At 52.3% G+C, this 41,980-nt stretch carries 33 protein-coding genes and 1 pseudogene; 3 read left to right on the plus strand and 31 right to left on the minus strand.

Features of this window, described 5'->3' with window-relative positions; genetic code table 11:
* From GM298_RS21235 to GM298_RS21365, 27 genes and pseudogenes are all read right to left on the minus strand, one after another.
* Positions 1 to 873: CDP-glycerol glycerophosphotransferase family protein (locus GM298_RS21235; protein ID WP_266155239.1), on the minus strand; the 873-nt coding region annotated here is incomplete at its 3' end.
* 1 nt (position 874) lies between these two features.
* Positions 875 to 1,933 (minus strand): EpsG family protein, encoded by a 1,059-nt coding sequence (locus GM298_RS21240; protein WP_266155241.1) that lies wholly within the window; start codon positions 1,931 to 1,933, stop codon positions 875 to 877.
* 95 nt (positions 1,934 to 2,028) lie between these two features.
* A complete protein-coding gene (locus GM298_RS21245) occupies positions 2,029 to 3,168 on the minus strand; it encodes a glycosyltransferase (protein ID WP_266155242.1) in 1,140 nt (379 codons plus the stop codon).
* A complete protein-coding gene (locus GM298_RS21250) occupies positions 3,162 to 4,085 on the minus strand; it encodes an NAD-dependent epimerase/dehydratase family protein (RefSeq protein ID WP_266155244.1) in 924 nt (307 codons plus the stop codon). Before GM298_RS21250 ends, GM298_RS21245 begins: the two co-directional genes overlap by 7 nt.
* Before the next feature lie 28 nt (positions 4,086 to 4,113).
* Positions 4,114 to 4,263 (minus strand): annotated as a pseudogene (locus tag GM298_RS23395) (DapH/DapD/GlmU-related protein); the annotation flags it as partial.
* A gap of 431 nt (positions 4,264 to 4,694) precedes the next feature.
* Positions 4,695 to 6,092: an oligosaccharide flippase family protein gene (locus tag GM298_RS21260; protein WP_266155247.1), complete on the minus strand. Its 1,398-nt coding sequence runs from the start codon at positions 6,090 to 6,092 to the stop codon at positions 4,695 to 4,697.
* 417 nt (positions 6,093 to 6,509) lie between these two features.
* Entirely contained in the window at positions 6,510 to 7,406 is an 897-nt protein-coding gene (galF, locus tag GM298_RS21265; protein ID WP_266155248.1) for a GalU regulator GalF, read from the minus strand.
* A gap of 176 nt (positions 7,407 to 7,582) precedes the next feature.
* Positions 7,583 to 8,974 (minus strand): colanic acid biosynthesis protein WcaM, encoded by a 1,392-nt coding sequence (wcaM, locus tag GM298_RS21270; protein WP_025758743.1) that lies wholly within the window; start codon positions 8,972 to 8,974, stop codon positions 7,583 to 7,585.
* A 12-nt stretch (positions 8,975 to 8,986) separates the two neighbouring features.
* Positions 8,987 to 10,207, minus strand: coding sequence for a colanic acid biosynthesis glycosyltransferase WcaL (gene wcaL / locus GM298_RS21275; RefSeq protein ID WP_094919006.1), 1,221 nt, complete (start codon positions 10,205 to 10,207; stop codon positions 8,987 to 8,989).
* Positions 10,204 to 11,484: a colanic acid biosynthesis pyruvyl transferase WcaK gene (wcaK, locus tag GM298_RS21280; protein ID WP_208283392.1), complete on the minus strand. Its 1,281-nt coding sequence runs from the start codon at positions 11,482 to 11,484 to the stop codon at positions 10,204 to 10,206. The genes wcaL and wcaK overlap by 4 nt, the downstream gene beginning before the upstream one ends.
* A gap of 17 nt (positions 11,485 to 11,501) precedes the next feature.
* The gene (gene wzxC / locus GM298_RS21285) at positions 11,502 to 12,980 is read right to left on the minus strand and encodes a colanic acid undecaprenyl disphosphate flippase WzxC (RefSeq protein ID WP_045285625.1); all 1,479 of its coding nucleotides are present in this window, start codon (positions 12,978 to 12,980) and stop codon (positions 11,502 to 11,504) included.
* Between the two features lies 1 nt (position 12,981).
* The gene (wcaJ, locus tag GM298_RS21290) at positions 12,982 to 14,376 is read right to left on the minus strand and encodes an undecaprenyl-phosphate glucose phosphotransferase (protein WP_025758738.1); all 1,395 of its coding nucleotides are present in this window, start codon (positions 14,374 to 14,376) and stop codon (positions 12,982 to 12,984) included.
* A 90-nt stretch (positions 14,377 to 14,466) separates the two neighbouring features.
* Positions 14,467 to 15,837, minus strand: coding sequence for a colanic acid biosynthesis phosphomannomutase CpsG (cpsG, locus tag GM298_RS21295; protein ID WP_259566536.1), 1,371 nt, complete (start codon positions 15,835 to 15,837; stop codon positions 14,467 to 14,469).
* 109 nt (positions 15,838 to 15,946) lie between these two features.
* A complete protein-coding gene (gene cpsB, locus GM298_RS21300) occupies positions 15,947 to 17,383 on the minus strand; it encodes a mannose-1-phosphate guanyltransferase (protein ID WP_025758735.1) in 1,437 nt (478 codons plus the stop codon).
* 3 nt (positions 17,384 to 17,386) lie between these two features.
* Positions 17,387 to 18,610, minus strand: a complete 1,224-nt coding sequence (gene wcaI / locus GM298_RS21305) for a colanic acid biosynthesis fucosyltransferase WcaI (RefSeq protein ID WP_025758734.1) — start codon at positions 18,608 to 18,610, stop codon at positions 17,387 to 17,389.
* Positions 18,607 to 19,086, minus strand: a complete 480-nt coding sequence (locus GM298_RS21310; RefSeq protein WP_126801346.1) for a GDP-mannose mannosyl hydrolase — start codon at positions 19,084 to 19,086, stop codon at positions 18,607 to 18,609. The genes wcaI and GM298_RS21310 overlap by 4 nt, the downstream gene beginning before the upstream one ends.
* Before the next feature lie 2 nt (positions 19,087 to 19,088).
* Positions 19,089 to 20,054, minus strand: a complete 966-nt coding sequence (gene fcl, locus GM298_RS21315; RefSeq protein ID WP_025758731.1) for a GDP-L-fucose synthase — start codon at positions 20,052 to 20,054, stop codon at positions 19,089 to 19,091.
* Positions 20,055 to 20,056: 2 nt separating this feature from the next.
* Positions 20,057 to 21,178, minus strand: coding sequence for a GDP-mannose 4,6-dehydratase (gmd, locus tag GM298_RS21320; RefSeq protein WP_095450367.1), 1,122 nt, complete (start codon positions 21,176 to 21,178; stop codon positions 20,057 to 20,059).
* A gap of 21 nt (positions 21,179 to 21,199) precedes the next feature.
* Positions 21,200 to 21,754 carry a colanic acid biosynthesis acetyltransferase WcaF gene (wcaF, locus tag GM298_RS21325; protein WP_025758729.1) on the minus strand — a complete coding sequence of 185 codons (555 nt, stop codon included), beginning with the start codon at positions 21,752 to 21,754 and terminating at the stop codon, positions 21,200 to 21,202.
* 15 nt (positions 21,755 to 21,769) lie between these two features.
* Positions 21,770 to 22,516 (minus strand): colanic acid biosynthesis glycosyltransferase WcaE, encoded by a 747-nt coding sequence (gene wcaE, locus GM298_RS21330; protein WP_025758727.1) that lies wholly within the window; start codon positions 22,514 to 22,516, stop codon positions 21,770 to 21,772.
* Positions 22,517 to 22,528: 12 nt separating this feature from the next.
* Positions 22,529 to 23,749 (minus strand): colanic acid polymerase WcaD, encoded by a 1,221-nt coding sequence (wcaD, locus tag GM298_RS21335; protein ID WP_025758726.1) that lies wholly within the window; start codon positions 23,747 to 23,749, stop codon positions 22,529 to 22,531.
* Positions 23,724 to 24,941, minus strand: coding sequence for a colanic acid biosynthesis glycosyltransferase WcaC (wcaC, locus tag GM298_RS21340; RefSeq protein ID WP_059386427.1), 1,218 nt, complete (start codon positions 24,939 to 24,941; stop codon positions 23,724 to 23,726). Before wcaC ends, wcaD begins: the two co-directional genes overlap by 26 nt.
* Positions 24,938 to 25,429, minus strand: a complete 492-nt coding sequence (gene wcaB, locus GM298_RS21345; RefSeq protein WP_014170825.1) for a colanic acid biosynthesis acetyltransferase WcaB — start codon at positions 25,427 to 25,429, stop codon at positions 24,938 to 24,940. The genes wcaC and wcaB overlap by 4 nt, the downstream gene beginning before the upstream one ends.
* Entirely contained in the window at positions 25,429 to 26,271 is an 843-nt protein-coding gene (gene wcaA, locus GM298_RS21350; protein WP_025758723.1) for a colanic acid biosynthesis glycosyltransferase WcaA, read from the minus strand. Before wcaA ends, wcaB begins: the two co-directional genes overlap by 1 nt.
* Before the next feature lie 127 nt (positions 26,272 to 26,398).
* Complete coding sequence (gene wzc, locus GM298_RS21355) at positions 26,399 to 28,561, minus strand: tyrosine-protein kinase Wzc (RefSeq protein ID WP_266155251.1); 2,163 nt, start codon at positions 28,559 to 28,561, stop codon at positions 26,399 to 26,401.
* Between the two features lie 2 nt (positions 28,562 to 28,563).
* Complete coding sequence (gene wzb / locus GM298_RS21360) at positions 28,564 to 29,007, minus strand: low molecular weight protein-tyrosine-phosphatase Wzb (protein WP_025758721.1); 444 nt, start codon at positions 29,005 to 29,007, stop codon at positions 28,564 to 28,566.
* A gap of 6 nt (positions 29,008 to 29,013) precedes the next feature.
* Complete coding sequence (locus GM298_RS21365) at positions 29,014 to 30,153, minus strand: polysaccharide export protein (RefSeq protein ID WP_014170829.1); 1,140 nt, start codon at positions 30,151 to 30,153, stop codon at positions 29,014 to 29,016.
* A gap of 692 nt (positions 30,154 to 30,845) precedes the next feature.
* On the opposite strand from GM298_RS21365, the gene GM298_RS21370 reads away from it, so the two are divergent.
* Positions 30,846 to 32,429 carry a TerC family protein gene (locus GM298_RS21370; RefSeq protein ID WP_266155253.1) on the plus strand — a complete coding sequence of 528 codons (1,584 nt, stop codon included), beginning with the start codon at positions 30,846 to 30,848 and terminating at the stop codon, positions 32,427 to 32,429.
* Positions 32,430 to 32,556: 127 nt separating this feature from the next.
* Here the strand turns inward: GM298_RS21370 and asmA are convergent, their stop codons facing one another.
* The 3 genes from asmA to udk form a co-directional block, all read right to left on the minus strand.
* On the minus strand, positions 32,557 to 34,407 hold the full coding sequence (gene asmA / locus GM298_RS21375; protein ID WP_025758718.1) for an outer membrane assembly protein AsmA: 1,851 nt from the start codon (positions 34,405 to 34,407) through the stop codon (positions 32,557 to 32,559).
* Positions 34,408 to 34,429: 22 nt separating this feature from the next.
* Positions 34,430 to 35,011 (minus strand): dCTP deaminase, encoded by a 582-nt coding sequence (gene dcd, locus GM298_RS21380; protein WP_020883257.1) that lies wholly within the window; start codon positions 35,009 to 35,011, stop codon positions 34,430 to 34,432.
* A gap of 91 nt (positions 35,012 to 35,102) precedes the next feature.
* The gene (udk, locus tag GM298_RS21385; RefSeq protein ID WP_008500855.1) at positions 35,103 to 35,744 is read right to left on the minus strand and encodes a uridine kinase; all 642 of its coding nucleotides are present in this window, start codon (positions 35,742 to 35,744) and stop codon (positions 35,103 to 35,105) included.
* Positions 35,745 to 36,087: 343 nt separating this feature from the next.
* Here udk and GM298_RS21390 point away from each other — a divergent pair, with 343 nt between their 5' ends.
* Entirely contained in the window at positions 36,088 to 39,417 is a 3,330-nt protein-coding gene (locus GM298_RS21390) for a diguanylate cyclase (protein ID WP_266155256.1), read from the plus strand.
* Here the strand turns inward: GM298_RS21390 and alkA are convergent.
* A complete protein-coding gene (alkA, locus tag GM298_RS21395) occupies positions 39,382 to 40,254 on the minus strand; it encodes a DNA-3-methyladenine glycosylase 2 (RefSeq protein WP_095450410.1) in 873 nt (290 codons plus the stop codon). The two genes, GM298_RS21390 and alkA, sit on opposite strands and share 36 nt — an antisense overlap.
* 255 nt (positions 40,255 to 40,509) lie before the next feature.
* Here alkA and yegD point away from each other — a divergent pair, with 255 nt between their 5' ends.
* A complete protein-coding gene (gene yegD / locus GM298_RS21400) occupies positions 40,510 to 41,862 on the plus strand; it encodes a molecular chaperone (protein ID WP_045285615.1) in 1,353 nt (450 codons plus the stop codon).
* The last annotated feature ends 118 nt before the right edge of the window (positions 41,863 to 41,980 follow it).

The following is a 41,980-nucleotide window of genomic DNA, read 5'->3' on the forward strand; positions in this document are numbered from 1 at the left end:
ATTATAAAGAAAATCCCATGCAACACTGGAATAATCTGTTATTAATAAATCAGAAGACTGAATATATTCAGTCAAGTTATCATTAGATTTAAGGAGTTTTATACAATCAGACTCCAAATAATCCAGTGCGAGATGACTAATTTTGTGATGTGGTTTATAATAAAGAATAATATGCCTTGCTCTCAGAAATGATTTCAATTCTTCATCCCCTAAGAATTTCTTAACTGCAACCACATACTCGGTATTATCCAATTTTTCAATAGAAACATCCTCTAACCAACTGCGCCAAGTAGGGAAATAGAGAATTTTTCTTATTTCTGAGCCAGTATATTCAGGAATATTGTCGAAACGAGGATAGCCAGTAACAAAAACTGTCGATTTATCAGCACCACACAATGATACTTTTATCTCTTTTTCTTTTTCTGAGGAAGCACATTGGATATGAGCATCAATGTTTGCGTAGTAGTTAGGTGGAAGTTTTTTGAAGCCTTCGAATCCATGATTAACATTTATTTTCAGTCCACCTAACAATTTATGTAATCCTGGTGATATATCAGAATTACACGTGTCAATAACTAGATAGTCAGCCACTATGCTCATTGCATATGTAAACGCTTTGCCTCGGATTAACGTTTTAAAATTTTTATTCTTGAGGAGTTTATGGGAAGTTGTAACAAAATAAACTTCGTTTTCAGCTGAAGTCTCGTTTTTTAATACATAATCATGAAAATGAGAAATATTATTTTCATAACACCCATTTCCTGCACCAAACAACCAGATTTTCTTCCTGTTAATCTTCTTTTTAATCCAAAGTGGAGAGACCAAAAATATAGACAATAAGATATTTACTACATAATAAAATTTCTTGAACATATTATTCCTGCAATAAATCATCAGCTTTATCTAATATATAACCCTGACTCCTTCCATAGTTGTCATCAACTAATGAACTGACTACATTATAATATGGAAAAAAGACAAGGCGGTCTGGTTCATATCTGAAATTTAAACTAACTTTGACAGACATAGCAAAAACTATCAAAACAAAACAGAGCCATTTCGGCTTACAATACTCTGTATATAGTATAACAAGCCAGCACATCCAACCTATTTGAAAATAGTAAATAACTCGCATTATAATAAGCTGCGTTAAGAATGTACAATATAATGAAATGATGACCTGGCAAGCCATTATATTTAAAAATAACACCTGCTTCTTAATTTTAAAATTGCAATAAAATATTGCAATACCATATAAAAGAAGCACCATGAGCGCTTGAGGATTGACCGATGCCTGAGCGTTCATCGATAGATAAGTGATTAATTTTGAGACATAAACAGCAAAAAAACCAGAATTTAAATGTCCTAGTAACTGAAGTAATAGCTTATTTATTTCTGATGATGCAAATACAAAAGGTAAAGCAAATAAAACAATGAGATAATGAATATTTCTGTTCTTCACGGAAGTTATCAAAGGAAGAAAAATCAATACTATTATTGCACTACGATGCATGGCAACTGCCAGGATAATATATATTAATGCACTTTTTTTCTTTTCATTTAATAGGGATGCATAAGTCATCATTATCAATGCAACAGCAAATCCTTGCCGTATTGTGCTCAACTCAAGTCGAATATATGAGGCAGCCAAATAAATGAACATAAAGAGTCCATAATTAATGGCTATTTTTTTGCATGTGCGATAAATAAATACATTGACAATTATTGAATTTATGAATATAAAGAATCCGAATCCGAATCCGACCAATCCAATGAGATAGAGATATACTAAATAGAGATACTCAATACCATATTCATTATATCCATTTACAGCTTCAAATCCATTATCCTGAATATATTCATAATAATCTTTGTAGCCATACCAATCCCATCCATTTGTATAAGACAACCCCGTGAAAAAGATAAAAATCACACAGAGAAATCTATTTACATTTGCATTTTCATATTGTCTTGTTATAGAGAATGATATAAGTGATATCAGACCGACCAATATATATACTGTCATATTTAGAGTGATTTCAATATATTATAGTATGCAAGCCCAAACTGTTCTCTTTTCACTAAATAGCTGCTTGCCGCATTGCTAACACGTTTACGTTCGTTATCTGGATCATATTCTTCAACAATAGTTTTCATTGCAGTAATCATACCATTGACGTCATCACATTTAACATATAACGAATCTGTAGGGTTTTGTTCATGATGAACAGGTATGTCTGATAAGATCAATCTTTTTCCGAAGTACTTTGCCTCTTCAACAGTCGTACTCCATCCCTCAAACCTTGATGGATTAATTACGGCCAGAGACCCTTTCATAAGATAATTTAGTTCCTGCCGATCGATCATACCAAGTATCTTAAATTTTTTATCAACATCCTTTTTCAGTAGAGCTTTAATGAAGTCTATATGCTTCCCCCCCCTATAATCATTTAATGCACCAGTGGCAATTACCTGCAATGACTCTTTGTTTTCAAGAACAGCATTTATAACCAACTCATGATTTTTATGCTTCCAGAACTGATTAGGAAGAAAGAAATACTCTCCTTGTATATTAAACTTCCTTTTAACATCATTAATTTGATCAAACTCATTATCGTTACTACAAATATTAATTTCAGGAACAAACTGTAAGATATGATTTGGTTTCTGTGCAATGTCCCCATAAAAAGTCAAAAAATCATTATAGGCATCATGACTACTAAAAAGAAGCTGCCCATCTTTTGCATTGGTTTTAACGGCTAAATCGCGTAGTGATATATCTTTTTCAGTAAAAAATTCCGGATAGTATTTTTCCTGAAAATCAGGCTTCCACCAAAGTGTTTTAAATGGTAATCTTTTATTAACCTGACAGTGAGAAAGAATGTCAACACGTTCAGACTTCAAAGCCCTATAAAGAGGTAGATTAACTCCAAATAACTTATTTAAAATTCGTGACGATATTTCCCTAGATAATAAATCAGGAATTATTACCTGCCTTACATTTTTTAAATTATCTGTATTAAAAACACCTATTTTCTCGCAAAAAAGAATTATTTCAATATCATCTTGCTTGACTAATGAAAATGCACTTATTAGATTTCGAAAGTAATTAATCCCACCCATCCAATGCTTTTCATTGAATAAGATAGGTATTCCAACCCTTAACATCCTTCCTCCTTGAACTTATTAAACCAATTGACGGTTTCAATCAGCCCTTCCTCAAGTGAGGTATTTAAAAATGGCTTCAAACAATTTTGTTCTGAAATGTCACTAACTAAATGTTTTGGATCCCCCTCCTTCCCGCCATCAACAAATAGTGGCGATGCATTCGTATTAGTTATTTTATATAGCATTGAAACAATTTTTTTTACTGATACAGCATTTCCCGAACCAATATTAACAACATTATCCATAGAATTATATTCAGAAACATAATTATTTAAGATCTTTATGAAATCATTAATATAGATCCAGTCTCTTAATTCATCACCACTACCAAAGAAATGGTGCTCACCCCTTTGCATTTTATTCAACACATCCCAAATGAGTTGTTTCTTCAATTGAGGTCCATATACTGAGAATGGCCTAATTATCTTGGCATCAATTGAATAATGTTCGCAATAATAATGAATATATTCTTCTGATATCTTCTTATTTAATCCATAAGGAGATACAGGATTAAGAGAACTTTTGATACTAGTCCTATCATTTGCACTTGTACCATAAACAGCTGCACTAGAAACAAAGATTAGTTTTGATTCTTTCCAGCTTGTTCTTAATTTTTCCAGAACTAATAGCAGAGGTGGTATACTTTGCTCGAAATCTTCTAATGGAGCTTTAATAGATCTCGCAACTGACGCAGAACCAATTAAAAAATAAATATAATCAGGACTATCTATTTTCTGTAATATCTGATTATCTATATTTGTTGATTCATATTTTATAAGGTTTTTACTTCCCAACTTCAAAGTATCAAGGCTTCGACCAAAGGCATGAACAGTAGCCCCTCTTTCTAAAAATGAAATACTGAGATGCGAGCCAATAAAACCACCAGCCCCCAGTATCATTATATTAATGCCTTTCAAATTATTTCCTCATTTCCAAAGGTAGTTCTTTAACTACTTTTGCAGGATTACCAGCAACGACACTCCATGCGGGCACATTCTTCGTAACAACCGCTTTTGCTGCAATAATCGCACCTTCGCCCACTGTTACGCCTTTTAAGATAGCGGCCTGGAAGCCAATCCATACATTATCGCCAATTACTATTGGCGCGCTCTTAACACAGTCCCAATTTTTATTTTCGATATCATTATCTAATTTTTCAGTATCTAAAATTTTTAAAATATCATTTTGCCTGTCACGAAAATCTAATGAGTGCGAATCATGGTCATATATCATAACTCCAAATGATATGGTGACATTGCTACCTATAGTAACGCTATTGACACTCATAATTTTTGTATCTTTATTGATAAATGTTTTACTACCAATTACCACCTGGCCGTGGTGACCTTCAAAAATTATTTCATTTTTGAGAATACAATCATTCCCAATTTTTAATTTTGCATTACTATTTCTGCAAAAAAAATGCACTCGAAAACTCTTACTTAAGATGCCACTGTGAAAATCTATACGAGGATCTTTATTAATTTTTTTGTAAGGATTGTATAAGAGATTTGCGATGATGGCTTTCATTCAAACTTTCCTTTTTTTAAATATGATAGTGAAATTAGCAATGTCGGAAGAAAAGTCATTATCGCAAAAGGCAATAATGTGCCCAAGAGTACACCGTTAATCCCAATGACTTTGACTAAAGCTAATTTCATAGCAACAGCAATAATAGCAGTACTAACACCAATAATAGCTTGTGATTTGATTAAATTCATCCCATTCAAAAAACAACTTATTGTTAATCCCATGGCTTCAAACATTTTCCATATGAATAACAATATAGCCAAATCATATATAGGCCTAACTTTATCATTTAACCAAATATGAAATATTGATGGTAAGAGTGCTGTTATAATCCCACCAAGGACCAATGAAACAATAAAGGCCATCACAATACTCTTTTTCCAAGTTTGCATTATCCAGTTATTATCTTGTTTAATTCTGGCAGAAGAATATGCAGGCCATAATGGAGTAAGAACCATACCCATAAGAATAGGCACGATACTGTATAAACGGACGTGAACACTATAATCAGTTACAGCTTGCGCCCCTAAATAACCATTCAAAATTAAGTTATCTGAGGTGTATGTCAGTGCCATAGATATTTGTAACGCGAAAAATAAGCCTCCGGCACCCAACAAATATCTCATTTCACTGAACTTCATGTACTTAAAAACTATAAAATTTACTTTGCATACTTTAAATGAAAAGTACAAAAAATTTAATAGCTGAAATATTGCAGGGATACCTACCACTGCAAATACAAGCCATGCCATTTCTAGCCTATAGTGAATAAATACAAAGAGAAAAATTAATGAAAAAACACTCCCTATAATTTGCCATACACTAGCTAAAAATCCTAGCTGATATGCTAATTGAATTTTTTGTACTGCTGAAAAAACAATATTCAAGCTAAAACAAAATATAAATGCAAAGAGCGCATTTTTCACGCTCGTATGATTCACTTTCGCACTAAGATTTAAAACGGCATTCCAATCCAGTAAGCTTGATGAAATAACAAAAACTATATTAATAACTATTGCTATTGTTAAAAGAACAACAAATGCATTCGTAATTATTTTTTTCGTATCAACGATGCTATTAGTATTTATCGATTTTGATAATTTGTTGATAATACCATTACCGATACCCATATCAGCAAATGTTAGCATCGCAACAAGCGAGCTTATCGTCATCCATATACCAAAGAGCTCATTGCCAAGATAACTTAGCGTAGCAGGAATAGTAATAAAGATGGAAAGCATAGAAATTACTTTCGCACAAAGAGAAAAAAGCGCTGTGAGGTAAATTCCACGCAATCGTCTAATCTTATCTTTTTGCCCCTGTTCAAGATTATTATCTATTGGTTTTATAATACTAATAATTGTGGTTAGTACATTTATTAATCTTTCGAGCATATTGCTTCCGGTTTCTGAAACACCCAGTTGCCTGACTCGGCCAAGTGTATCGTTAAAAATCCAAACCACTCATTCAAATACTAAAAGTAAAAGCTGTGCATGAAAACTACTGAAAAGGCACGCTACCGCCCCTGGCTTAACAGCTACCAGTGCACTGAAAAAAAGCATGATTTATCATTCTCTGTTGCCAATAACCGGATATCAAATGCCGATCGACAACTGCCATAATGCTTTGTTAATTGTCGTCCTAAATGACCTCAGAAACAAGCACAAATCGTTACAAATCTGGAGAGATTTGAATCAGATAAATCCATGTTATCATTAGAATTAATAACAAAAAACGGCAGGCATCATTTTGGTTATGTCTACACATACCCTGATGATGACTACCGCTTATACAGATCATGTAAGAAAATATCAGTTGTCAGCCAGCAGCTTCTCAATCCGGCTTCTGAACTTCGCCCCTTCCTTCAGGTTACGCAGCCCATAGTTCACAAACGCCTGCATATAGCCCAGCTTCTTACCGCAGTCGTAGCTCTCACCGGTCATCAGCATCGCGTCGACAGACTGCTTCTTCGCCAGCTCGGCAATCGCGTCGGTGAGCTGAATACGGTCCCAGGCACCTGGCTCGGTTTTTTCCAGCTCGGCCCAGATATCCGCGTTCAGAACATAACGGCCAACTGCCATCAGGTCTGAGTCCAGCGTCTGTGGCTGATCCGGTTTTTCGATGAATTCCACAATGCGGCTCACCTGCCCTTCCGTCTCCAGCGCTTCTTTGGTCTGGATAACAGAGTACTCGGAGAGATCGCCTTTCATGCGTTTCGCCAGCACCTGGCTACGACCCGTTTCATTGAAACGTGCCACCATGGCCGCCAGGTTGTAACGCAGCGGATCCGCAGAAGCGGTATCAATAATGATATCCGGCAGCACCACGATGAATGGGTTATCACCCACAACCGGACGCGCACAGAGAATAGAGTGACCCAGACCCAGCGGCTGTGCCTGGCGCACGTTCATGATGGTCACGCCAGGAGGACAAATAGACTGTACTTCCGCCAGCAGCTGGCGTTTGACGCGCTGCTCAAGCAACGCTTCGAGTTCGTAAGAGGTGTCGAAATGGTTTTCTACCGCATTCTTTGAAGAATGGGTAACCAGGACGATTTCTTTGATCCCTGCAGCAACAATCTCGTCGACAATGTACTGAATCATTGGCTTGTCGACGATCGGCAGCATCTCTTTTGGAATGGCTTTTGTGGCTGGCAGCATATGCATGCCCAGGCCTGCTACCGGAATGACTGCTTTCAAATTAATCATTATATCTTCCACCTTAAAATGGTTGACGAATTATAGCTCTTAAACCTGTTTTCGCCAGCATGATTTGCCGTAATTCTCGGGTAATGTTACGCCCTGACCACACTAATTTCTGTAGTTGTAATCTGATTCGATCACAATTTCGTACCAGGAATAGTCTCAAAACTGACGCTTGTCGATTATCTGTGCGGAAGCGCAAAATTCAGCCGTTCGGTATTCACCACCTGCTGATCGACCCGGTCAATATCCACCGAACTTTGTCCTTTCTCATTCACTGCTTTAATGTTCGCCAGTGACAGCAGCGTCTCGTCTCTCGCCATGAATTTTCCCCGCACGTCCTTACGCAGGTCGAAATTGATCTTCAGGGCCGGGCCCACAGCGGCTTCCTGCATCACATTGATATTGCGCATAAAAAGATGCTGGGGCTTATTGTGCAGCTCCAGAGTGGCACGCTGCATCTCAACGTTGGTAATCGCCACAAACGACGTCGCGTTACCGGATGAAATTTGTATTCCGCGCAGCTTATAGGCAAGCTGGCGATTATCGAGATGGATATTGTTGAGTTTGAAGTTCTGCGGAATGGACAAATAATCGCCCTTTATCACCCCATAACCGATTAACATGCCGGCGCTATTGACCATGTCGACATTATCAATAATGAAATTATCACAGCCATAAATCGCTACCGTAGCGTTATCAATTCCCGCCTTTTTACTGAAGTCAGGGGTAATATTTTTGGCCTTTATATTGCGGATAACAAAATGTTTTCCGTTTTCGACGTGCACCAGCTGACGACAGTTGCTGCCGGTAATGTTAGCCACCACGAAGTTCTTAACGGTTTGCTTCTCAGGATAGTCGTTATCGTAGGTGCTCCCGGCAAGACCAATGCCAATGCCCCAGTTGATCTTGCCATTGGTGCAGTTGATGTTGTCGATCACATGGTCAGAAATCAGGATATTACGGTCATTGATGGCCACGTTCCACTCGATCGCATCGCCCTGCAGGTGGCTAAATTTGCTGTTTGTGATGCGGGCGCCGTCCACCTGGTTATGGAAACCCTGGCGCAGAATGGCATAGTTGGCCTGGCTCACGCGGATGTTATCAATCACCAGATTGCGCATCACGCTGGGCTTCTTACCGCCGATGTAGATCTGCGTCACCGGACCAAACCCGCTCATCGCGAGTCCTTTGATTGCACAGTCAGAGCCGCGAACGTCCAGGGTGATATTTTCCGTGCGTCCCTCGCCCTCGCCAATGACCTTACTGCCCTCCTGCAGGACAAAGCGGCCCCGTCCGTTGCCGGTTAACGCCCCGCGGATCAGCAGCGTTTTCCCGTCAGGAATGAAAATGCCGGTATTTATGTTTTCGCAGGTCAGCCCTGCGGGGACCACAACCGTATCCCCTTCGGTAAACGCCTGCTTAAAGGCGGCGATCCAGTCGTTGTTATTGTACTGATTAACAGAAACCGTTCTTCCGCCTGCCGCCCGCGCAAGGCGGGAGGAGAGCAGCGGCGTGGCCGCCAGCGCGGAGAGAGAAGAGACAAAAGTGCGTCGGGTAATCTTTTTCAGCATACAACCTCGGCGTTACAACGTTTGCAGCAGGCTCGCTAACTGACGATTGATCACCTGCTGGTTAAAATCTGCCTCGACTTTTTGTCGGGCATTGTGGAGCACGGGCTCCAGCGCCTGCTGGTCGATGTCGCTGAAAGCGGCTAAGCGGTCGGCCAGCGCCATGGCGTTATTTTCCGGCACCAGCCAGCCGGAATAGTCAGACTGGATAAGCTCCGGGATCCCGCTGTGCAGGGTCGATACCACCGGAATGCCGACGGCCATCGCCTCCATTAACGCCACCGGGATGCCTTCCATGTCGCCATCGGTGCCCGTTACGGACGGCAGCAGGAAGACGTCCGCCTCATCGAGCATCGCCTTGACCTCGTGGCTCGGCTTAAAGCCCGGCATCTCGACAACATCTTCCAGCTGATATTGTTCGATAAGCGTGCGCAGACGACGCTCCCACGGGCCAATCCCGAGTATGCGATAGTGGAAATCCACCCCGCGCGCCTTCAACTGGCGGCAGGCTTCAATCGCCACATGCAGCCCTTTTTTCTCGGTCAGCCGGGCAACGGAGATGATCTGCAGCGGTTTGCCCGGCACCTTCACCGGACGGCGGGTAAAGCGCGTGAGATCCACGCCCATGCGCGAAACAGCAATTTTCTCTCCCGGGCAGCCCATGTTTTTAAGGCGTCCGGCCCACAGTTCGCTGATGGGCAGCATCATGTCGCCGCGGCGGAAAAGCTGCTGATACTCCGGGGTGTAGTGGTTCAGCACTTCACGGCTGGAGATGTCAATGCCGTGGAAAATGGTTGCGATTTTCCCGTCGATCACCCCCAGTTCGCGCAGTTTCGCGGCGGTGACGCCCGCCGGGCCAAAGTGGGCGATAAACACATCCGCACGATACGGCTGGGCCGTTTGCCCGCAGATGGCCGACAGGATCAGATTGCGCGACTCCGCGCCATAGCGGGAAATATTCAGCGCTCGCCAGGTCGACGGGCGATGGATCCCGCGTAAGGTCTGGCTGGCCCGGTGGCGCAGTTTGCTCAGCTTCCCGGACGGCTCATCCTGCAGCCAGCGGGTTTTCGCCTCCAGCCCGTACTGGGTATACGCCGCATGGGTGTTTTGGGTATCGCCCTTTTGCAGGGCGATGATCTCCACGTCATATCCCATATCGATAAACGCGGTGATTTGGTTCAGAACAAAGGTTTCAGACGACAGCGGAAATTTCAGTAAGAAGAAACCAACCTTCATTTCCCCTCCCGGACGCGATCGAGTACCGATTTCACCATCCCCATCCCCTTCTCGCGCTCGGCTTTCACCGCCACGGCCAGGCGTTCATTGATGGCAGGCAACTGACCCAGTGTGTCCCCGACCATCGCGCCGAGCGAACCATCCAGCAGATGACGGATATCCACGGCCATTTCCGGCATACCGAGTTGCTGCATGATCCCGGCGGACTTGTGCTCATAGTTAATGGCAATCGCCGGCGTACCGAAGTTCATGGAGATAATCGCCGAGTGCAGACGAGTGCCCACCGTCAGGTCGCAGGCGGAGAGCAACTTGCCCATCTCGAGGTCATTCAGTTCGTCCATCACCACGTGATAGCGGGACGGGTCATTCACCAGGCTGCGCAGGTTGAGCGCCACCATGCGGTCGTCTTTGTTATAGCTGTCGATACCGGTGCAGGTGGAGAGCGCCAGCACCTGATAACCGCTGTCCAGCACGCGGTTCACCACGTCAGCGAACGCTTTCTCATACGCCGCCTGCGTGGTACCTAAACGTTTATCGAAGGGGGCCAGCTCGCGCAGGGTAATCGCGACGGTTTTCTGTTTCGCCGCCACGTCCAGCCAGTGCTGCACCGCGTAGCTCGCCTGGAAGCTCTCTTCCTGATGATCCACCAGCCAGGCGGTGTCCACGCCGTGCTCCACTTTCGAGGTGTCGATCTCGCTGCGCTTCATCATTTCAAGACTGACCGACTCGCGCAGGATCAGGGCATCGCAGTGGCCGAAAACGTAGTTTGCCAGCTGGTTAAACTGAGGATCCTGGAACGGCCCCACGCTGTGACCAATCATAAACAGCGGCTTTTTCGCCATGAACGTACAAAGCGCATGCTCAAACTGCGGCACGCCGTACAGATCGACGAAGAACGACCCGCCGACCTGAATAATCGCGTCATAGCCCGACAGCAGACGAACGAAATCGGTAAAGCCCTGGGCGATAGCGATGTTGCGCAGCTTGCCGGTATCGGTCACCCGGGAAAGCAGCACCTGGTGCTGGTAGCGACGACGCAGCACTTTCTTCACGCGCCCCATCACGCCCGCGGCGTTGTTATGCTGTTTCATCTGGCTGTAGAGCGGGTCGCCCATCACCGGGCGATTGAGTAACCAGGATGAGCTGACCGGATAACGGCTCATCACGTCCACTTCGGTCTCAGGCTTAAGGGTGTTAATCGCATCCAGTAAACCGCGCAGGATGGCGCTGTCGCCACGGTTGCCGCAGGTATGGTTGCCAAGAATTAATAATTTCATAATGGCCTCTTAAATAACTAGCCTGCGCGAAGCAGCGTTTTCATTTTTTCGTTACGGCAAAACTGGCGCTTCATCTCCACCACCAGCGCATTGCGTGACAGCACAATCATCACGACGAATGCCAGCGCGCCCGCGGCAACCTGCACCGCCAGCAGCGCCGCCAGCGGCAGATGACCGGTCAGGATCATGCCCAGGCCGTAGCTCACCGCCAGAGTCGGCAGGGAGAGATAGAACGGCAGCCACAGGCTCAGGATGTACTGACGGTAGCTGGAGCCCAGCACCGGCTTGATCATGATGAAGTAGCTCAGCACGGTGTTGACGACCTGCACCAGCAGGAAGCCAAGCGTGACGCCGATGGCGCCCGCCATGTGTCCACCGACGATGATTGCCGGAATAAACAGGAAGGTTTTAAAGACGTTGAACTTAAAGCTGATATCCACGCGCGCTTTTGCCATCAGCAGAGAACCGATCGGATTCCCCACGGAGCGCAGCAGCCCCACCACGCAAAGCAGCTGCAGGATCGGGATAATGCCGTTCCATTTTTCACCAAACACCAGCGGCACGAAATTGCTGGAAACCACCATCAGCCCCAGCAGAACCGGGAAGTTGATAATCCCGACCACGGAAAGCAGCTTGTAGAAATTGACCCGCAGCTTCTCGGTGTCGTCCTGAATCTTGGCGAACGCCGGGAACAGCACGCGGGTAATAATCGGGTTCAGCTTCATCGGCGGGACGACCGCAACGTTGTAGGCCAGGTTGTAGCCCCCCGCGACGCTCGCCCCGAGAATACGGGCCAGCACCAGCGTGGAGAGATTGGTGTTCACATAGTTGATGATGCTGTCCGCCGTCAGCCATGCGCCAAAACGCAGGTTGGAGGAGACGGACGCCAGTGAAAAATGCAGCCCCGGACGGTAAATCTTGCGGCCAAAATAGCCGAACAGCAGCGTGCGCACGGCAGAGTTAACCAGATACCCCAGAATGGCGGTCATGGCCAGCGGCCAGAAATGGGCGCTCACCACGGTGAAGGTAAAGCCCGCCAGCACAGCGCTGGTCTCGATCATGCCGATCTTGTTGAACTCCAGCTCTTTCTGCATCAGCGCGCGGAACTGCTGCCCGTGAGGGATCACCACGAAAGCAAACGACAGCGTACGCATCAGCGGCGCCAGATCCGGGTTGTGCAGCACGCTGGCGATGGTATCGCTCAGCAGGAACACCAACACAAACACGAAAATCCCCAGCCCGACGTTCAGCCAGTAGAGCGTGGTCAGCTCCAGATGGCTAATCTCTTTGCGCTGGATAATCGAATTGGCGATACCAAAATCAGACAGCGTATCGGCCAGCGCGATAATCACCAGCGAGACGGTCAGCAGACCGAACTGGTGGTTATCGATAATGCGCGCCAGCACGGTCATCTGCACCAGGCCGAGGCCAATGATGACGATGGTCGCCATCGCTGACCACTTGGCGCCGCTGATGGTTTTTTCACGTAAGCTCATCTTAGTACGCCGCTTTGTTCACGAAACCTTTAAAGATGGTCAGAAAAACGATCTTGATATCAAACCAGAGGCTCCACTCACGGATGTACTCCAGGTCGAATTCAATGCGTTTTTCCATTTTTTCCAGCGTGTCGGTTTCACCGCGCCAGCCGTTGATCTGCGCCCAGCCGGTGATGCCTGGCTTCACTTTATGGCGCAGCATGTAGCCTTCAATCAGCGAGCGGTACTGTTCGTTGTGGGCAACCGCATGGGGACGAGGTCCGACAATCGACATGCCGCCGGTAAAGACGTTGATAAACTGCGGGAGTTCATCCAGCGAGGTACGGCGCAGGAAGTTCCCCACGCGGGTCACGCGCGGATCGTTCTGCGTGGCCTGAGTCACCACTTTGTCGTTCTCCATCACCTTCATGGAGCGGAATTTCCACACCATAATGGGCTTACCGTCCATGCCGTAGCGGGTCTGGCGGAAGATAACCGGCCCGGGAGAGCTCAGCTTCACCGCCAGGGCAATGCAACACAGCACCGGGGAGATCAGCAGGAGGATCAGTGAAGAGAGCACGATATCTTCCAGACGCTTCAGCACGCGGTTAATCCCTGACAGCGGCGTGTCGTACAGCGGTACCACCGGCACGCCGTTCACCTCTTCAATGCGGGAGTGAAGGATGTTGAAGGTAAACACGTCCGGGATCAGGATCACCGAGCAGGTGGTATCCGCCAGCTCGCGCATCAGTTGCTTAATGCGGGATTCGTCTTTCATCTGCATAGCGATGTAAACGTTGTGAATTTTGCCCGCTTTGGCATCGTCAATCAGCTGTTCGTAGTTGCCCGCCCAGTCCGCAGGCACGCCGCCCGGCTTCGCGTCGTGATAAATCCCGACCACTTCAAACCCTAACCACGGCTCTTTGCGGAAGCTGTCGAGCAGCACCTGCCCGACCGGCAAATCCCCTGCTACGGCAACGAAGCGACGGTTATAGCCCCGGTTACGCAGCCAGCCCGCGCCGAAGCGGATCAGGGAGCGACAAACCACCATGCCGACGCTGGTCACCAGATACCAGCAGAGATAGGTCACCAGACGATTATCAAAATCATGGCTGAACGCCACCAGACCCGCGCTGAAGATCAGGCTTAAGGTCCAGTTCTGCAGCAACAGCATCAGTTCGGTGGTCATTTTGACGCCACGCCACGAACGATAGAAATCCGTCATCCCGCCGATCATCTGAAACACAACCAGCGCAATCAGTGCCATCAGCAGATGCATGTATAAGAACGATTGCCCGCTGATCCGACACACCGCCCACAATCCACCGACCATGATGGTGATATCAGAAAAACGCTGCACCATAGAGATTAACGATGCATTCGTTCTCGCTCGTTCGCGTTTTTTTAGATTCGTCATCGTTGTTCCTTTATTCAACCCACACTTCCCCCCTCACCCCGGCCCTCTCCCCTTTGGGGAGAGGGTTAGGGTGAGGGGTAAGGTTTCGTATTACTGATTCAACAGCGCCAGAATGTCCTTCGTTCGGGCTTCCATCAGCGCGGTGTCGGCGCGTGATTCCACGTTCAGGCGCACCACCGGCTCGGTATTGGACGAGCGCAGGTTAAAGCGCCACTGCGGGAACGCCATGCTGATGCCGTCAGTGCGGTCAATTTCCAGCGCGTGAATGGCAAAGTGCTGCTCCACGCGGGCAATGGCCTCGGCAGGCTGCGCCAGCTTGCTGTTGATCTCTCCGCTCGCCGGGAACGCCGCCATACGGTCGCGTACCAGCTCGCCGAGGGTTTTCCCCTTCAGGCACAGCAGCTCGGTCACCAGCAGCCACGGGATCATCCCGCTGTCGCAGTAGGCGAAATCACGGAAGTAGTGGTGGGCGCTCATCTCGCCGCCGTAGATGGCGTCTTCTTCGCGCATGCGTTCTTTAATAAAGGCGTGGCCGGTTTTGGACATCACCGGCGTGCCGCCTGCGGCAGAGACCACGTCAACGGTGTTCCAGGACAGACGCGGGTCATGAATGATTTTCGCGCCAGGGTTTTTCTCAAGGAACGCTTCCGCCAGCAGGCCGACAATGTAGTAGCCTTCGATGAACTGGCCTTTCTCGTCGAACAGGAAGCAGCGGTCGAAATCGCCGTCAAAGGCGATGCCCATATCTGCGCCATGCTCAATGACCGCGTTACGGGTGTCGTCGCGGCACTCCGGCAGCAGCGGGTTAGGAATGCCGTTCGGGAAGTTGCCATCCGGTGTGTTGTGGACTTTCACGAACGTCACCGGCACGTTAAGTGCTTTAAAGCGGGCTTCCAGGGCATCCACCACCGGGCCGGCCGCGCCGTTACCGGAGTTAATCACCAGCTTCAGCGGCTTCAGGTTTGCCACGTTGATGTAGCCCAGCAGGTGGTCGATATACTCTTTCTGCAGGTTGATTTTTTTGTAGCTACCGCGCTTCGCCTCGTTCACCGGCGGGAAATCGTTAGCTTCCGCCAGACGCTGCACGTCGCGCAGTCCGGTGTCGCCGCTGATGGGACGCGCACCCTTGCGTACCAGCTTCATGCCGTTGTAATCCATCGGGTTATGGCTGGCGGTGACTTCGATCCCGCCGTCCACGCCGAGGTGGAAGGTGGCAAAATAGATCTCTTCGGTCCCGGACAGGCCGATGTCCAGCACGTCCACCCCCGCGTCCTGCAGCCCTTTCGCCAGGGACAGCTTCAGGGATTCACTGGTCAGACGCACGTCGCCGCCCAGCACGATGGTTTTTGGCTTCAGATATTCGCCGTACGCGCGGCCAATGCGCCACGCAATGTCTTCATTCAGCTCTTCGCCCAGCTTGCCGCGAATATCGTAGGCTTTAAAACAGGTTAACTTTTCCATGATGACCCCTTTTTCAGGCAACAGTTGGCCCGCCCGATTAACAGGCAAAATTGTTTTTATTCATTCGTAGGCCGGATAAGCGAAGCGCCATCCGGCGTTAAAGACGGTGCTAGACCCGGCCGTAGCGGTCCTGGAAGCGCACGATATCGTCCTCTTCCAGATACGAGCCGGAGCGCACCTCAATTAAGTCGAGAGGAATTTTCCCCGGGTTCTCCAGACAGTGCGTCGCCCCCAGCGGAATATAGATGGACTCATTTTCGCCCAGCAGCTTCACTTCACCGTCGATGGTGACTTTCGCCGTACCAGCTACCACCACCCAGTGCTCCGCGCGGTGGTGGTGCATCTGCACCGACAACCCCTCGCCCGGTTTCACGGTGATGCGCTTCACCTGATAACGCTCGCCCGCATCGATGGAGTCGTATTTCCCCCACGGACGGTACACTTCGCGGTGGATGTGGTGCTCGTGTCGGCCATCCGCCTTGATCTTCTCAACCACTTTTTTAACGTCCTGCACGGCGTTACGGTCGGCAATCAGCACGGCGTCTTTCGTCTGGACCACGACCAGATCTTTCACCCCGACCGTAGTCACCAGGCCGGATTCGGCGTAGACGTAGCTGTTCTCGGTTTTGTGGCTAATCACATCACCGTGATGGACGTTACCCTCCGGGGTATGGGCGCTGATCTCCCACAGAGAGGACCAGGAGCCCACATCGCTCCAGCCCGCATCCATCGGCACCACCACGGCGTCTGCCGTGCGCTCCATGACCGCGTAGTCAATAGACTCTTCCGGGCAGGCGAGGAAAGCCGCTTCGTCGACGCGGATAAAATCGAGATCCGGATCCACCACGTTCATGGCTTTTTCGCAGGCGCTCAGGATATCCGGACGGTATTTCTGCAACTCCTCCAGATAGCGACCGGCGCGGAACAGGAACATGCCGCTGTTCCAGTAATATTCCCCGCTGGCGACGTAGGCCTGCGCGGTTTCCAGATTCGGTTTCTCAACGAACTGCGCAACGTCAAACGCCACGCTGTCGCCTTCGCCCGGCGTTACGTTGCCGCGACGAATATAGCCATAGCCGGTTTCCGGCAGATCCGGCACGATGCCGAAGGTCACCAGTTTGCCGCTTTCCGCGTAAGGAATGGCCGCGCGAACCGCGTCGCGGAAGGCCTCTTCCTGCTGAATAACATGGTCTGCCGCCAGCACCAGCATCAGCGGATCACAATCCGGGCTGCTGCGTTTTGCCGCCAGCGCCGCCAGGGCGATCGCGGGTGCGGTGTTGCGTCCGGCAGGCTCCAGAATGATATTTTCTGTGAGTTTGTTCAGCTGGCGCAGCTGCTCGGCAACAATAAAACGGTGCTGTTCGTTACAAATCACCACCGGGCTTTCACACTCCACGCCCTGCAGACGGTTTACCGTCGTCTGCAGCATGGTGAGATCCCCTTTCAGGCAGAGGAACTGTTTTGGATAGAGCACGCGGGACAGCGGCCACAACCGGCTACCAGAGCCACCAGCCATCACAACCGGATACAAAGTGGTTTGACTCATGATTTATCCCCGTATATCTGCAATAAATTGGCTCAGCACGTTCTCTTTATCGAGCGTGCGTTCGGCATATTCACGTGCCACCGTGTTTACTTTTGGCATGGCAAGTGCCTGTTCAATGCCGGAGACCAGCGCCGGGACCGATTCCGGCTCCACGCACACCGCAATCCCCGGGTAGCTGTCACACAGCTGGCCTAATTCGGTTTCGGCTTCGGCCGTAATCACTGCGTTACCGCCCACTGCCAGAATGTTGGTCAGCTTGGACGGCAGCACCGCATCCGCCGCGCCGCGTTTTTGCACCACCAGATGGCAGTCGCCCATCTTCAGCAGCGCAGGCAGTGCCTCGTAGGACTGAAGCGGGAAGAACTTCACGTTGGACAGGCCGCGCTCGCTCGCCATCTTTTCCAGCCGCGCTTTCCCACCGCCCTGCCCGACAATCACAAACATCCATGGATGCTGGCTCAGCTGCTGAGCCGCTTCAATCACGTTCTCCAGCCCCTGCTTTTCGCCGATGTTGCCTGAGTAAAGAATGATTTTTTGATCATCAGGCAGACCGAGCTCTGCACGTAACGTCTGGGCGTCTTGCTCAGTCACGTCGCGAAAACGCGCCACTTCGGACCAGTTCGGGAAGAAGATCACCTTCTGGGCCGGGACGCCCTTCTCCTGCGCCTTGTTCATCATTGAGCGCGAAATGGTCGAGACATAATCGACGTTATGCAGACCGCTGCGCTCAAACGCGCTGGCGAGCTTCGCCACCTTGCCGCCTTTGCTTTTGCCTGCCATCCCCAGGCCCAGCATGGCGTCGACTTCATAATCCTGAATGTGCAGCAGGGTGCGGGCGCCGGAGAGTTTGCCCAGCAGGCGCATGCCCGGCGTGCAAAACAGCGTCGGCACCACGCCGATGATGCGATCCGGCTTCCAGCGACGCTGCGCCATCAGCGGGAAGAAGCTGCTCAGCGCAAAGCTGCCGAGATGAATCAGCCGTTTCAGCGTCGAGGGCTGCTTTGGCACATACAGCGGACAGCGCCAGACGGTCGCCGCACCCTCTTCGCGACGGTAGCGCCAGCTTGAGTAGCGCTCCCCCACTTTCCATTCCGGGTAGTACGGCGGCGCGGTAATGACCCGCACGTCATGTCCCTGGCTCGCCATCCACTCGACCATCTCGCCGGTATATTTCCCGATACCGGTCAGCTCCGGCGAGTAGTTGATTCCATACACCAATATTTTCATAAGCCCGGCACCTCAGACTGACGATCGGCAAGGAAATAGGCACGGCTGTTGTCGTGCACATTGTCGCTCGCCAGCAGCGCCTCTGGCGTCTGCCAGCGGTAGTCGTCATGCTGAGAATCAGGCAGACGCAGGTCTGCCTCACTCACCTTCAGGCGGAACCCCAGCACGATGTAGTGCGTGGAGAACCCGGTACCTGAAAAGTTATCGTCATAGAAGTGCTGCCAGACCCCGTAAAACTGGCCCGCTGCCATCGGCAGCTTCAGGCCCAGTTCCGCCAGAGTGAGACGCTCAAACGCATCGCTCAACGTCTCATCCTTCTGCACGCGCCCGCCGGGCACGAACCAGAAGCCCTGAGCAGGACGGTTGGTTCGTTTCCCCAGCAAGAACTCGCCGCGTTCGTTCTCCACGATCAAATCAATTGAGATGAGCGGAGTGGAACGCACCACCGTGGCAAAATCTTCCTGACTTAAAAACATCATTACCCCCGGAAGCGATGCTGGTTTTCCAGGAACCACTGGTAGGTACTGGCCAGCCCCTGCTCCAGTGACACCTCGTGATACCAGCCCAGCTGATGCAGTCGGGTCACGTCCAGCAGTTTGCGCGGCGTGCCGTCCGGCTTGGTGGCGTCAAACACCACGCGGCCTTTGTAGCCCACCACCTGCGCGATGGTTTGCGCCAGCTCGCGAATGGTGCAGTCCACGCCGGTGCCCACGTTGATGTGCGACAGCATCGGCTCGGTGTTCTCCTGCCACACTTCGCGATCCAGCTCCATCACGTGAATGCTGGCGGCAGCCATGTCGTCCACGTGCAGAAATTCCCGCATCGGCGTGCCGCTGCCCCACACCACCACGTCCGGTGCGTTCTCGGCGGTCGCCTCGTGGAAACGACGCAGCAGCGCCGGGATCACGTGCGAGTTGCTCGGGTGGAAGTTGTCGTGCGGTCCGTACAGGTTGGTCGGCATCACCGAACGATAGTCACGGTTGTACTGGCGGTTGTAGGACTCGCACAGCTTGATCCCGGCAATCTTGGCAATCGCGTACGGCTCGTTGGTCGCTTCCAGGGTTCCCTGCAGCAGCTCGCTTTCGGCGATCGGCTGCTTCGCCATTTTTGGGTAAATACAGGATGAGCCGAGGAACAGCAGCTTGTTCACGTTGTGCAAATGCGCCGCGTGAATGATGTTGCTCTCGATCATCATGTTTTCGTAGATGAAATCCGCCGGGTAGGTGTTGTTGGCAACAATGCCACCCACCTTCGCCGCCGCCAGATACACCTGGTCAATGCGTTCGCTGGCAAAGAAGTCCTGTACCGCACGGCTGTCGAGCAGGTTCAGCTCGTCACGCGTGCGGACTATCACCTCGACGTCACCGCGCTGTTCCAGCTGTCGAACAATCGCGGAACCCACCATTCCGCGATGACCGGCGACAAAAATACGTTGTTTTGTCATTCTCAGGACTCCAGCGCGATGGCAACCTCGTAGCCATGAGACTTGAGCAGAGAGTGTTTTTTCGCTGCTTCAAGATCTTTGGCCACCATCTCAGAGACCATCTCCTGCAGAGTGGTTTCTGGTTTCCAGCCCAGTTTCTCGTGCGCTTTGGTTGGGTCGCCCAGCAGGGTTTCCACTTCAGCAGGACGGAAGTAGCGCGGGTCAACCTGGACAATTACGTCGCCTGGCTTCACGCCCGGCGCGTCGTGACCGGTCACGGACACCACGATGCCCTTCTCTTCCACGCCGGTACCTTCAAAGCGCAGTTTGATACCCAGCTGCGCGGCAGCCATTTCCACGAACTGACGTACGGAGTACTGCACGCCGGTGGCAATCACGAAGTCTTCCGGTTGGTCCTGCTGCAGCATCATCCACTGCATTTTCACGTAGTCTTTGGCATGGCCCCAGTCACGCAGGGAGTCCATGTTGCCGAGGTGCAGGCATGATTCCAGACCCTGCGCGATGTTGGCGATAGCGCGGGTGATTTTACGGGTCACGAAGGTTTCGCCGCGGCGCGGTGATTCGTGGTTGAACAGAATGCCGTTACAGGCGTACATGCCGTAGGATTCACGGTAGTTCACGGTGATCCAGTAGGCGTACAGTTTTGCTACCGCGTACGGAGAACGTGGGTAGAACGGCGTGGTCTCTTTCTGCGGGATTTCCTGCACCAGACCGTACAGCTCAGAGGTGGATGCCTGGTAGAAACGGGTTTTCTTCTCCAGACCCAGGAAGCGAATGGCTTCCAGCAGACGCAGGGTACCCATGGCGTCCACGTCAGCGGTGTATTCCGGAGATTCGAAGGAGACCGCAACGTGGCTCATCGCGCCCAGGTTGTAGACTTCATCCGGCTGCACTTCCTGCAGGATACGGGTCAGGTTGGAGGTATCGGTCAGGTCGCCGTAGTGCAGGTGGAATTTCGGGTTCGCCGCGTGCGGATCCTGGTAAATATGATCGACACGTTCGGTGTTGAAAGAAGACGCACGACGTTTAATACCGTGTACTTCATAACCTTTTTCCAGCAGTAACTCTGCCAGGTAAGAACCATCCTGCCCGGTAACGCCGGTGATGAGAGCGACTTTAGACATGTTTATATTCCTCTGTACTTATCAAAGTTTTTCAGTTTCAACGCGTTCGCGTATCACCACTGCGGGGTTGCCACGGCAAACTGTATTTGCCGGTAGCGATTTAAAAACGCTGCTGCGGGCACCGACTACCGTGCCATCACCAACAGAAACACCCGGTGCAACAAAAACATCCGTTGCCAGCCAGCATTTTTCGCCAATCACAACAGGCGAAGCGGTAATATCAAAATGCTGACTCATAAAGTCATGGCTGCCGGTGCACAAATAACATTTCTGTGACACCACCGAATTCGCGCCAATCGTAATCTCGCCCAGGGTATATAACACCGCGTCATCCCCTACCCATGCGTAATCCCCGAGCGTTAATTTCCAGGGGTAGGTAATTTTTACCGATGGCCGAATGACTACGTTTTTTCCGATTTTTGCGCCAAACAGGCGCAATAAAAATGCTCGCCAGCGGTACAATATTTGCGGTGACCAGGCAAATAACGTTGCCTGAACGGCCCACCACAGTTGCACTTTAATACCGCTCCCGCCCCGAAAACCTTTCGGCACGGAGAAACCGCTCAGATCCTGCATTGCGTTTCCTTATATTCAGGCTTTGTTATATAAGGTTTTCGTTTTACCTGTCGTACGCAGGCGTAATAAATAAGATAATTCCGCCCAGAACCCCGGCACGCGTAATATTTTACGCTGCACGTTTTTGGCATCCTGGCACAATTCCAGATTATTAGACGTTGACACGCCGCCCATTGAAAATTCCGACACCAGGCCTTTCAGGCGACGGAACGGGTAGCCGGATTTATACAAACTGGCGGCCAGCGCATAATCCGAAGAGACTTTATATTGCAAATCGTAAGGCTGTTTTTTCAGACCCTTAACCGGGAAGAATATGGCCTGATGGCTGGCCGGCAAGCTGTGGTAGATATACCAGCCTGGCTTCGCGCTCCGGCATATTTTATGTCCGTCGCCAAAATCGAGCAGCGCGTCGCCAATATACATGGCATCCTCTTTCTGGCGCGCCAGCTGACGGGCAAACAGTGCTACATCGTCATGGAAAACATCACCGGAATTGAGGAAGATGGCATAGCGCCCTTGCGCCATGTTGATGCCTTTGTTCATTGCATCGTAGATGCCTTTATCTTTCTCGCTGACGTAGCGTAAGTTGAACTCACCGTTGAGTTTTTCGAGAAACTCCGCTGTTCCATCGTTCGAGCCACCGTCGACCACAATCCACTCAAAGGTGAGGCTTGGGTCGCGCGCCAGGTTACGCAGCGAGCGCCAGGTTTTTACCACCCCTTCGTAATTACGAAAAGCGACAGTAATGACGCTAAGAAACATAAGACCACCTCGTCATGAATTCGTAATATTAAGCGCTTTACGCAAAATAAACGGACAAACAATTAAGAACGCATATTCCGGGCTAAATATTGACCCGGTAAAAAACAGCGACACCGGTGTGAACAGATAAAGCTGCACGCGAAAGTTCTGGTTATCCCCAAACGCGTTAATCATCATTTTGAAAACTTTAAACAGATACCACAGCGTCAACAGTACGGCGAACCACGAAAAATAAATAATTAACAGATACAGACCATTGTCTATGGTTTTACCGACATCCGCACCGTTAAAGATTCCGAATGATGCAACATATTCGTAAAGTGAGCCGAATCTTACTACGCCATCAATATGGGTTAAGGAATAACCCACCATCACCAGTGGACCAATAATGCGATAATAGGACGAAGACCCTTCCGTTCCCAAATCACCCAGACGCTCTGAGATGTATGGGAATGCAAATATCACGCCTACCAGAAATACCGTCAGGGAGATAATCGCCAGCGGCAGTTTTTTCTTAATCGCCTCTTTGTTCAGGTACTGGAACGCCCACTCCAGCAGGTAAAACAGGATAAATGTCATTACCCCTGAGAACGATCCAGACAGAACAATTCCTGCAAGAATCATAGCATCGGTCTTAGGCGTTTTGATACCAAACTGTTTGATGCTGAGCCAAATTGAGATTAATGCCAGAGCAAAAAATGCCGGTTCAAAATAGAGCGCGGTGGTACGTTTCCCGCCAAACTTAATGAAGTTCAATACATAGCTGTTGCTGTAAATGAGATATTTCGAAATTATCTCCATCAGGCTGCTGCCACCGGTGAGAATAATTTGCGCCATCTCCATGGCAGCAAGCATAACAATTAACGCAACGGCAATATAAAAGAACCTAAGGATTTTCCGATAATTGTGCGGAGAAATAGTTTTAAACCGAATACTCCAGACCATACCGATAATAATGACAATATAAACAAACAGCATGGTCGAGGTGACGTATTTACTGGCATCCAGCGACTGGCCAAAGATGTAGTTAAACAGCGTCAGGCCCGTGCCCAACCCTAAGGCAATCATCAGCTTCTTCAGGTTGATTTTATCGACATACAGCAGAAGCAGAACGGGCAAAAAGGTGACGATGGTTATCGGGAAGCTTTCGCCGAGCTGGGCAATCTTGACGTTGACCAGCAGGTAGATCAGCGGCAGCAGCAGATAACTACAGATTCTGATAGAACGAGACATACTCCTCCAGCATCTGTTGTCCGCTGTACGCCTTGCGGCTGCGGTTGCGGAACGATTCCAGGTCAGTGCCAAAAACAGTCCGGGCAATCTGCGCCTTCGGCAATTGAACCAGCGGCAAAATTTCCTGTTCCGCGAAGGTTTTCCCGCCGGATTTCTCCAGCACTTCTCGCGCCGCGTCGCTGTGGGTGGCAAGTACCGGTACACCAATGGAGAGCGCTTCACAGAGGATCAGCGGATAGTTATCCACGCGGGAGCTGAACACCAGCGCATCCATTTCATTCAGCGCGCTCATCAGTTTGCGTTTGTCGGTTTCAAACCCGTGGTTCACCACGTTGGCCCCTTCGAACGGCGAGAATTTGCCGAAGGTGTGCAGTTCAATTTTGTCACCGAGCGCCATCATGTCGCGCACCAGCTGCTGGTTGGTTTTGCCGTCGTAGCGCAGGTCATGGGCAACGATAGCGATTTTCGGTTTGCCTGTGGTTTCCGCCACCGGCGTCAGTTCGGCAAGAATGGCTTCCGTCGCCACGTCGATGCCGTTGTTGATAATCTGGCAGCGCCCTGCCCCGTACAGGCTGTTGAAGGCATCGGCCACGTGCTGGCTCGGGGAGATAAACGTACAGCCGAGCGAGAGCATGTCGCGAAACAGCTGACGCTTTCCTTCCACCAGCTGGTGGGCGCGGTCCACTTTCACCGGCGGGTAGTTGCTCAGGGTCGGGCATTTCTGACAGTTATTTTTCCAGCCTTCGCAGCCGTCGGTAAACGCGCAGCGGCCGGTCACGCTCCAGTGATCGTGCAGCGTCCAGACAAAGCGGGTATCGGGCTTGTGGGCCTTCACCTTCTGGCAAAACGCCACCACCTCTTCCAGATTCAGCCAGTAGCTGTGCAGCACGTGAAAATGGAGCACAACCGGGCCGGTGGTGCGCGTCACCGTGCGATAGAGGGAATTCAGGTTGCCAAACAGATCGCGGTTAAACAGACGGAACAGCGCAATGTTGGCAATCGACGTCAGACGCGGCGTGTGCTTCTGCACCTGCGGGAAGTTATCGTGGCTGACGCTTTTCTTGCCGCCTTTGCCATAGCCGTAAATAAACCGGGACTGAAGTCCTTTTTGCAGGGCGCGCTGATGCAGATCCAGCGCCACGCCTGCTGCTCCGCCTTCTGCGAGGCGTACGTTAAATTGCAGAATGTTCATTTAATCACCTTCACGCGGGCTTTTTCTCCCACCACCAGCGCGTTATCCGGAATGCTGTCCAGCACCACGCTGCCAGCACCAATCGTGACGTTGTTACCAATCGTGATGTCACCAATGATTACCACGTTCGCGCCCAGCTCAACGTTATTGCCGATGACCGGGCAGGCCAGGCTGTCTGGCCCGCGGTTGCCAATGGTGACCGCATGACGAATGGTGAAATCATCCCCGGCGACCACAAACTTGTTGATCACCACCGCATAGCCATGGTGGATGGTGAAGCGGCGGCCAATGGTGGCAGCGGCCTGAATCTCATAGCCAAAAAAGCATTCCGTGATGATGCGGTACAACACCAGAACCGGTGCCGCCCAGAGATTGTTCAGCACGTTTTTCTTGCGCCACACCGAGCAGAAATGGGCGATGCGGTACGCCAGAACCATGCAGCACGGGCGCAGGCTCCAGCTGTTTGCGCGGCAATCTTCCAGAAACATTATTTCCCCCGAAGTCCATCAGCCAGGCGCTTACCGTTACGTACGGAAAGCAGCGTCAGCAGCGTGCGCCAGTTCATGCGCTTATTGCGGATCTGATAGAGGGTAAAGAGCTGATATTTACGGCTGGCACGGTCAAACTTGTCCTTGTGCTTGCGGTAAAAATGGAAGTAGCCCGAGAATTTCTTCGGCGAGGAGGTGATTTGCATCTCCCCGTGGTTGATGTGCAGGATCTGCGTGGCCTCTTCCACTTTCCACGGCTCGCCATACTCCACCACCATGCGCAGGAAGATGTCGTAATCCTGCGCGGCCTTCAGTTCGGTATCGAACAGGCACTCTTTAAAGCGCCACGCCCAGGTAAAGACCTGATTACCGATAATGTTGCGCTTGTAGAACAGGCGACGGGAATACGGTGATTTCGGATACAGCGGCAGACTGGCCGGCTGCGAGTACACCTCGCCCTGGCAGACATAGTCGTTGGCATACAGGAATGCGTGCGTGACCAGCTGTTCTTTGTGCGAGAGGAACACAGACAGGCGGTTTGGCGTCCATTCGTCATCGTCATCGATCCCGGTCAGATACTGCCCTTTGGCCTGCATAATCGCCTGATTACGCACCGCGCAGGCACCGGAGTTAATCGCGTTGTGCGTATAGACCACCCGCGGATCGTTGAGGTCAGTTACAAATTTTTGCAGCTGTTCATACGAGGAGGAACAGTCATCCACGATGATCAGTTCCCAGTTATCGTAATCCTGACGTAGTACCGACTTAATTGCGCGGATCGCCAGCTGCTGACGATTCCATGTCGGCATATAGATTGAAATCAAAGGGCTATATGTACTCATCATTTCCCCTTACCCCTCACCCTGGCCCTCTCCCCGGAGGGGAGAGGGAGAAAAACTGCACCAAGCCGTCCCCTCTCCCCTCCGGGGAGAGGGTTAGGGTGAGGGGGGTTGTGTTTATATTTTTTGCTTATTTACTGTCAGACTTATATTCGTACTCGTAATACCCGTAATCCTGATACCCGCTCGCGCGGCGGAAGATGGAGTTCAGGATCACCCCTTTCACCTCAATACCGTTTTGCTCGAAGCGGCTCAGGCTGGTTTCCACCTCTTTCAGGGTGTTCACCGCATAGCGCGCTACCATCAGGGTGGTCCCCGCCAGGCGCCCTACCACGGCGGCATCGGTTACGGCCAGAATTGGCGGCGTATCGATCAGCACCAGGTCATAGTTTTTGCTCGCCCACTCCACCAGCTCGGTGAACCGTTCGCTCATCAGCAGTTCAGAGGGGTTTGGCGGCACCTGACCACGCGGGATGAGATCGAATTTCGGGATGGTGGTCGGTTTCGCGCTCTGGCTAATGTCACCTTTGCCGAGCAGGATCTCCGACAGACCGTTGACGTTATTGGTACCCAGCAGTTCGTGGGTATAGCCCTTACGCATATCGCAGTCGATCAGCAGCACACGCTTGTTGGTCTGGCTGACCACCGCCGCCAGGTTGGCGCAGACAAAGGTTTTGCCGATTGACGGGCTGACGCCGGTCAACATCAGAACGTTGTTTTTGGCCTGCATCATGGCGAAGTGCAGGCTGGTACGCAGGCTACGTATCGCTTCGATGGCGAGGTCGGTTGGGTTACCCACCGCCAGCAGCTGGCTCTGCTTGTAACGCTTGACGCCTTTGATGGTTTTGACGCTGTCGCGGGATTTTTGCCACTCCGACAGCGGAATGCTGGCATAGACGTTGATACCGCTCTCTTCCAGCACCTGCGTGCTTTCGATGCCGCGGTTGAACAGCGAGCGCAGCAGCACACCCACGATGGAGAGCATCAGGCCGAGAATAATGCTGCCGAGAATGATCAGCGCTTTCTTCGGCTTCAGCACGCCAGGCTGGGTGATCGCCGGGTCGACGATGCGCACGTCACCGACGGTACTGGCCTCAGTGATTTTCAGCTCCTGCTGTTTATTCAGCAGCTGCATGTAAACCTGCTGGCCGGACTCCACGTCACGGGTCAGACGTACAATTTCCTGCTGGGTTTTCGGCATCGCGGTGACGCGGTCATTGAGCTTCGCCTTCTCCTCTTCCAGGGTGCGGCGTTTCTCCAGCAGCGTGCGGTAGGCCGGGTGACGCTTGGTATACAGCTTGGAAATCTCCGCCTCTTTGAAGGTCAGCTCGTTGAGCTGGGCATCGATGTTAACCATCGAATCGAGGACCGATTTCGCCTCCAGCGGCAGATCGACAGAGTCTTTATCCTGACGATAGGCATTCAGCTTGTTCTCGGCTTCATCCAGGCGGGCGCGCACTTCCGGCAGCTGTTTTGACAGGAACGCCAGGCTTTTCGCCGCTTCAGCCGACTTACGCTCAACGTTCTGCTCAAGATAGTTGCGGGTAATGCTGTTCAGGATGTCACGGATTTGATCCTTATCTTCACCGGTAAAGGTCATGCTCAGCACGCCGGTGTCCTTACCGTTTTCGGTCACAGTAAGGTTGTTTTGCAGTTTATTAATCATCCCCAGCGTGGAGAATTTGGTGACGGTAAACTCCCCGCCTTCCTGGGCGTTGATCGCGCTGACCATCATGCTGACGCCATCTTTGGTCAGCATCTGCCCCACTTCTCCGCGTGCGCTAAAGCCCGCATCGCTGGTTAACTGGTACTGTTTCGGACCGAGCACCGTCAGGGTAAAGGTCTGATCGGCGGCCCCTTTCGGCAGCACGAAGTCCGTCACTTTCACCGTGTCGTTGTTTCTGCCCATCAACCGATCCCAGCCGGCACCAAAGATCGGGAAGGTGTTTTTGGTGACGGAGATATCAAGCCCGAGGTCGTGAACCGTTTTGCCCAGCACCAGGCGCGACTGGATAAGCTGAATTTCAGCCTCGGACGCCGGTGGCTTGTTCGCCAGCGCAGAGCCAATGTCCTGCACCAGCGAGTTACCGGTGTTCTGCTCGATCTGCACCAGCGCGTCGGCGCTGTAGATTGGGGTGGCGAACAGCGTGTAGACGACGGCCGCAGCGGCAAACACGGCGGTAATGCCCAGCACCCACCACTTTGCCTCGACAACCGTGCCGACCAGACGCCCAATATCAATTTCATCACTGCCCGAAGTCGGGGCGGCAGAAGATCGTGTTTTTTCTGTCATTGTTATCCCTGCTGAGCTTTCAGTGCCTGCGCCCACTGCTGGGCAGACTGATCAAGTAAGGTGTAAACCGCCTCGAAGGCCTCAAGGCTTTTGCGATACGGATCGGGGATTTCGCGTTCATTGTCCCAGTGACCAAACAGCATCACTTTGCCGCGCATCTCCGGCGCGATATCGCACAGCGCATGGATATGGCGTTTCTCCATCGCCAGGATCAGGTCGTACTCCCGGCACATGCGGCTGGTGACCTGACGGGCAACGTGACCGTCAAGGGAAAGGTTATGATCCCGTGCGACGCTCGTTGCCCGCTCATCGGCACCTTTACCGACCAGCGCACCCAGCCCTGCGGAATCAACGGTCAGTTCGGGCTGGTAGTGTTTCAACAACCGTTCAGCCGTGGGGGAACGGCAGATGTTCCCCACGCATACCACCAGAATTTTGTTAAACATCGCGAATTACCAGGTATGAATGTCGCGCGCCGTATCCGTCATGTAGCGAACGCCACTGATGGTTGGCAGCAACTGGTTGATCAGACGGTTCCAGCGGGCAACCGGCGCGGTGGTGACATACACCACATCGTATGGCTGGAGACGGAACTCCGTCGCCATCACCAGAGAGGTCGCATCGGACATATCCAGCTGGTAGATGTTGGCAATCTTGCCTTTCGCACTGCCTTCACCCTTCAGCGGACGGATGACGAAGATACCGGTCGCGTTAGAGGTCGTCAGATCGATACCTTCAGCATTGCCCAGCGCTTCGGTCAGGGTCATACCGCTGAAGTCCATTTTGAGGGTGCTCTGTTTCTTCACTTCACCCATCACGAAGACTTTCAGATCGTCGTTGCGTGGTACGTAGAGAATGTCGCCCGGATAGAGCAGGCGGTTCTGGGTCAGATCGCCGTTTTGCATCAGCGCCTGCAGCGAAATGCGCTGCTCTTTCCCGTTATGGGTCAGCACCACGTTGCGCCAGTCGGCACCGTCAGTTAAGCCGCCCGCGGCGTTAATGGCATCCAGCACGGTCAGCGGCACGTTGGTAATAGCCTGCTGGCCGGATTTATTCACCTGGCCGGAGATATAGGCTTTTTGCGAGCGGAATGCGGCGATATTAACGTCCACCTGCGGATCGGCGATGTACTGCGCTAAGCGGCCGGTAATATCACTACGGATCTCGGCAAGCGTTTTGCCGGCAACATGGACCTTACCAATATAGGGATAGAACATGGTGCCATCTGACTGCACCCAGTTACCGGTGTCGCTTGAGCTGCGGTACTGGCCCGCGGGTGTGGTCAGTTCAGGGTGGTCCCAGACGGTCACGTTAATCACGTCACCTGGCCCCACGCGGTACTGATAAGAGGCAATTTCCTGGTCCAGCGACATATTCGGCTGGGCAACATTCGGACGTGGACGTAATTGTTCGACCAGTCGAGGCGTAAGTGGATAAACATTCACCATTTTGTCGAGATCAAAATCGGCATCCTGTTGCTTGATCACATCCTTACCCATTGTTGACATATTGCTGCCGGGAAAGACCGTGCAACCACTCATCAAGGTCACAGACACCAATAATGGCATCAATTTCATTTTGGATTTCATCATTGATTATTTATCACTTTGGCAGAGTAATTATCCTGTGCAATTTAAATAAGCTCGGGTCGTATTGGGTTTCAGCATGCAGTTAATCAAATAGAAATATAACTGGCATCAGTCCTAAAAAAAGCTTATTCATCCATTGGCTATTGACAGAATAATCGAGGCTGATTCACACGCTTTCAGGCACGCTACCGCCCTTGGCTTTCAGTTACCAATTCACTGACTAAACAATGTGTTATGGATAGACACCCTCTTGAGCAAGGTCTTCTGGAAATATATCACCCGCTGGCGATGCCCGACGGATAATGAATAACCATCCATGAAGACCGAACAATAATAGCAACACTGAGATTTAACATTTGATGCTGGGAGAATTGTTGCAGCTAACCTAATAGCAGGCAAGGAGACAACTGTCCTAATATCGGTTTTTAAGATTAATATTAAGAGCAAACTTTTGACCTTTTAGGATTTTCTTTATATTGACAAAAAGAGAGCTAAAACCATCACCTGCGATATATCCTAAAATGATATTCCGGTAATAAAAGAGACGTATTTTCCTTATTTACAGGGTCAGCAGAACAGGCTCTTTTTAGCGAGACGTATTAAGAGAAATCTCAGCCCGGCATTGCAATTTCCCCCGGCTTTATCCATGATCGAAGTGTGACATTCGTCATATAACAGAAGGTATTGCTATTACTATGGAATGGATTGCCGATCCCTCAATCTGGGCCGGGCTGGTTACGCTGGTCGTCATCGAGCTTGTGCTCGGGATTGATAATCTGGTCTTTATCGCCATCCTCGCTGAAAAACTGCCCCCTTCCCAGCGCGACCGCGCGCGCGTGACGGGTCTGCTGCTGGCGATGGTGATGCGCTTACTGCTGCTGGCCTCTATCTCCTGGCTGGTGACCCTGACTCAGCCGCTGTTCGCCATCCACGGCCTGAGCTTTAGCGCCCGCGATCTGATCATGCTCTTCGGCGGGTTGTTCCTGTTGTTTAAAGCCACCGTAGAACTCAACGAGCGGCTCGAAGGTAAAGACAGTGAGAACCCGACCCAGCGCCGCGGGGCGAAATTCTGGCCGGTGGTGGCACAAATTGTGGTGCTGGATGCGGTCTTCTCCCTCGACTCGGTGATCACCGCCGTCGGGATGGTGGACCACCTTGCGGTGATGATGGCGGCGGTGATTATCGCCATTACGCTGATGGTGATGGCCAGCAAGGCGCTGACCCGGTTTGTGAACAGTCACCCGACCATCGTTATCCTCTGTCTGAGCTTCCTGCTGATGATTGGCTTTAGCCTGGTGGCCGACGGTTTTGGGTTCCATATTCCGAAAGGCTATCTCTACGCCGCCATTGGCTTCTCCGTGATGATTGAGGCGCTTAACCAGCTGGCGATATTTAACCGCCGCCGCTTCCTTTCCGCGAATCAGACCCTGCGTCAGCGCACGGCCGACACGGTCATGCGCCTGCTGAGCGGTAAGAAAGAGGATGCGGAGCTGGACGCCGAATCCTCCGCCATGCTGGCCGATCACAGCGAAGGGCAAATCTTTAACCCGCAGGAGCGGCTGATGATTGAGCGGGTGCTCAATCTCAACCAGCGCACGGTCAGCAGCATCATGACCTCGCGCCATGACATTGAGCATATCGACCTGACGGCCCCGGAAGCGCAAATCCGCGCCCTGCTGGATAGAAACCAGCACACCCGGGTGGTAGTGACCGGCGGTGAAGAGGAAGAGGAGCTGCTGGGGGTGGTGCACGTCATCGACCTGCTGCAACAGCAGCTGCACGGCGAGGCGCTTAATCTCCGCGCTCTGGTACGCCAGCCGCTGGTGTTCCCGGAGGGGCTACCGCTGCTCTCCGCCCTGGAGCAGTTCCGCAACGCGCGCACGCATTTTGCCTTTGTGGTGGATGAGTTTGGATCGGTTGAAGGGCTGGTCACGCTCAGCGACGTGATGGAAACCATCGCCGGTAATTTACCTAACGAGGTGGATGAGATTGATGCCCGCCATGACATCCAGAAAAACGCCGACGGCTCCTGGACGGCCAACGGCCATATGCCCCTTGAAGACCTGGTGCAATATGTGCCCTTGCCGCTGGATGAAAAACGGGAATATCACACCATTGCCGGCCTGCTGATGGAGTATTTGCAGCGTATCCCGCAGCCGGGGGAAGAGGTTCAGGTGGGGGACTATCTGCTGAAAACACTGCAGATTGAAAACCATCGCGTACAGAAGGTTCAGCTCATCCCGTTGCGGGACGAGGAAGAACTCGATTTTGAGGTGTAGGTAAAACAAAACGGCAACCCGGTTGCCGTTTTAGGGTTTGCTCCCTCTCCCGTGGGAGAGGGATGGGGTGAGGGCATCAGGCCGCACTGGCAGCCGGGTAAGCGAAGCGCCACCCGGCACAACGGTATCACAGCTTATCGAGCAGCTTTTTCACATCCTTCCCGGTCTGCGAATCTTTATTCCGATCCGCCCAGCTGTTCAGCCGACGTTTGGCTTCATCCTGCAGATGCTTACGCAGGATCTGATCCACCTGCAGGCTGTAATTCAGCGCCTGCCATTTGCCATAAACGTTCAGCGGGATCGGCGTCTCTTTCAGGAAGTCGATGAGCTTACCCTGGCCCTGCCAGCCGGAGAGCACCCGGACGTTAAAGTGCGTATCCGCCGTCTCTTTTACCAGATCCAGCGAACCCTCTCCCGTCAGCGACAGCATGGAAGAGGTTCCCTGCATGTCGGCCAGCGTCAGCTGTCCGTTATCCAGCGTCAGGTCCGTGGAGAAGCTGTCGAGGCGCGTGGCACTGTCGTAGTTCTCCTGCGCTTTCACATCGCTGCTGCGCTCCACCGCCTGCTGGACCAGCTGCTGGAAGTTAAGCCCTTCCATACGGGAGTCTTTTAAATCAATGTGCGCTTGTCCCTGCCAGTCGCGGCGGAAAGCATCAGCATCAATTTTGGTACCCGAGAAGTCACCGGCCAGCGTCAACTGCCCTGTCAGGGCTATCGGATAGTTAAACGCTTTCAGGATGGTGCCGATCTCAACGTTGTCGAGACGCGGCTGGAACTCGGCGCTGCCGACGTCTTTGCGGACATCCAGCGTACCGGGCAGTGAGAGGTGCCCAGCGCCCATCTTGCCGCTCAGTTCGGAGATCACCAGCAAGCCATTATGGTTGAACATCTGGCTGCTCACGTCAGTAAAATCCATGCCACGCCAGCGCAGGCTATTGGCTTTCAGCAGAATATCCGCCGTGAATCCGCGCAGGGCGTTGTAGTCGGGTTGATCAAGATTTGACGAGATAACCGGACGAGAGACCGGCATCTGGCTTTGCCCCGTTTGTGCGGCATCGCTGTCCGTTGCGCTGGCGGGCGGCGGTGGCAGTAAGTTTTCCAGATTGAGCTTGTCGAACTGCAGATTGAGCACCCACTTCGGTTTCTCTTCGAGCGTGACGCTCGCCTGCCCTTTCAGGCTACTGTCATTCGCCTGCAGGCTGAGATTATCCAGCTCAATCTGCTTTTGTTCTTCACGCCACACGGCCTGCAACGTCCCCTGCCCGGTAATTCCCTGAGCAGGAAGATCGGCCCCCGTGAGCTGCCAGTTCAGCTGCTGGATGTCGGCCGTGAGCTGATGCGGATAGTCAGACGCATTGACGCTGGCATTCAGCGACAGGGTGAGATCGCGCTGATCGCGGTTCACGCGCCCGCTAAATTCCACGGCGGCAAGATGATTAGCATCCTGTTCCATCTGCAGATTAATGTTGCGAACGGTAACCTGCTCTTCGTCCTCATGCTGGAAAACCAGCACGCTGTCGGCCACTTTCAGTTTGCCAATATCAAAAGACCAGCCGGTATCAGACGGCTCATCAGGCAGGGTATTTTCATGCGGCGCCACCGGCGCATTCGCATCACGCACGGCTTCGGTTTGCGGGGTGAGCTGAATCACCGCGCCTTTCAACATCACCTGTTTAACCTGCAGCTGATGGGAAATAAGCGGGATCAGCGACACATCAAGGCGCATGTTGTCTGCGGAAACCAGCGGCTGGGAGGCCCCCGGCGCCGTGAGCGACATGCGGCCAGAGAGAATGCTGAGCTGCGGCCAGACGTGCCAGCGCAGCGGTCCATCAAGTTTCAGTTGATAACCACTGCGTGCCTCGACCTGCCGCACCATATATGCGCGGAAATCATTAGGGTTAACCAGCAGAACCAACGCCGAAAGGCCAGCAACCAGCACCACCAGCAAAATCATCAGCGTTGTCAGAACTCTTCTCATGGCATCCTCAATGGACTCGCGTTCAGTCTTTATCAATACGGCTGGCGACCGCGCCCTGCTGGTCGCGGTACTTTGCGTCCTGACGACGGTTATAAGGACGATCGGCCGGGCCCGTCAGCGGTTCAAAGCTTAACGCACCGATCATCATGCCGGGACGCAGCGCCAGAGGCAGTTTACCGGCATTGAAGAACTCCAGCACGATACGCCCTGACCAGCCGGGATCGATACGGTGCGCGGTCACGTGCACCATCAACCCCAGTCGCGCCAGGGAAGAACGGCCATCAAGCCAGCCGACGAGGTCAGCAGGCAGGGTAACGGATTCATACGTCACCGCCAGCGCCAGTTCACCCGGATGCAGATAAAAGGCCTCACCTTCGTCAATAACGATTTCGTCACTCATCACGCGATCGAGCGCGGCGCTCACTTCGTCCTTCGGCCCGCTAAGGTCAATGAACGGCGCGGTATGGCCGCTAAAGGTGCGGAATTTATTCCCCAACCGTACATCAACGGTCACCCCATTGATACGCTCCACGGGTGGACGTGGGGTAATAGACAAACGGCCTTCATCCAGCCAGGCTTCAATATCGCGATCACAAAGACGCATGGCACTCTCTCCTTTCATGCATCGTACCCTGAGGCAATAAGCACTCAGGGTAAAACCAGGTTATCTCTGAACGGTACACAATTCGCGCGGCTTATTCAAAAAACTGGCTGATTTTCGCTTTTAAGATATCAATCGCAATGCGGTTTTTGCCCCCGCGCGGCACGATGATATCGGCGTATTGTTTGGAGGGTTCAATAAATTGCAGGAACATCGGGCGGACCGTTTTCTGGTATTGCGCCATCACGGAATCCATCGAACGGCCACGTTCATTGACGTCACGCTTGATGCGGCGCATCAGGCAGATATCCAGGGGGGTATCAACGAAAATGGAGAAGTTCATGGATTCCCGCAGGCGGGCGTCGGTCAGCAGCAGGATGCCTTCCAGGATAATGACCTTTTTCGGTTCAATGCGGATCGTTTCCTGAGTGCGGGTGTGTTCGACATAACTGTAAACGGGCAGCTCGATCGCCTGGCCGCTCTTAAGCGCTTCTAAATGCTGGAACAGCAAGCTGTGGTCCATGGCATTGGGGTGGTCATAGTTGGTTTTGACGCGCTCTTCCATCGACAGATGGGATTGATCTTTGTAATAGCTGTCTTCGGGAATGACGCCGATATGCTCATCACCTACTTGTTCACGCAGTTCGCGGTAAAGCGTACTGGCAATAAGACTTTTACCTGAAGCCGATGCGCCGGCGATACCTATAATGACGCACTGATGAGACTTATCAGTCATAAATTTAGCGACCTGATTAACCTGGATGTTAAGGAAGGACGACGCCGGAGCGTCAAACGCGGCAATTATAGGGATTTCGCCGGCGTGATACCAGTCGAATGCACAGGTTCTGCGAGACTGCCCGAAAAGTGACGCATTACACCCTGAGTGAAATTTAAATGAACGTTTTTTCAGCGTTTAACCGTTTTTTTTCACAGAGCTTCTATTTAATAAGTCTGTGGTGTCAAATTCTGAACAGTCACCATATGAATTGTAAATTGTTTGTACTAGCATAAACCAAATTATCAAATTCACGCATTCGGACATCTTCCCTGACGGCATGGCGTCTCTGGATAAAGCGGTAATGAATAAACAATACCAGCGGGTTTTGGTTACCACCCCACATCCTTTATTACGACTTGTCTGTCTGGGCCTGGTCACCTTTATCTTTACCTTGTTTTCGCTGGAGCTCACCCGCTTCGGTACCCTGCTGGCCCCGCTCTGGTTTCCCACTGCCATCATGATGGTGGCGTTTTACCGTCATGCCGGAAAAATGTGGCCGGGAATTGCGCTGGCCTGTTCGTTTGGCAATATTCTGGCCTCATGGATGCTGTTTTCCTGGGGATCGGTAAGCCTGATCTACCCCACCATCAACGTGATTGAGGCCGTTATCGGCGCGTTGTTCCTGCGCAAATGGCTCCCGTGGTACAACCCGCTGCAGAATCTGAATGACTGGATCCGCGTAGCCGTTGGCAGCGCGCTGGTGCCGCCGCTGGTGGGCGGCGTTCTGGTGTCTCTGCTGGCACCCGGTGCTGAGCCCGTGCGCAATTTCTTCGTGTGGGTGTTGTCCGAAGCCATCGGCGCGCTGGCGCTGGTGCCGCTGGGCCTGTTATTTAAACCCCATTATCTGCTGCGCCACCGTGACCCGCGACTGCTGCTGGAGACGCTGACCACGCTGGCCATAACGTTAGCCCTCAGTTGGGCGGCCATCACCGGGCTTCCGTGGCCCTTTACCTGTGTGATCGTTCTGCTGATGTGGAGCGCCGTGCGCCTGCCGCGGATGGAGGCGTTCATGGTGTTTCTGGTCACCGTGATGGTCGTGTCGCTGATGATTGCCCGTAACCCTCTGGCGCTCACCACCCAGCATGCCGGGCCGATGCTGAACGCGCCGTGGCTGCCGTTCCTGATGCTGCTCCTGCCTGCCAACGTGATGACCATGGTGATGTATGCCTTCCGGGCCGAACGCAAGCACATCACCGAAAGCGAAGCGCGTTTTCGTAATGCGATGGAGTATTCCGCCATCGGTATGGCACTGGTCAGCATTGAGGGCAAATGGCTGCAGGCCAACAAGGCGCTGTGCAACTTCCTCGGTTACAGCCAGACGGAGCTGCAGTCGCTGACCTTTCAGCAGCTGACCTGGCCGGAAGATCTCGATACCGACCTGGAGCAGCTGGAACAGCTGGTCAACGGAGAGATCAATACCTACACCCTCGAGAAGCGTTACTACACCCGTAACGGAGAGGTGGTCTGGGCGCTTCTTGCCGTCTCCGTCGTGCGTCATACCGACGGTTCACCGCTCTATTTTATCGCCCAGATTGAAGATATTAACGACCTGAAGCAGACCGAATGGGTCAATAAACGTCTGATGGAGCGCATTACGCTGGCGAACGAAGCGGGCGGAATTGGCATCTGGGAGTGGGATCTGGAGCCAGACATTATTAGCTGGGATAAGCGGATGTTTGAGCTGTATGAAATTCCGCCGCACATCAAACCCACCTGGCAGCTCTGGCACGACACAATGCTGCCGGAAGATCGCGCCCATGCAGAGAAGGTTCTGCGAGACTCCCTTATCTCCCGTCTGCCGTTTAAGCTGGAATTTCGCATTCGCGTGAAGGAAGGCGTGCGCCATATTCGCTCTCTGGCGAACCGGGTGCTGAATAAACAGGGTGAAGTCGAACGACTGCTCGGCATCAACATGGACATGACCGAGGTGAAGCAGCTTAACGAGGCCCTCTTCCAGGAAAAAGAGCGCCTGCATATTACCCTCGACTCCATCGGTGAAGCGGTGCTGTGTACCGATATCAACATGAACGTCACCTTTATGAACCCGGTCGCCGAGAAAATGAGCGGCTGGCTGCAAACCGAGGCGATAGGCCAGCCGATCCTGAAGGTGTTGCACATCACCTTTGGGGAACAAGGGCCGCCGATGGAGAATATTCACAGCGGCGATATGTCCCGTTCGGATATCGATCAGGATGTGGTGCTGAACTGCCGTACCGGTGGAAGCTTCGATATTCATTACAGTATTACGCCGCTCAGCACGCTGGATGGACAGAGTATTGGCTCCGTGATCGTCATTCAGGACGTGACCGAGTCGCGCAAAATGCTGCGTCAGCTGAGCTACAGCGCTTCCCACGATGCCCTGACCCACCTGGCAAACCGGGTCAGCTTCGAAAACCATCTCAAACGCCTCCTGCAGACCGTGCGCGAGACGCGCCAGCGGCATGCGCTGGTGTTTATCGATCTCGATCGCTTTAAAGCGGTCAACGATACGGCTGGCCATGCCGCCGGCGATGCCCTGCTGCGGGAACTCTCTTCCTTAATGCTGACCATGCTCCGCTCCAGTGACGTACTGGCCCGTCTGGGCGGGGATGAGTTCGGGTTACTGTTACCCGACTGTAACATTGAAAGCGCACGCTATATTGCCGGTCGCCTGATTCAGACGATCAATGACTATCACTTTATGTGGGAAGGACGCCTGCACCGGATCGGCGCCAGCGCGGGTATTACGCTGATTGATGAAAATAACCATCAGGCGTCAGAGGTCATGTCGCAGGCGGATATTGCCTGCTATGCCTCGAAAAACGGCGGGCGTGGCAGGGTGACGGTTTACGAACCCCAGCAGGAGCGGGACCACAGCACGCGTAGCATGATGTCGCTTGATGAGCAGTGGCATATGATTAAAGACAACCATCTGATGATGATTGCCCGCAGCGTCGCCTCCCCGCGCATCCCGGAAAGCAGCAACTTCTGGCTGATTTCGTTACGCCTGTGGACCAGCCAGGGTGAAGTCCAGGAAGAGCACGCCTTCCGATCGGGCCTGGCAGAGCCAGAGCTGTTGCACGCCCTCGACAGACGGATTTTCAGCGAGTTCTTCCGCACCTCCGCCGCTCAGATCGCCAGTAAAGGGATGGGTGTCGCACTGCCGCTGTCTGAGGCCGGTTTAGCCAGCGTGACGCTGGTTGATGAACTGCTCGACCTGCTGGATAAAAGCCCTATGCCGGGTCGCCTGCTGCATCTGGTCATCTCTGCCGATGTGGTCTGTAACCCGAATAAAAACCTGGAGCAGGGTCTGCAGAAGCTTCGCGAGGCAGGCTGTCGCGTGATCTTCAGCCAGGTGGGACGCGACATGAACGTCTTCACACACCTGAGCGCAAATATGGCCGACTATCTGCTGCTGGACGCCGAAGTGGTGAGCAACGTATATGGCAATCTGATGGATGAAATGATGGTCACCATCATCCAGGGTCATGCCCAGCGTCTGGGCATGAAGACCATCGCGGGTCCCTGCAATCAGCCGATTATGATGGATACGCTCTCCGGCATCGGCATTGATTTTATCTATGGTGACACCATCGCCGAGCCGCAGCCGCTGGATCTACTTCTCAATACCAGCTACTTCGCCATCAACTGACGGTGCCCAGCCGTCGGTATACCAGATGTGCAGCAGCGCGTACGAGCGCCACGGCTGCCAGCGCTCGGCATAACGCCGAATTTGCGCGGGCGTCATCCCGGCAAAGCGTTGCTTAATCAAATAATCATCCGGCAGAAACACATCTTTTGCCTGCCAGCCGCGCAGGGCCAGATAATTTGCCGTCCAGCGGCCAATTCCCGGCCGCTGCTGTAACGCTTTCATCCCCGCCTCAATGTTCGCGGGCGGGAAAAGCGGAAACGTCCCGTCAATGACCGACTGCGCCAGATGAATCAGCGACTCCGCGCGCTTTACCGGCATGCCCAGCGCTTTCAGTGCCAGCGGGTCCGTGGACGCCAGCGCCTGCGGCGTGGGGAAGCAAAGATAGCCGGGGCAATCCGCTACGGGTTCCCCGCACAGCGCCACCACGCGTGATGCCAGCTTCGCCGCCATCGCCACACTCACCAGCTGCCCGAGGATAGCCCGGACACCCTGCTCGTACGCATCCATCGCCCCCGGCAAACGCAGGCCCGGCCGCGCGGCGCCGAGATCGCCCAGCGTGTCTGCAATTTGCTGCGGGTTACAGCGGAGATCGAACAGGCGGGCGATACGTTCAAGACAGGTCTGCGCCACCGGAATAAGACCCGGGCTCAACGTCACGTTCAGCGTAGAGGTGGCGAGGTCCGGCGTAACGCGAAAGACTCCCTGATGTCCCTCGCAGGCAAAGCTGCGTTCATAGTAGTCGCGGGTGACGGTTTCAATACCCGTCACCGCACGGGCGCCAAGAAAGCCAAACATCCATTGCCAGTCGTAGGGGGGAAGCCAGGTCAGGGTATACATCGTTGCTCCTTTTTTTATCTTATACCCTAAATAATTCAAGCTGCATGAAGGCGGCAAGAGAGTGAATCCCCAAGAGCATAGATAACTATGTGATTGGGGTGAACGAGCGCAGCCAACGCGCATGCAGCTTGAAGTATGACGGGTATATCAGCATAAACGGAAAGACCCTGTTTTGCCTTGCTTTCATATTCCTGTTGTCGCCGGACGGGCATTCCGCTAAAGTCTCGCCCCTTCTCACTGGCATGGGGATTTATCGTGTTTATTGGATTTGACTACGGTACGGCAAACTGCTCGGTTGCGATTATGCAAAACGGGCAACCACAGCTCCTGAAAATGGAAAAAGAGAGCACGCTGCTGCCGTCAATGCTCTGCGCACCCACCCGCGAAGCGGTCAGCGAATGGCTGTTCCGCCACCATCAGGTTCCGGCCACGGCGGCGGAAAGCCAGGCCTTGCTGCGCCGGGCGGTCAGTTTCAACCGTGAGGAAGATATTGACGTCACGCCATCCAGCGTGCAGTTTGGCCTTGCCTCGCTCGGGCACTACATTGAAGACCCGGAAGAGGTCTACTTCGTAAAATCACCGAAATCCTTCCTCGGCGCCAGCGGATTAAAGCCGCAGCAGGTCGCGATGTTTGAAGATCTGGTCTGCGCGATGATGCTGCACATCCGCAATCAGGCGCAGATGCAGGTTCCTGATGCGATTACCCAGGCGGTGATTGGCCGTCCGATCAACTTCCAGGGGCTGGGCGGTGATGAGGCCAACCAGCAGGCACAGGGGATCCTGGAGCGTGCCGCGCACCGCGCCGGCTTCCGCGACGTGGTGTTCCAGTACGAGCCGGTTGCGGCGGGGCTGGATTTTGAAGCCACGCTGTCGGAAGAGAAGCGTGTGCTGGTGGTCGATATCGGCGGCGGAACGACGGACTGCTCGCTGCTGCTGATGGGACCGCAGTGGCATCATCGCCGTGACCGGGAAAACAGCCTGCTGGGGCACAGCGGCTGTCGCGTGGGCGGTAACGACCTCGATATCGCGCTGGCCTTTAAGAGCCTGATGCCGCTGCTGGGCATGGGCGGGCAAACGGAAAAAGGGATCGCCCTGCCGATCCTGCCCTGGTGGAACGCTATCGCCATCAACGACGTGCCTGCGCAAAGCGATTTTTACAGCACCGCGAATGGCCGCTTCCTGAACGACCTGGTGCGCGATGCCCAGGACGCCGAAAAAGTCGCCCTGCTGTATAAAGTGTGGCGTCAACGCCTCAGCTACCGCGTGGTACGTACCGCGGAAGAGAGCAAAATCGCCCTCTCCGATCGCCCGGAACATGCGGTCTCCCTGCCGTTTATCAGCGACGATCTGGCAACCGCCATCTCTCAGGAGGGGCTGGAGACGGCGCTCGCTCAACCGCTGCAGCGTATTCTGGAACAGGTGCAGCTGGCGCTGGATAACGGCAAAGAGAAGCCGGACGTGATCTACCTGACCGGAGGAAGCGCCCGTTCACCGCTGATTAAAAAAGCGCTGGCAGAGCAACTGCCAGGGATCCCGATTGCCGGTGGGGATGACTTTGGATCCGTCACGGCGGGTCTTGCGCGCTGGGCGCAGGTGATGTTTAGGTAATATTGGTGCGGTCTGGTGCCCTCACCCCGGCCCTCTCCCACTGTACGGTCCGGGGACATAGTGAACGCTTGTTCGGGGACATGGTAGACACTTACAACTAAGGCATAAGAACCCGTTT

The organism is Enterobacter sp. HSTU-ASh6, assembly GCF_026319105.1.
Classification (GTDB): Bacteria; Pseudomonadota; Gammaproteobacteria; order Enterobacterales; family Enterobacteriaceae; genus Enterobacter; species Enterobacter sichuanensis.

Excerpts from the sequence above, each read along its gene's own strand:
- cpsG (WP_259566536.1), bottom strand. The coding sequence starts at position 15,837 with ATGGAAAAGTTAACCTGTTTTAAAGCCTACGATATTCGCGGCAAGCTG.
- wcaL (WP_094919006.1), bottom strand. The coding sequence starts at position 10,207 with ATGAAGGTTGGTTTCTTCTTACTGAAATTTCCGCTGTCGTCTGAAACC.
- fcl (WP_025758731.1), bottom strand. The coding sequence starts at position 20,054 with ATGACAAAACAACGTATTTTTGTCGCCGGTCATCGCGGAATGGTGGGT.
- wcaA (WP_025758723.1), bottom strand. The coding sequence starts at position 26,271 with ATGAGTACATATAGCCCTTTGATTTCAATCTATATGCCGACATGGAAT.
- wzxC (WP_045285625.1), bottom strand. The coding sequence starts at position 12,980 with ATGAGCTTACGTGAAAAAACCATCAGCGGCGCCAAGTGGTCAGCGATG.
- wcaK (WP_208283392.1), bottom strand. The coding sequence starts at position 11,484 with ATGAAATTATTAATTCTTGGCAACCATACCTGCGGCAACCGTGGCGAC.
- udk (WP_008500855.1), bottom strand. The coding sequence starts at position 35,744 with ATGACTGATAAGTCTCATCAGTGCGTCATTATAGGTATCGCCGGCGCA.
- GM298_RS21260 (WP_266155247.1), bottom strand. The coding sequence starts at position 6,092 with ATGCTCGAAAGATTAATAAATGTACTAACCACAATTATTAGTATTATA.
- GM298_RS21365 (WP_014170829.1), bottom strand. The coding sequence starts at position 30,153 with ATGATGAAATCCAAAATGAAATTGATGCCATTATTGGTGTCTGTGACC.
- wcaM (WP_025758743.1), bottom strand. The coding sequence starts at position 8,974 with ATGCTGAAAAAGATTACCCGACGCACTTTTGTCTCTTCTCTCTCCGCG.
- wzc (WP_266155251.1), bottom strand. The coding sequence starts at position 28,561 with ATGACAGAAAAAACACGATCTTCTGCCGCCCCGACTTCGGGCAGTGAT.
- alkA (WP_095450410.1), bottom strand. The coding sequence starts at position 40,254 with ATGTATACCCTGACCTGGCTTCCCCCCTACGACTGGCAATGGATGTTT.
- wcaE (WP_025758727.1), bottom strand. The coding sequence starts at position 22,516 with ATGTTTCTTAGCGTCATTACTGTCGCTTTTCGTAATTACGAAGGGGTG.
- wcaJ (WP_025758738.1), bottom strand. The coding sequence starts at position 14,376 with ATGACGAATCTAAAAAAACGCGAACGAGCGAGAACGAATGCATCGTTA.
- wcaD (WP_025758726.1), bottom strand. The coding sequence starts at position 23,749 with ATGTCTCGTTCTATCAGAATCTGTAGTTATCTGCTGCTGCCGCTGATC.
- gmd (WP_095450367.1), bottom strand. The coding sequence starts at position 21,178 with ATGTCTAAAGTCGCTCTCATCACCGGCGTTACCGGGCAGGATGGTTCT.
- cpsB (WP_025758735.1), bottom strand. The coding sequence starts at position 17,383 with ATGAGTCAAACCACTTTGTATCCGGTTGTGATGGCTGGTGGCTCTGGT.
- GM298_RS21245 (WP_266155242.1), bottom strand. The coding sequence starts at position 3,168 with ATGTTAAGGGTTGGAATACCTATCTTATTCAATGAAAAGCATTGGATG.
- wzb (WP_025758721.1), bottom strand. The coding sequence starts at position 29,007 with ATGTTTAACAAAATTCTGGTGGTATGCGTGGGGAACATCTGCCGTTCC.
- galF (WP_266155248.1), bottom strand. The coding sequence starts at position 7,406 with ATGATTAATTTGAAAGCAGTCATTCCGGTAGCAGGCCTGGGCATGCAT.
- wcaF (WP_025758729.1), bottom strand. The coding sequence starts at position 21,754 with ATGCAGGATCTGAGCGGTTTCTCCGTGCCGAAAGGTTTTCGGGGCGGG.
- wcaB (WP_014170825.1), bottom strand. The coding sequence starts at position 25,429 with ATGTTTCTGGAAGATTGCCGCGCAAACAGCTGGAGCCTGCGCCCGTGC.
- wcaI (WP_025758734.1), bottom strand. The coding sequence starts at position 18,610 with ATGAAAATATTGGTGTATGGAATCAACTACTCGCCGGAGCTGACCGGT.
- wcaC (WP_059386427.1), bottom strand. The coding sequence starts at position 24,941 with ATGAACATTCTGCAATTTAACGTACGCCTCGCAGAAGGCGGAGCAGCA.
- dcd (WP_020883257.1), bottom strand. The coding sequence starts at position 35,011 with ATGCGTCTTTGTGATCGCGATATTGAAGCCTGGCTGGATGAAGGCCGT.
- GM298_RS21370 (WP_266155253.1), top strand. The coding sequence starts at position 30,846 with ATGGAATGGATTGCCGATCCCTCAATCTGGGCCGGGCTGGTTACGCTG.
- asmA (WP_025758718.1), bottom strand. The coding sequence starts at position 34,407 with ATGAGAAGAGTTCTGACAACGCTGATGATTTTGCTGGTGGTGCTGGTT.
- GM298_RS21310 (WP_126801346.1), bottom strand. The coding sequence starts at position 19,086 with ATGTTTTTAAGTCAGGAAGATTTTGCCACGGTGGTGCGTTCCACTCCG.
- GM298_RS21390 (WP_266155256.1), top strand. The coding sequence starts at position 36,088 with ATGAATAAACAATACCAGCGGGTTTTGGTTACCACCCCACATCCTTTA.